Here is a 42,517-nt window from a genome sequence, read left to right on the forward strand (position 1 = left end):
TGATAGCGCAGGCGATCAAAGGGCAACTGCGTGGCGGCGATATCGTCGGCCGCATCGGAGGCGAAGAATTCGGCGTGTTTCTGCCCGGCGTGGACCCCTCGCAATCCTGGGTGGTCGCCGAAAGCATCCGCCGGCGTATCAGGGAGATGGAATTCTCACCCGGCGGCAGGCCTTGTCCGCTTTCCGTCAGCATCGGCGGCACAAGCTTTACCGGCCCGATCACCTATGAGGAAATCTTCTCCGCTGCCGACAAAAGGCTTTACACGGCCAAGTCGAACGGACGCGATCAAGTCAGCTTCGATCCGGCCGGAACGTCTCCGGCGCCTCCGCCCGGGGTTGCCACCGTGCATTGATGGGTGACTCGGGACCGTCGCGCAGCAGTGCTTTGGCTGCCGACATCACGCTAAAGAGATAGTTTTCTCACGCCTGAAGCGCCAGATATCGAAAATCTGTCGACTTATACGCCTTGCTTCGACCAGGAGCTTTTCCGCGGGACTCCGCTTTGGAGCGGAATTTGCGCTGGCTCTCACGAGCCGCTCCTCACTAAGAAGGCTGGTCAACCCGAAGGCCTTCTCACGAATAAGGTCATTTTGCACACACAGTGCGGGCAACAGTTGGTAGATCGCTTTGCTTGACGATGTCGGAAGCGACGGATCGAAGATAACGTGATCGGCGGGCGCATCGAGACTTCGGGCGATCAGATCGCGCGCTGCTTGCTTCGAAATGATGTACCCGGCCGCTCCGATGTGGAACCCATATAGCCTAACAACCGAAAACACCCGACTGACGCAGGTGCGCTTCATCGCGATAACGGTTTTCTTTAGGTAGGTTTCCAGCTTGACGATATCGGCGTTGGCCGGAATCCATCCATCATCGGAAAGCATTGGGCCAGCTGCTTCGGACAACAGGACATCATCCTCGAAGATCGCACCAAAGGCATCCTCACCATCTGCGATGATGGTCCAGCAAACCTTGTGGCTCATAAGGCAAGCCGCTTCCGTGGGAGTTAAACTTGGTGAAGTCGCAGCAAATTCCGGTCGATGCAACGCGTCTACGGCAGGAACCCGGTCGAACGAAACACCAACCTTCGCGAATTCAGCCGTGACATGGGCAAGTCGATCGGGAGACCGATCGAGGTTAATAACCATACATTTCATTGATGCCCCCCACAGGCTATCGGTCGATAATTACTGCCTTGACCTTGAAATAACTTGCTTAACTAAATAGCGAGACTCTGCAAGGGGTAGGCGACGCAGCTTAGGCTGCCAGTGATGTTTTTGAGCAATAGATGGACGACTTAGCACTCACCGAATGCCCCCGTATTGACGCAACCTGCGTAATGGGCGACCGATATCTCGGGCAGCTAAATACCAGCTGAAGGTAGATATCTCTGTTCACAGCGATTTTTCAGCAGCTGCGTTAGCTCTGCTCGGCCACAAGTAAGGCCACCGATCGCCATGTGGGCAGCACGGCAACGGCCAGATTTCACTATCGGCAAACAGCCGGCCAAGCTAACAAAGCGCAGCGACCATGATCCATTTGTTCAACGGCTTTCAGGATCCCTTCGGCGGCAGTGACCTTGAAGCTCTGGAACTGTACCGGCTGTTGAGTGCCGATTCCGAGGTGCATCTGTGGGCAACCTCCTCCAGCGTGTCCGGCGAGTTGATGCGGAATTTCCCGATTCGCCGTGTCTCGCTGTCGAAGTGGGATGTCCCGAATGGCGGCACCTACGTCTTTCTCGGCTCGCATTGGCGCAACAAGATGTGGCCTTACCTGATCCCGCGGCCGCGCCGGCTGATCTATGTCTTCAATACCTTTCACCCGAAAATCATCGCGCTGACCACGCGCATGCCCCGCATGCTGAACTGGCCAGACGCCGAACTGGTGCTGATTTCCGATTTTCAGAGACGGATGCTGCGGGTCGATGGCGTCGTGCATCCATCGCTGATCGATGTCGAACGTTTTTCTCCACGGCGTCTGGATTCGGATCGTCCGTTCACCGTCGGACGCTTAAGCCGCGATGGGCCGGGCAAACATCATCCCGATGACATACCCCTGTACGAGACATTGCTGGCCGAAGGCACAGCCTTGCGGATTCAGGGCGGGGCAGGGCTCAAGGACAGCCTCATGCCGCATCCGCAACTCGAACTGTTCCCACCCGGCCGATTTTCCGCCGAAGAGTTTCTGCAGACGCTCGACGTGTTTTATTATCGCACCGGTTGGCACGTGGAAACCTTCGGTCGCGTCGTGTTGGAGGCGATGGCCTGCGGTTTGCCTGTGGTCTGCCATTCCCATGGCGGCTATTCCGACCACATAAGGCATGGCGAAAACGGTTTCTTGTTCGAGACGACTGAACAGGCGTTGCGCATCCTTGCCGATCTCAAAGCCGATCCGACATTGCGGGCGACAGTGGGAAAAAGGGCGAGGGAGTCCTTCGAGCAGATCTATTCTTCCCAAGCTGTGCGACAGAGGCTGGATTTCTATTTGCGTTAGCCCGGCGTCTGAAACCGACTACCCGGCCGGTTTGGCATCCAACTCGACATCGCGTTAAAGGGTGAGCACCCGAATGGCCTCCGGATGGGTGGCAGGCTTCGGCGCGGAAACAGACTGGGCAGGACTTCTATCGATGACATTGATGGGCGCGGCGGCACTGCTGATCCTGATCCTGACTTACGCCGGTGTCGCCATTGGCCGCATCCCCGGTCTGCGCCTCGACCGGGCAGGGATCGCGCTGCTCGGCGGGGCCGCGATGATCGCCATCGGCGCGCTCAGCATGGAGGATGCCTACCGGGCGATCAATTTCGACACCATCACGCTTCTGCTCGGCATGATGATCGTGGTGGCGCATCTGAAAGTGTCAGGCGCCTTTCGCTGCCTTGGCGCCATCGCCATCGAACACGCGCACGCGCCCTTCATGCTTTTGGTGATGGTGACGCTGCTGACCGGCGTACTGTCCGCCTTCCTGGTCAACGACGCCATCTGCCTCGTCATGGCGCCGATCGTCGTCCATGTCACCCGTGTGATCAAGCGCAACCCGATCCCCTATCTGATCGCCACCGCCACCGCGTCGAATTGCGGCAGCGTCGCTACCATCACCGGCAATCCGCAAAACATGGTCATCGGCGCGCTGTCGGGCATTTCCTATCCGGCCTTTTCGGCAGCGCTGGCTCCGGTCGCCCTTTTCGGCCTCGTCGCGGTCGTTGTCATCATTCGTATCGTCTACCGGGCCGAATTCGCCCGAACGGTCCAACTGACGCCCGAGGTCTCGCGTGGCCGCATGCACAAGGGGCAGGTGCTGAAGGCGGTGGTGGTCTGCATCGGGCTGGCAATCGCCTTCTTCGCCGGTGTGCCTGTCGCCAAGGCCGCGCTCATCGGCGGCGCCATCCTCTTGCTTACCCGGGCGATCAAGCCGGAACGCATCTACCGCGAGATCGACGGTCCGCTGCTGTTCATGTTCGCCGGTCTGTTCGTGGTCGTCGCCGGCGCCGAAAAGACGCTTCTTTCGCCAGACATGATCGCCTCGGCAAAGAACCTCGGGCTGGACGATGTCTGGCGTCTGTCCGGATTCACCGCGGTGCTTTCCAACATCATGAGCAATGTCCCGGCCGTGCTGGCGCTGCGGCCTTTCATACCCGGCCTGGAAAACCCCGAGCGCGCCTGGCTGGTCGTCGCCATGAGCTCGACACTGGCCGGCAATTTCACGCTGCTGGGTTCGGTCGCCAATCTGATCGTCGCCGAACAGGGCCGAGCCGCCGGCACGACGCTGTCGTTCGGCGCTTTTTTCAAGGTCGGCTTGCCGCTGACGCTGATAACGCTGGCCGCCGGCACCGAATGGCTGGCGTTTGGGTTCTAATGCATGTCGCCCAAAAGTGGCCCCGGTTTTGGCGCAACGACATGCATAAAACCAAAGGCTTAAAGCGCGTCGCGCTTTAGACCTGGCTGCCTGAAATCCGCGCCCGCACCAGCGTCGCCGCGGCGCGGCCGGCGGCCTCGATGTAATCGGGGTTGCGGTGGATCAGCATGATCGAAAAGCAGCCGTCGATCAAAAGCACGATCTCGCGTGCCAAGGCAGGCGGCTCGCCGACGCCATGGTCCGACAAGGCGCCGGCCAGCCATGTTTCGAAATTCAGCTTGTGCCGCGCGCCGACCTTGACCGCCGGATGTCCGGGCATCGAGGCGAGTTCGGCGGCCGTGCGCAGGAAGCCGCATCCTTTCCATCTCGGATGGCGGGCGGACCTCGCCAGATTGGTGAAGATCGCCTCGACCTTGCGATCCGCGCCGCCTTCGGCGGCATCGAACCAGCCGGCCATCCGCTTCAGATTGGGTTGGTCGCGGCCATCGAGATAGGCGGCGATGAGGTCGTCCTTACTCTTGAAATGGTAGTAGAGCGTGCGCTTGGTGAGACCCGCTTCCTCGGCGACGGCATCGACGCTGACGCGACCGATTCCTTCGGCATAGAAGAGCCTGGTCGCGGCATCGACAATACGTTTGCGTGTAGGACTTTGCGTGTCAGGCATGAGCTAGGTATACCGACTAGTGAATATACACAAGCGGCAAGGGGCATAGTCTTCCGGTCATCAGCATGATGAAGAAGGAAGAGCCAATGACCGATCTTGTCCTCAAGGAAACCCGGGATGGGATTGCCATCCTCACCCTCAATCGGCCGGAGAAGCTCAACGCGTTGAACTATGCCCTGATCGATCGCCTGCTTGCGATCCTTGACGACATTGAAGTCGAGGACAGCGTTCGTGCGGTCATTCTGACCGGTGCAGGGGAGCGGGCGTTTTCGGCCGGCGGCGACATTTATGAGTTCTCGGCCAGCGTGGCGCTCGGCGTCGATGTCGCGATGCGTGATTTCGTCATGCGCGGGCAACGGCTGACGGCGAGGCTGGAAGCGTTTCGCAAACCCGTCATCGCTGCCGTCAACGGCATTGCCTTTGGTGGCGGTTGCGAAATCACCGAGGCGGTGCCGCTCGCCATCGCCAGTGACCGCGCTTTGTTCGCCAAGCCGGAAATCAACCTCGCAATGCCGCCGACCTTCGGTGGAACCCAACGCCTGCCAAGGCTCGCCGGGCGCAAGCGGGCGCTGGAGTTGCTGTTGACCGGTGACTGGTTTGCGCCGCCGCGGGCGCTTGAGCTGGGTCTCGTCAACGAGGTTGTGCCGCATGCCGAATTGATGCCGGCCGCGATCGGCCTGGCCAGGCGTATCCTGCGACACTCCGATCTGGCGATTGCCAGCATCCTCACGGCAGTGGCCCGCGGCCTCAACCAGAGCATCGCCGAAGGTTTGCTGGTCGAGGCCGAGCAGTTCGCCCGCATGGCCCCGACCGCTGATCTGCGCGAAGGGCTGAATGCCTGGATGGCACGCCGCGAGCCGGGCTATGACGGCTCGTGGACGCATATCGCGCGTCCCGACGAGGCCAGGCGAGCCTGAAGCGGGTCGCCTGAAAGGCCAGGCGACCCGCTTCAGGTCTTTGTTTTTATGCATGTCGTTCTCCCAAAACCGAGGTCACTTTTGGGCGACATGCACTCGTTGGCGTTGGATCAGGGCGCCACCACCAAACGGCCTTTCATGTTGGGATGAAAGCGGCAGAAATAGTCGACCGGTCCCGCGGCCTTCAATGTCAGGCTTGCGGATTTCTTCGGCGGGATCATCACTTCCCAGCCGCCTTTCACGGTGGCCGTGTGGGCGAACACATCCTTGTTCACCCACTCGATCGTGTCGCCGACCTTGGCCTCGACGGTGGCTGGCGAAAACACCAGCCTGTCGATGATGACCTGGATGGTTTCTGCTCGCGCCGGAACGGTACCGACGGCCAGCGTCAACGCAATCCACAGATGGCGTTTCGGCATGCTCCCGGTCCTTACTTGAGCATGCCGGCGACGTGCTCGGCGTGCTGCTCATGGCCCTGGAAAATCTTCAGGCCGGTTTCCAGCAGGCTCTTCAGGTCGGCATTCTGCGCCGACGGGATCAAAAGGGTTTCGAGCGCGCCGTTGACCTGCTTGTGGTAGGCGACCTCGTTATCGACATAGGCCTTGTCGAAGGCAGCGCCGTCGAGTTTGGCGAGCTTGGCCCGCTCCTCCGCCGCAGCTTTGGTCAGCGCCTGGCTGGTGGCGTTGTCTTCCGGCGTGACCTTGAGCTTCTTCACCAGGTCGAGCGCCTGCACGTTCACGGCTTCGTGGTCGCGCACCATGTCGTTGGCGAAATCCACGACCTCCTTGGTCTTCGATTTTTCGATGGCCAGCTTGGCCGCTTCAACGTCGATGACCCCGGCCGTATAGGCGATGTGAGCGATCTGCGGATCGGTCGGCTTGTCGGCGGCTTGTGCGAACGGGGCGGTGCCGAGCAGCACCAGGGCGGCGAGCGCGGCAGTGTGTCGGATGGACATGGCATCTCCTTCGCCGGACGCTGAAAATCTCGCCGGACTGTGTTTTCGGTTGACGGTCGTTGGATGCTGGCCAGCGGCAAACGTTCCCGCCAAAATCAATTGAATCCGGTGAGGCTCAGCTTTCCAGCCCGAGCCGCCGCATGACCGCGCTGGTCAGTCGTTCGCAACGCCGGCCGGCGAAGGGGAAGGCATCGAGCAGCACCGGCCCGATCTGATCGTCCAGCGCCTTGCGCACGAGGGCGCGGGCGCGGTGCAGCCTTGTCTTGACGGTTTGCGGCCGCACGCCGAGGAGATCGGCGGTCTCCTCGATGCTCAGCCCCTCGATCACCCGCGCCACGAACACCGTCCGGTAGACGTCGGGAAGGCTGTCTGTGGCCTGTTCGACCAGTTGGAGGATCTGCCTTTGCGCCATCGTCCGTTCCGGATCGTCGCTGGGGTGGAGGGGGAACCGGATGATCTCGGCTTGCGGATTTTCCGGCATTGCCACCGTTCTGCGCCTTTTGCGCAGGCGGCCGAGCGCCTCGTTGATGACGATGCGCGACAGCCATGTGGCGAGCGAGGAGTCGCCGCGAAACGCATCGAGATGGGCGAAAGCCTTGAGGTAGGCCTCCTGGACGATGTCCTCGGCCTCGCTGTCATTGCGCACGACGCCGCGCGCGATCCGGTAGAGCCGCTGATTATGTGTCTTGATGATGGTGCGGAAGGCGTCGTCGTCGCGCGCCAGCGCGCGGTGCACAAGCTGCATCTCGCCTGGCACAGCGGAAGGCACGGCCGTCAACACAGCAGGCATCGCCAGTTTCCTCAACCCAATCTCCGAACCAAGATTCTCGATCGGGAGATTGGACGCTGTCGCCGGCAGAAGGTTCCCGAAGATTTTCTGCCGGGTCCGGCGGCCGCTACCCTACAGTGCGAGCGAAGGCTTGTCAGGCAGCCTGCAGGCGCGCCGTGGCCGCCAACAGATCGGTCTGGGTGATCAGCCCGAGAATCCGCTTGTCGTCGTCGACGATGATGACCGCATGGCTGCGGCCGTCGGTGAGCACCGGCAGCAGACCCATGGCGGCAAAGCCTGCGGCGGCTGTTGCCGCGGGCGATATAACGGATCCGACCGTCCCAAAGGCCTGGGTGAGTTCGCGCAATCCCACGGTCCCTGCCAGCCTGGCTTCAGCATTGACGACCGGCAGGGTCCGGATGTTGTGGTCAAGCAGCAATTGGCGCGCCGCCTCGGTCGAGGTGTGAGCATCGACCGAGATGACATCGCGCGACATGATGTCCTCGCACAGAAGGGTCTTGTGCGCGCGCACCATCGCCTGCAATTCGACCTGCCGCAGCAGCCGGTCGAGATCGTTGCGATCGATATCGAACGTCTCGTCGAGTGCGCCAAGCGCGGCATCGATGTCTTCGGAGCGGAAGCCGACGCGCAGTTGCGCCGGCGGATCGCCGGTGCCGTGGCTGTTCGCCGGCGCTGCAACCGGCACATGCGGATAATTGCGCCGGGCCAGCCTGTGGAAGCCGTAGCCGAGCGCCACCAGCAGGATCGAGTTCAGCGCCACCGGCACGAATGGAAACAGGAAGCCGGCGCTGATGACGGCAGGCCCTCCCAGCACCGCGGTCAGCGCGGCCGCTCCGCCCGGCGGATGCAGGCAGCGCGTGAACGACATGGCGGCAATGGCCAGTGCCACCGCGATGCCGCTGGCAAGGGCGGTTTCGTGGATGAAATGCGCCACGATCACGCCGACCAGCGCCGATATCGTGTTGCCGCCGATGATCGACCATGGCTGTGCCAGCGGACTGGCGGGCACGGCGAACAGCAGCACCGCCGACGCCCCCATCGGCGCCACCAGCAGTGGCACATGCGGGCCGTTGCCGAGCACAAGGCTGGCGATCACGCCGGTGAGTGCAATGCCGATCGTCGCGCCGATACAGGCGACGAGACGCTCGCGCAGCGTCGCACCGGCAAGAATGGGAACAAAAAGGCGGAAAGCCATGGGGTCGAAAACTCTGCCGGTATTCCAGGGGAAGTCGAAAATGTGCTGATCGCACCGCAATGACGCGGCATCGTTGAATTTGAAAGCCAAACTGATCCGGTAAACCGCAATTTTAGGGAATAGAATTCCGCTACGCAGCCGCCGCGGCGGTCAGGCCGCGCGAGATGTCGGCCTTCAGGTCGTCGACGTCCTCGAGGCCGATCTGCAGGCGGATCAACGGACCCTCATAGGGCGCTTTTGGAACGACGCGGTCGCCGAGCCAGACCGGTACGGCAAGGCTCTCATAGCCGCCCCAGGAATAGCCGAGGCCGAAGATCCGCAGCGCGTCGAGAAAGGCGTGCTGCTGCTTCTGGCCGCCACCGGCAAGAACGATGGAAAAGATGCCGCTGGAGCCGGAGAAATCCCGCTTCCACAGAGCGTGGTCCGGATGGCTGGGCAGGGCCGGGTGGAGCACGCGCGCCACGCCCTTCTGGCCCTCGAGCCAGGAGGCGATGGCAAGCGTACTGCGCTGATGGTGTTCGAGGCGCACGCCCATGCTGCGCAGGCCACGCAGCACCTGGTAGACGTCGTCGGGCCCGGCGCAACAGCCAAGCGTGCAGAAGCTCTCGTAAAGATGCGTCCAGCAGCTCTCATTGGCCGACACCGTGCCGAGCAGCACGTCGGAATGGCCGGCCGGGTATTTGGTCGCCGCATGGATCGAGATGTCGACACCGTGGTCGAGCGGACGGAAATAGAGTGGCGTCGCCCACGTATTGTCCATCATGACGATGGCGCCCGCGGCGTGCGCCGCCTTGGCGATAGCCGGGATGTCCTGCACCTCGAACGTGTTGGAGGCCGGCGATTCCGTGAACACCACCTTGGTGTTGGGCTTGATCAACGCCGCGATGCCGGCGCCGACATCGGGGGCGTAATACTCGACCTCGACGCCCAGCCGCTTCAGCATCGTGTCAGCGAAATTGCGGGTTGGATGATAGACGGTATCGACGATCAGCAGATGGTCGCCGGCCGAGACGAAGGCGAGCAGCGGCACCGTCACCGCCGCAAGGCCCGACGGCACCAGGATCGTGCCTGCCGAGCCTTCCAGCGCGTCTATGGCATGGGCAAGCGCATCGGTCGTCGGTGTGCCGCGCGTGCCGTAAGTGTATTTCTGGGTGCGCGCCGCCATCGAAGCCGCGTCGCGAAACAGCACGGTCGAAGCATGCACCACCGGCGGATTGACGAAGCCGAAATAGTCGTGCGGATTGTTGCCCGAATGGGCAAGCCGCGTGTTGACGCCCATCCCGCCGCTAAAGTGCTCGCCGTCTTTCGCCATTCTGCGTCGCCTCGTTTGACAAGCCGGTAGCCATAGTGCGGCGCTATGGACCGTGCAACAGCCACCGCCCGCCAGGAGGCGGACTTCGATATGCCAGTTCGTCGCGGCAAAAACAGCGATGCTGGGGCAGGGTATTAAACGAAAAACCCGCCTGTGCGGCGGGTTATCGGCGCAAATCAGCACCATGGACGAATATGTACCATAGCTGAGGGCAGGGTGTCAAGAAAAAATTCCTATCGCGAAAGGCGGCCTTTTATTGACCTGCGTTCGGAGCCCTAATCTCAGCCGATCGGCCTATTGTGGGCGGCTGCGGAAGGTATATGATTTCCTGCTAATATTAATCGCCGGATTGCTTCGATCAGATGCTGCCGGATGGTTGCTGCCGGTTGACTTCTGGTCCTCCACGATCCGGATCGCGCTCATGAAGCGTGAGTGCGGCAAGGGAGGAATGACATGCCGGACGTCAAATGGGCCATGAAGGCGAGCGAATTCATCAACTGCAACTGCGCCTATGGCTGCCCGTGCCAGTTCAACGCCATGCCGACATACGGATTCTGCCAGGCGGTCGCCGGCATGGAAATCGAGAGCGGCCATCACGGCGACACCAAGCTCGACGGGTTGCGGTTCGTCGGGATTTTCAGATGGCCCGGCGCCATACACCAGGGCGGGGGTGAAGCCGCGGTGGTCATCGACGAGAGGGCGACGGAAGCCCAACGTGGCGCGCTGCTTCGCATATTGGGCGGTCTGGACACCGAGCCAGGTGCAACGATATTTCAGGTCTTTTCGACCACGCTGGAGAAATTCCACGATCCGATCTTCGCGCCGATCGAATTCAAGATCGACGTCGACGCGCGAACCAGTCAGCTGCATGTCGAGGGTATAACCGACGGTCGCGGCGAGCCGATCCGGAATCCGGTCACCGGCGCCGCGCACCAGGCGCGCATCGACTTGCCGCACGGCTTCGAATACGCGATCGCCGAGGTCGGGCGCGGCTGGACCAAGGCGACGGGCCCGATCAAGTTCGAACTGGCCGATACGCACAGCCATTTCGCCAATCTGCATCTTACGCAGAGCGGCATCGTGCATTGACCTGATCCAATGGGCGATACGGCCCTCGAGGCGGTGCTGAGGCGCGATCGCGCGGTCGTGATGGCCGCGCTCGTGGTGATTGCCGTGCTCGCCTGGGCCTATGTGCTGTGGCTCGCCGCCACCATGGTCATGCCCGGCTCCCCCTTGCCGGACGGCGGAGGCGGCGACATGGCCGGCATGGATATGGCCGGCATGGATATGGGCGCCGCCATGGCGCCCGGCTTCCGGCCCTGGGCATTGGGCGATTTCGCCTTCACCTTCACGATGTGGGCGGTGATGATGGTCGGCATGATGACGCCGTCGGTCGCGCCGATGTTGCTGCTCTATGCCGGTGTCGGCCGCAAGGCGCGGGCGGATGGCCGGCCCATCGCTTCGACGGGATGGTTTTTTGCCGGCTATCTCGCCGTCTGGGTCGTCTTCAGCCTCCTGGCGACCGGTGCGCAATGGCTTCTCGCCCGTCTTGCCTTGCTCGATCCCTCGATGGCAACCGGCAGCGCGATCCTCGGCGGCCTCGTTCTGATCGCAGCCGGTCTCTATCAATGGACGCCGATGAAGGGCGTCTGCCTGCGCGAATGTCAGGCGCCGATCGCGTTCCTGGCCGGCCGTGGCGGATTCCGCTCCGCTCCGCTCGGCGCGCTTCGGCTCGGCATCGATCACGGCGCTTATTGCCTGGGGTGCTGCTGGGCGCTGATGGCTCTGTTGTTCGTCGGTGGCGTCATGAACGTGCTGTGGATCGCCGGCATCGCCATCCTTGTTCTGCTGGAGAAGACGGTGCCGACCGGGCAGCTGATTCCGCGCGTTTCAGGCGCGTTGATGGCCGCCATCGGGATCTGGATCGTCTTTCAAGCCCTTTGAGAACAGTCTTCGTCGGCGGTCTGTATTGGTATGCAGCCGTCAGTAAATTGTCAGATGACAATCTTGGGACCTGGTAGTTCGTCGCACGCGGAGGTCAACAACGACGAGCTATTGCCCGGGATGGATTTCGCTGCCGCGGCCCGTATTGGCCCCGCGTTGGCGTTGCATGAGATTTGCCGCCTTTATTAGCCCTGCTGGCTAAATCGCGGGCGTGTTTGTCTGTAAATCGGGCATTTGCGGCAATCGGTTTTCAAACTCTTTGGGTTTCGGTCATTTCCCTTGACCTCACAGGAATTATCGCCTTCGATGACATTTGTGAATGGGAGGCGGCGCGTCGGTTACGATGCGGGGTTTCGGGAATGGGCCGGGATGAAGCCGCGTTCACACGGGAGAAAAAAATCAGGATTTACTCCTGAAAACAGAGAAAAGGGTCTGTGGGTCATGAAACACATTGCTATCGGCATTCTAGGCGCCGCCACGCTTGGATTGATGGCGTCCGCCGCGTCGGCGGCCACGCTCGACACCGTCAAGGCGAAGGGCTTCATCCAGTGCGGCGTCTCCACCGGCCTTGCCGGCTTTTCGGCGCCGGACGACAAGGGTGACTGGCAAGGCATCGATGCGGATTTCTGCCGCGCTGTCGCGGCCGCCGTCTTTGGTGACGGCTCCAAGGTCAAGTTCACGCCGCTCAGCGCCAAGGAGCGGTTCACCGCGCTGCAGTCGGGCGAGATCGACATCCTGTCGCGCAACACCACCTGGACCATCAACCGCGATACGGCGCTTGGCCTGAACTTCATCGGCGTCACCTACTATGACGGCCAGGGTTTCATGATCAACGCCAAGAAGCTGCCGGGCGTCAATTCGGCCCTGCAGCTTTCGGGCGCAGCCGTCTGCGTGCAGAGCGGCACCACCACCGAGCTGAACCTCGCCGACTACTTCAAGGCCAACAAGATGGAGTACAATCCCGTCGTCTTCGAGAAGCTGGAAGAGGTCAACGCCGCCTATGATGCCGGCCGCTGCGACGTCTACACCACCGATCAGTCGGGCCTCTACGGCATCCGCCTGACGCTGGGAGCGCCGGCCGACCACGTCGTGCTGCCCGAGATCATCTCCAAGGAGCCGCTCGGACCGGCCGTTCGCCAGGGCGACGACCAGTGGTATCACATCGTCAAGTGGACCTATTTCGCGCTGCTGCAGGCTGAAGAGCTCGGCATCACCAAGGCCAATGTCGAGGAGATGAAGAACTCGGCAAGCCCCGAGATCAAGCGCGTGCTCGGCCAGGAAGCCGATACCAAGATCGGCACCGATCTCGGCGTCTCCAATGACTGGGTGGTCAACATCGTCAAGGCCGTCGGCAATTATGGCGATATGTTCGAGCGCAATGTCGGCTCGGGCAGCCCGCTGAAGATCGCGCGCGGCATCAACGCGCTGTGGACCAAGGGCGGCCTGCAATACGCGCCGCCGATCCGCTGATCGAAATGTGATCCGGGAGGCAGATCATCTGCCTCCCGGTTTCTCTTTCCAGGGGACGGTCGAATGGCATCGCAGGACGTACTTCGCGAGGAGCCCAGCCGCGGCTCCTTCATCAACGATCCGAAAATCCGGGGCATATTCTTCCAGGTGCTGGTCGTCGTGCTGCTGGTGGCGGGCGTCTGGTGGATTGCCCACAACGTCATCGACAACCTGACGCGGCTGCGCATCGCTTCAGGCTTCGGCTTCCTCAAGGGCCGCGCCGGCTTCGACATCAGCGAGAGCGCGATCGCCTATTCGTCGGATTCGACCTATGGCCGCGCCATTCTGGTCGGCCTCCTCAACACGCTCATCGTCGCCATCGTCGGCATCATCACCGCGACAATCATCGGCTTCGTCATCGGCATCGGCCGGCTCTCGCAGAACTGGCTGATCCGGAAGATCTGCACCGTCTATGTCGAGGTCTTCCGCAACATCCCGCCGCTGCTGGTCATCTTCTTCTGGTATTCCGGCGTGCTGGCCGTGCTGCCGGCACCACGCGACAGCTACAACCTGCCGTTCGGCTCCTTCCTCAACCAGCGCGGTTTCTATTTTCCACGCGCCGTGTGGGGCGACGGCTCATGGCTGATCTTCGTCGCCCTGCTTGTCGGCATCGCCATGGCGTGGTTCGTCGCGCGCAAGGCGCGGCAACGGCAGATGGCGACCGGCCAGCAATTTCCAGTGTTTTGGACGTCCGCGGCGCTGATCGTCGGGCTGCCGCTGCTCGCCTATGCGCTGAGCGGCTTTCCCCTGAGCTTCGACTACCCGAAGCAGTCGACTTTCAACCTGACCGGCGGCTTCCAGGTCCGGCCGGAGTTCCTGTCGCTTTATCTGGCGCTGTCCTGCTATACCGCCGCCTTCATCGCCGAGATCGTGCGCGCCGGCATCAGGGGTGTCAGCGCGGGCCAGACGGAAGCTGCCGGTGCGTTGGGCTTGCGGTCCGGATCGATCCTGCGGCTGGTCGTCGTGCCGCAGGCCATGCGCATCGTCATTCCGCCGCTGACCAGCCAGTATCTCAACCTGACCAAGAACTCGTCGCTGGCCATCGCCATCGGCTATCCGGACCTGACGGCGACCGCCGGGACGGTGCTGAACCAGACCGGCCAGGCCGTCGAAGGCGTGGTGATCATGATGGTGATCTACCTCGCCATCAGCCTCCTGACCTCGCTTGTGATGAACTGGTTCAACGCCAAGATGGCGCTGGTGGAGAGGTGAGGTAAGGACATGCAAGAACATGATATGTCCTGGGTGCGCACCGAAATGGTGCTGGCGCAGCCGGCGCCCGCCAGCGTCACCGGCCTCGGCGCTTGGGTGCGCAAGAACCTGATCGCTTCTGCCGGCGACACCATCTTGACGATCGTCGGCATCGCCCTGGTGGCGATGATCCTGCCGCAAATCATCAATTGGGCGTTCATCAACGCCGTGTGGACGGGACCGGACCGGACCGTATGCGCCACGGTGGCGCAAGGCGGCATCCAGCCGGATGGCTGGACCGGCGCCTGCTGGGCTTTCGTCAATGCCAAATTCGGCCAGTTCATGCTCGGGCGCTATCCCATCGAGGAGCGCTGGCGGCCGATCCTGGTCGCTATCCTGTTCGTGGCGCTGCTGGTGCCGATGCTGATCCCGAAGGTGCCGCGCAAAGGGCTGAATGCGGTTCTGCTGTTCTTCGTGCTGCCGATCGTCGCCTTCGTCCTGCTGGTCGGCGGCATGTTCGGCCTGCCGCATGTCGAGACCTCGCTTTGGGGTGGGCTCTTGGTGACGCTCAGCCTGTCTTTCGTCGGCATTGCCGTGTCGCTGCCGCTCGGCATCGTGCTGGCGCTCGGCCGCCGTTCCAAGATGCCGATCATCAAGACGCTGTGCGTTGTCTTCATCGAGACGGTGCGCGGCATCCCGCTGATCACCGTGCTGTTCTTCGCCAGCGTCATGCTGCCGCTGTTCCTGCCGGAGGGTGTGTCGTTCGACAAGTTCCTGCGCGCGCTGATCGGGGTGTCGCTGTTTGCCGCGGCCTATATGGCCGAAGTGGTGCGCGGCGGCCTGCAGGCGATCCCCAAGGGCCAGTATGAAGGTGCCGATTCGCTCGGTCTCGGCTATTGGCAGAAAATGTATTTCATCGTCATGCCGCAGGCGCTGAAACTGGTTATTCCAGGCATCGTCAACACCTTCATCGGCATGTTCAAGGACACCAGCCTGGTCATCATCATCTCGATGTTCGACCTGCTCGGCATCGTCAAACAGAATTTCTCCGATGCAAACTGGGCAACCGCGCAGACGGCGAGGTCAGGCCTGATCTTCGCGGCCTTCGTCTTCTGGCTGTTCTGCTTCGGCATGTCGCGCTATTCAATGTACACCGAACGCCGGCTCGACACCGGCCACAAACGCTGAATGCATGTCGCCCAAAAGTGTATAGCGGTTTTGGGATAACGACATGCATCACTACCAACGACAAAAGAACAAGGGGATCCCTGTCATGGCCACCGAAAATGCCGTCAGCGCCGAAGAGATCAAGGTCAACGCCGCCAAGATGCAGATTTCGACGACCGATGTCGCCATCGACATCATCGCCATGCACAAATGGTACGGCGAGTTCCATGTGCTGAAGGACATCAACCTGAAAGTGATGCGCGGCGAGCGTATCGTCATCTGCGGCCCCTCCGGCTCCGGCAAATCGACCATGATCCGCTGCATCAACCGTCTGGAGGAGCACCAGAAGGGCAAGATCATCGTCGATGGCAAGGAACTGACCAACGATCTCAAGAAGATCGACGAGGTGCGCCGCGAGGTCGGCATGGTGTTCCAGCACTTCAACCTGTTCCCGCATCTGACCATCCTGGAGAACTGCACGCTGGCGCCGATCTGGGTGCGCAAGACGCCGAAGAAACAGGCCGAGGAAATCGCCATGCATTTCCTCAAGCGCGTCAAGATTCCGGAACAGGCCCACAAATATCCCGGCCAATTGTCCGGCGGCCAGCAGCAGCGTGTGGCGATTGCCCGTTCGCTGTGCATGAACCCGCGCATCATGCTGTTCGACGAGCCGACCTCGGCGCTCGATCCGGAGATGATCAAGGAAGTGCTGGAGACCATGGTTGGCCTTGCCGAGGAAGGCATGACCATGCTGTGTGTCACCCACGAGATGGGCTTCGCCCGCAAGGTCGCCAACCGTGTAATCTTCATGGACCAGGGCCAGATCGTCGAGCAGAACACGCCGGCCGAGTTCTTCGACCACCCGCGCCACGAGCGCACGAAGCTGTTCCTGTCGCAGATCCTGCACTAGGCCTCGACGGCCACGAAGAGCCCGGCTGAAACACTGCCGGGCTCTTTTGCGTATGGATAACAGGCGGGCGTTCGTGTCGCGCCGGAGCGCGTTTGCAGGGCCGCCTTTCATGAAAAGACTGGGACGTTTTCTGGGTCTTCTGTTGGTTCTCGTCGCACTCGCCCTGACGACGGGCACCTTCGTGCCACGGCCGCTGTGGCCGGCCGCCGCCGCCGTGCCAGCCGCGACGCGTCACATCCTGGTGCTGAACAATCCGATCCACACCGATATCGCCATCCCGGTCGATGACGCCGTGCGCCGGCGTTTCCATTTCCTGGTCGACGCGGGCATACCGGCCGACAGGCCGGAGGTCCGCTACATCGTCTTCGGCTGGGGCGGCCGCGCCTTCTACCTGGAGACGCCGACATGGTCCGAGCTGAAGGCGGTGCCGGTGATGAAGGCACTGACACTCGACGCGTCGGTCATGCATGTCGATGTCGCCGGTGACATCCTCGAACCGCACCCCGATATCGCGGGATTCGACATCACCGAGGATCGGTTCACGGCGTTGCTCGATTTCATCGATGCAAGTTTCCAGCGGGGACCGAAAGGCCCGACCCTCGTTCCGGACGCAGCCTATTCCAGGTTCGACGGCTTCTACGAAGCCAATGGCCATTTCAACGCACTGGTCGGCTGCAACACCTGGACGGCGGCGGCCTTGCGCATCGCCGGCCTGCGCACCGGCTGGTGGAACCCGCTGCCTGTATCGCTTGGCCTGTCGATGCGGCTGTATAATTGAAGGCCATTCCGGTGATCAGCCGGCCTTGCGATCCTGTTTGGACATATATTCTCGAAGCGCTCTGTTGATTGCACCCTGGTAGCCGCGACCATCCGGTGCGCGCCTTTTGAACCAGGCGACGAGGTCAGAATCGAGACGCAGGGTCAGTTGTTGCTTGACCGGCTTGAAATAAGGATTTCGGACGGCGTTCTGCCAGAATTCCTCGGTCAATTCGGGAATGTCGCTCGTGTCGACATCATCCTCTGGTCGCGCCTTCAAAGCCGCGATCTCCGCTTTCTGTGCTTCTGTCAGAGGAGGCGGATTGGCCGGGTCGAATTCATATCGAACGATTTTGCGCATAATGCCTTTTCTCTTTGGACGTAGCTCGCCGCGCTGAAATGATGCGGATCACCTCGATCCCGTCTTCCTCTCGATCTGCGTGTGCAACCAGCAATATCAATGCGGTGTCAATCAAGCCGGTTGTCTGCCAACGATATTCGCCCCCTTCAATTCGATCATGCTCCAATAGCGCGAAAGGATCGGCGAAAACACGAACGGCGGTGTCGAAGCTTACGCCATGCTTGCGGAAATTGGATTTCGCCTTTTCGGCGTCCCATTCAAATCGCAATTTGCGCCTCGTTGACTACAAAAATGTAACTACAAATTGCCATTACGTCAAGGTCGACCGATGTAAGCATTCTATCGATGTAAGCATTCTAATGAGCCCGCCAGCCGTAGAGCCAGTCCAGATCCGCCGCGAGTTTTTCCGACGAGCGCACCTTCAGGAACACATTGCGCGCAATCGCCACTGGACCCGAGGCATGCCAGGCCAGCCGGTTGACAGCGCCGCGTCGGGCGACCTGCGCGACACGCGGCCGCCGAGACTGCTCCCAGACGGCAAGTGCGGCCAGGGGGTCGGCAGGGAAGTCGGCGATGATGTCGGCAAGCGTCGCCGCATCCTCGATCGCCATCGCCGCACCTTGCGCAGCGAATGGGGTCATCGCATGCGCGGCGTCGCCGATCAGCGCAATGCCGTTCGGTGTTGTCCAGGGCTGTTGCGGGTCAACAGTGTGGATCGGCCATGCGGTCCACGGGCCGGCCTGCTCGACCAGACGGGCAAGTTCTGCCGCGGTGCCGCGCAGGGCTCGGGTCAGGATCCCGGCGTCGGCGTTGCCGGACCAGCCCTCGGCAATGCGGTCGCCCCTGGTGAAGGCCGCGAGATTGAAGGCCGCACCCTTGCTGACGGGATAGGCCACCATATGGAAGCCGGGATGCAGGAAGGTGGTGACGCAATTGGTTACACCGATCGCGGCAAAGGCTTGTCCGGCAGCGCTTTCGGCGGCAATGGTCGCGCGCCAGGCCAGCTCGCCGGAAAAATGGCTTGTCGGCAAGGCCGCATTTTTGGCCGAATCGACAAGTGCGCGCACCGACGACCAGACACCATCGGCTCCGATCAGCAGGAAGCCCTCAGCCTTGATGGTTTTGCCGTCGATCTCGGCCGTCGCGGTGATGCCATGGGGGCCGGTGGCAGCGCTGCTGACGCGGGCGCCGGTGGTAAGATGGATATCCGGTATCTCGGAAACCCGTGCCATCAGCGCGCTCTGCAGATCAGCCCTGTGAGCGACGAGATAGGGCGCCTGCCAGCGCGTTTCGGCGGCTTGCCCCAACGGCACCCGCGCCAGTTCGCGCAACGTCGCGGCGTCCTTCAGGACCACCGCTTCCGGCCGCACCGTTGCCGGCAGCAGCTTGTCGAGCACACCAAGCTGGCGAAGGATGCGTGTCGCGTTGGGAGAAAGCTGGATGCCGGCGCCTGCCGCTTCCAGGCGCTGCACCTGTTCGAACACTTTCACAGGGTAGCCGCGTTCGGCGAAAGCCAGCGCTGCGGTTAGCCCGGCGACTCCCGCCCCGGCGATGACGACTTGCCGGGAGCGCGTGTCGTTCATCGGGCTGGCCGCGAAAGACTCAGGCGGCCTGTTCTATGTAGATGCAGCCGGCCGGCAGCGTTTCCGTTGCCTTCAGCTTCGGAGAATAGCGGTAGAGCGTCGAGCAATAGGGGCAGACTTTTTCGTTGTCGTCGCCCATGTCCAGAAACACATGCGGGTGGTCGAAAGGCGGATTGGCGCCCGTGCACATGAATTCCTTCACGCCGATGTCGATTGCCTGATAGCCCGCATCGTTCTGAAAATGGGGAATGGAACCGCCTGCCATCGTCGTCTCCTTAACGCAGTCTCGTCTGCATCTGGATCATATCAGGGCTCTTTGCAAGTTCGATGAAATGAAACTGTCGCAAAAGCCTGTCAGAGGATAAGTTAAGCCGGTTAACGCATGGCCCCGAAGACCGACACCGGTTTTCGGCAAGGACCATGCGTCGCCTTGGAGTGGCAGAGCGTCCTTTGCGCCTCCTGAATGACGTGCGGCGCTTTAGCTGGCTGACGGTGTGGAAGAGCGGGAATCATGAACGAACTAAAGCCGGTGCAGAACGAATTCGTTGATGTCGAGGTGGCTCGCCCGGAGGGCGGCAATCCGGACCGGTTTGTCAACCGCGAGTTTTCCTGGCTGCAGTTCAACCGGCGCGTCCTCGAGGAGTCGCTGAACCTCAATCATCCGCTGCTGGAGCGCGTCCGCTTCCTGTCGATCTCGGCCGCCAATCTCGACGAGTTCTTCATGGTCCGCGTTGCCGGTCTTGCCGGCCAGGTGCGAGAAGGCATCACGCTGAAGAGCCCTGACGGCCGCACCCCCGAACAGCAGCTCGAACAGCTGCTGCGTGAGGTCGAGCGACTGCAGGAAGATCAGCAGAAGAGCCTTTCGGCGCTCACCGTGCTGCTCAACAAGGAAGGCATCGAGAGCATCACCCGCGATGCGCTGACCAAGGACGAGAAAGTCTGGCTGGAAGACCATTTCCAGGAACAGGTTTTCCCGGTGCTCACCCCGCTGTCGATCGACCCGGCGCATCCGTTTCCGTTCATTCCAAATCTCGGCTTCTCGATGGCGCTGCAATTGCGCCATCGCAAGAACGGCGAGGAGATGAGCGCGCTGCTGCGCCTGCCGGTGGCGCTGAAGCGCTTCATCCGTCTGCCGGACCGCAAGCATCATGTCCGCTTCATCCCGCTGGAAGAGGCGGTCGGCCTCTATATCGGCAAGCTCTTCCCCGGCTACGAGGTCAAGGGCTCCGGCACGTTCCGTATCATTCGCGACAGCGATATCGAGGTCGAGGAGGAGTCCGAGGATTTGGTTCGCCTGTTCGAAACGGCGCTGAAGCGGCGGCGGCGCGGATCGGTGATCCGCATCGAATTCGACAGGCTGATGCCTGGCGAATTGCGCGACTTCGTCGCCGGCGAGCTTGGCGTGTCGTCCAGCCGCATCAGCGTCTTGACCGGTCCATTGGCGCTCAGCCAGATTTCCGAGATCGTCGCCGTCCCTCGCGACGACCTGAAATTCACGCCCTACAATCCGCGTTTTCCCGAGCGCATCCGCGAGCATGGTGGCGATTGCTTTGCCGCGATCCGCGAGAAGGACATCGTCGTCCATCACCCCTACGAATCGTTTGACGTCGTGGTGCAGTTCCTGCGCCAGGCGATGGCCGATCCGGAAGTGGTGGCGATCAAGCAGACGCTTTACCGCACCTCCAATGACAGCCCGATCGTGCGTGCGCTGGTCGACGCGGCCGAGGCCGGCAAGTCGGTCACTGCGCTGGTCGAGCTCAAGGCGCGTTTCGACGAAGAAGCCAACATTCGCTGGGCGCGCGACCTGGAGCGTGCCGGCGTCCAGGTGGTGTTCGGCTTTCTCGAGCTGAAAACCCATTCGAAAATGTCGCTGGTGGTGCGGCGCGAGGACGGCAAGCTGCGCAACTACGTCCACCTCGGCACCGGCAACTACCATCCGGTAACGGCGCGCATCTACACCGACCTGTCCTTCTTCACCACCGATCCGACGATTGCCCGCGATGTCGCCCAGCTGTTCAATTTCATCACCGGCTATGCCGAGCCGACAGACGAAATGCGGCTTGCGATCTCGCCGTTCACGCTGAGAAGCCGCATCCTGAAGCACATTGCCGACGAGATTGCCTACGCGGTGCAGGGGAAACCGGCGCGCATCTGGATGAAGATGAACGCACTCGTCGATCCGATTATCATCGACGCGCTCTACGATGCCAGCCGGGCCGGCGTCGAGGTCGACCTGGTCGTGCGCGGCATCTGCTGCCTGAGGCCGCAGGTTCCGGGCCTGTCGGAAAACATCCGCGTAAAATCGATCGTCGGCCGTTTTCTCGAGCACAGCCGCATCTATTGTTTCGGCAACGGTCACGGCCTGCCGTCGGACGAAGCGATCGTCTACATCTCCTCGGCCGATCTGATGCCGCGCAATCTCGACCGCCGCGTCGAGACCATGGTTCCGATCACCAATCCAACTGTGCATGAACAGATCCTTGGCCAGATCATGCTGGGCAACATCATGGACAATCAGCAAAGTTTCGACGTATTGGCTGATGGAACCTCCCGGCGCGTCGTGCTGGAGGAGGGCGAGGAACCGTTCAACGCGCAGGAATATTTCATGACCAATCCGAGCCTGTCGGGACGGGGTGACGCGCTGAAGTCGCATGCGCCCAAGCGCATTGCGCAGTTCAAGCGCCGCAAGAAGAACGCCGCAGCGTCCGGCTGATGCTGTCTGATTCCCAGGGCCGGCTGCAGGACCGCCGACCGCTGTCCATCATCGACATCGGATCGAACTCGATCCGCCTCGTCGTCTATGAGGGGCTGGCGCGCTCGCCGACCATGCTGTTCAACGAAAAGATGCTGGCCGGTCTCGGCCGGGGCATCGTTTCGACCGGCAAGCTCGACCCCGAGGCGGTGACGCGCTCGATGGAAGAGTTCCGCCGCTTTCGCGCGCTTTCCGACCAGGCCGGCGCCGAGCAGATGTATGTGCTGGCCACCGCCGCGGCCCGCGAGGCGGTCAACGGCCCTGATTTCATTCACCGCGCCGAGGAGGTGCTGAAGACCGAGATCCGTGTCATCAGCGGCCGTCAGGAAGCGTATTATTCGGCGCTCGGCGTCATTTCCGGCTTCCATCCGGCCGACGGGATCGCCGGCGATCTGGGCGGCGGCAGCCTCGAACTGGTCGACGTCGCCGGCGAAGCGATCGGCGACGGCATCACGCTGCCGCTGGGCGGCTTGCGCCTGCAGGACATGGCGAAGAACTCGCTGACCCAGGCGGCGAAGATCGCGCGTGACGAACTGGCAAAGGCCAAGCTGTTGAAAGGCGGGCAGGGCAGGCCTTTCTACGCCGTTGGCGGCACCTGGCGAAATCTCGCCCGGCTGCACATGGAAATGACCAACTATCCGCTTGGCGTCATGCACCATTACGAGATCTCGGCCGAAAGCGCGGCGAATTTCCTCAAGCAGGTGGCCAAAGCCGAGATCGAGAAGGTCAAGGGCATCGAAGGCGTTTCCAAGAACCGCCGTTCGCTGCTGCCCTATGGCGCCGTCGTGCTGCAGGAGATCATGGCGGCGATGCAGCCGTCGAAGATCATCGTCTCGGCGCTCGGCGTGCGTGAAGGCTTTCTCTATTCGCTGCTCGACGAGGCGGAGCAGAAGGCTGATCCGCTGATTTCAGCCTCGGAGGAGCTTGCACGCCTGCGCTCGCGCTCCGTCACCCATGCGCATGAACTTGTCGACTGGACCGCCAAAACCTTTGCCGCCTTCGGCATCGACGAGACCGAAGACGAGGCGCGCTACCGCCACGCGGCTGCATTGCTGGCCGATATCGGCTGGCGCGCGCACCCAGAATATCGCGGCAAGCAATCGCTCAACATCATTGCGCACGCCTCCTTCTTCGGCGTCGACCATCCCGGCCGTGCTTTCCTGGCCATGGCCAACGCCTATCGTCACGACGGCATCTTCAACGAAGCCATCGCCCCCGAGATCAAGGCGCTGGCGCCGCCGCGTTATCTGGAGCGGGCGCGTGTGCTCGCCGCGATGATGCGCGTCGTCTACCTGCTGACGGCGTCGATGCCCGGCATCATGCCCAGGCTGAAATGGGAACAGCGCGCCAACGGCGTGCTGGCGCTGGTCTTGCCGGCGTCGCTGGCCGATCTCTATGGCGAGCGGCCGGCCGGGCGCCTGGCGCAACTGGCAAGGATAACCAACCGCCGGCTGGTGCTGGCTGTTGAGGGTGGGCCCAGCATGTCGGTGAAATAGGCGCTGGCTGGTAGCAGACCGTGTCTTATCTGACTTAAGCGGAGACCTGCCCGGTCGTCTCAGCGTTGGCGGCATCGCGTTTGTAGACCGGCTTCCCCCAATCCGTCGCTGCTTCGCAGCGCCACCTTCCCCCCTCCGGAGGGAAAGGAAGGGAGCCTCGTGGAAAAGCGTTGGCGGCAACAGGCTCGCGCCCTTCCTCTACCCCGTCGATCACGGGAGAGGTGGCTCGGCGAAGCCGAGACGGAGCGGGGGTCGACCAGGTCCGGCGCGTGTAAGCAAAGATATCAAACCGCGCTGCGCCCGTCGACCGACCAGGCTCCCGCACCGGCCATCGCCAGCGCAACAGATCCGCCTGATATCGCAATGTCCTTCATCAGCATCTGCTGGTGCAGGAAGGCGAGCATCGCGTCGCCGCCGCCCTGGCCATAGTGGCCGATGAACCCGGCGGCAATGCAGAAGGCAGCGAGCAGCAGCGCCGCGATCCGGGTCTGGAAACCGACCAGGACGAGCAGCCCGGCGATCACTTCGAACAGTCCCGTGCCCCAGGCGGCAAGTGCAGGCAGCGGCAGGCCGAGGTTTACGAAATAGCCTGTGGTGCCGGCTATGTCGCTCAATGCATGGATACCGGAAGGCACGAACAGGGCGGCGAGCAGCAGCCGGGAGAGCAGGAGCAGCGCGTTGCGGGGCATGTTCACCTCCCTTATCGGCCGCCGGCCGGCTTCGTCCCGATAACCCGATCCTATCAGAAACTCCGGCCGACAGATCGGCGGGCATGTACCAACAACGAAAAAGCGGCGCGGAAAATTTCGCGCCGCTTTTTGTCGGCTATTGCCGGTTCTTGGCTCAGCCGCGCTTGGCGTCGATCGAATAGGCGCCGGCGCCCGAGGAAGCCAGCACGAGGAAGCCGCCCGCAATGGCGAGGTTCTTGAGAAACTGGATCATTTGCATCTGGTCGGCCCAACCGGTGTGGGCGACCAAGCCGGTAGCGACGGTGAAGATCGCCAGCACCCAGGCAACAATCCGGGTCTTGAAGCCGACGAGGATGGCGAGGCCGCCGAGAAGCTCGATCAGGCCGACGACAATGGCCGTTACGGTCGGCAAAGGCAGGCCGAGGGCACCGAAATAGCCGGCCGTGCCGGCGATGGCGGTCAGCTTGCCGAAGCCTGAAAGCAGGAAGATGACGGCAAGCAGGACGCGGCCGAGGAGGATGGTGGTCGAGGCGTTGGATGCGCCGGAACCGGCGACTGAAGGGTTGATGGACATGGTGGCTCTCCGGGATGGGTTGATACCGGGGAGATAGAGCAAGCCGACTGTTCACCAAAGCCACCAGACTGGCGACACATTGTTCACAGTGCTTACGTTTCCGTGATCGGGCGGCCTGCGAAAAATTTGCTTCGCGTCACGTCGCGACGGGAGTAAATTCTCCCGTCACGAAACACCCGGCTTTTGGTTGACGCAATTCCGGACCGAAAACCGCAAGACACTTTCCTGGAATTGACTACCCCGGATGCGTCATGTCCTCCGGCCGCACCAGCCGGTCGTAATCGGCTTCGCTGACCAGCCCGGTTGCAAGCGCTTCCTCGCGCAGCGTGGTGCCCTTCTTGTGCGCGGTCTTGGCGATCTTGGCGGCATTGTCGTAGCCGATGGTCGGCGCCAGTGCCGTCACCAGCATCAGCGATCGGTCGAGTGCCGCCTTGATGTTGTCTTCGCGGGCCTCGATGCCGACGACGCAATTGTCGGTGAAGGACACCGAGGCGTCGGAGAGCAACTGCACCGACTGCAGGAAGTTGTAGGCCATCAGCGGGTTGTAGACGTTGAGCTCGAAATGGCCCTGGCTGCCGGCGAAGGTGAGTGCCGCATTGTTGCCGAACACCTGCACGCAGACCTGCGTCAGCGCCTCGCATTGGGTCGGGTTGACCTTGCCCGGCATGATCGACGAGCCCGGTTCGTTTTCCGGCAGCGACAGCTCGCCGAGCCCCGAACGCGGGCCGGAACCGAGGAACCGGATGTCGTTGGCGATCTTGAACAGTGCGGCGGCCGCCGCATTGATGGCGCCGTGCGAAAACACCATGGAATCATGGGCCGCCAGCGCCTCGAACTTGTTCGGCGCGGTGACGAAGGCGATGCCGGTAATGCTGGCGATGCGATCCGCCACCCGTTCGGCGAAGCCGACCGGTGCGTTGAGGCCGGTGCCGACGGCGGTGCCGCCCTGCGCCAGTTCCTGCAGGCCGGGCAATGTCAGCTCGATGCGCTTGATCGACGAGGCGACCTGCGCCGCATAGCCCGAAAATTCCTGGCCAAGCGTTAGCGGGGTCGCGTCCTGTGTGTGTGTGCGGCCGATCTTGATGATGTGATTGAACTCTCTGCTCTTGGCGGCGAGCGCCTTGTGCAGGTGCTTCAGCGCCGGCAACAGATCGTGCACGATGCGTTCGGCGCAGGCGATGTGCATGGCCGTCGGATAGGTGTCGTTCGACGACTGGCTCATATTGACGTGATCGTTGGGATGCACCGGCTTCTTGGAGCCCATGACGCCGCCCAGCATCTCGATCGCCCGGTTGGAGATCACCTCGTTGGCGTTCATGTTGGACTGTGTGCCCGAGCCGGTCTGCCAGACCACCAGCGGGAAATGCTCGTCGAGCTTGCCGTCGATGACCTCTTGCGCCGCCGCGACAATCGTCTTGCCGATCGCAGGATCAAGCCGCTTGAGCTCCATGTTGGCCTCGGCCGCCGCCCGCTTGACGATGCCCAGCGCGCGCACGATCGAGGCCGGCTGCTTCTCCCAGCCGATCTTGAAATTGCCAAGGGAACGCTGCGCCTGCGCGCCCCAGTACCGGTCGGCGGCAACTTCGATGGGACCGAACGTGTCGGTTTCGGTTCTGGTATTTGCAGCGGTCACGGGTCTCTCCTTGTCGAAGTCGGCAACGGCGTATCGCGTTGCACAAACGGCTTCAAGCGGAGATTGCGGGCGGCAAGAACGCAAATCGGTTGAAGGACCGTTCTTTCCTCTCATCCACTCGAATGTCGTCCGGCCAGGGCTTCCGACAGATAGTCGCTGAAGGCGCGGGCCTTTTGCGACGGCCGCCGTCCGGCCGGAAAGACCACGAAAGAATCGATGGAATTAAGCGCATGATCGCCAAGCAACACGACGAGGCGGCCTGCCCGCAGTTCGTCGTCGCACATCCATTTCGAGCCTGAGGCAATGCCTAGTCCGGCCACGGCACAGGCGACAACGCCGGAACTGGACCCTGTCCAGACGCGGGTGTCGACGGTCACACTTTCCGCCCTGCCATCCTTGTGAAATGTCCAGACTCCCCGTTCGAGGTCGGCCGGGCCACCAAGGCATTGGTGTGTGGCGAGTTCGGCAACCGTTCGCGGCGTTCCGCGACGATTGAGGTAATCCGGAGAGGCGACTAGCAGGCGCTGGGTGGTCGCCAACCTGTGTGTGACGAAGCTCGAATCGGGTTGCCGACCGAGCCGCAGCGCCAGATCGGCACCTTCCGCAATGAGATCCTCATACCGGTCGGACATCATCAGCTCGACTTTCAGCGCAGGGTGGCGTTCTAGGAACGCTGGCAGTAGCGGAATGATCTCCCGCATGCCGTAAGCGATTGACAGGGCGACCCGCAGCACACCGGAAAGGCTATCTGCGCCCCGGGCGGCATTTTCCGCATCATCGATGCTTCCGATCGCCTCCCGCGCGCGGATCAGCAGCGCCTGCCCGGCATCGGTGGGGGTGATGCGACGGGTTGTGCGTAACAGAAGTTTCACGCCGAGGCGCTCTTCAAGCGCCGCGATCGCGCGCGACACCGACGGCTGTGACAGGCCAGACTCCCGGGCGGCCTTTGAAAAGCTGCCGGTTTCGATGGTTCTCACAAAAAGCGCGAGCTGCTGTAGCCTATCACTCATGCGTAAGACGTATATATGATATGGTTTCGGTCTCAATACCTCAGCTTTGGCGCATCAACTATCTCTCGTTCACCGCACCTGCACACCCTTCATACCTCGAGCAGCGGCAACAGGAGAAAGATCATGAATGAGCTCAATGGCAAGGTTGCCATCGTTACCGGCGCTTCCAAGGGCATCGGCGCAGCCATCGCCCGGCAATTTGGTGCCGCGGGCGCTGCTGTGGTGGTCAACTACGCCGGCAGCAAGGCCGATGCCGATCGCGTCGTGCAAGCCATTGTCCGGGATGGCGGCAAGGCCGTTTCCATCCAGGCGGACGTCGCCAAGTCGAGCGATGTCAAGCGTCTGTTCAAGCAGGCAAGCGATGCGTTCGGAACGCTCGACATTCTCGTCAACAATGCCGGTGTTTACCAGTTCGAACCGCTGGAAGCGGTGACCGAGGCCGAATTTCACCGCCAGTTCGATACCAATGTTTTAGGGACGATCTTGACCACGCAGGCAGCCGTCGGAAATTTCGGGGCCGCGGGCGGTAGCGTCATTAATTTGAGCACGATATCCAGCGTCAACCCGGTGCCGAATTCCGTCGTCTACTCCGCATCCAAGAGCGCGGTGGACGCCGTGACCAAGGCGCTCGCCAACGAACTTTCCGGCAGGAAGATCCGCGTCAACTCGATCGCCCCCGGCGCCACCGCCACGGAAGGCCTGACCGCGATGGGCGCTGTCGGAACCGAATATGAGAAGGTCCTCGTGGCAGGCATCCCCATGGGCCGGCTAGGCCAGCCAGATGACATTGCCCGGGTCGCACTGTTTCTTGCATCAGATCAGTCGTCATGGATGACTGGGGAGCGGATTACTGTCTCGGGTGGCCAGCGCTGATTAGTCATTCTCTGGGGCGGCGGACGGTTTATCGCCGCCCCTGGATGGATGTCGCGCCTGTGCCAATTCGCCTTCGGCAAGCCGGGTCTCGCTCAGAATCAGCCTAGCGGCGGACCGACACTATCGATGCCGTTTTCTGCACAGAGCTGTACCAGTGTGGCGATGATTTCCGGCGTTGGTTGCATCTGCGACGGCAGCTCCGGCTGTTCGGCGGGACGGCTAGCCTGACGCAGCATCGTCTCGAAATCCGAACCGCGTGATGGTGAGAGTGTGCACGCCTTCGCGCGACTCGACCCGGTAGCTGTGCGGTAGGCATTTCGGCGCAATGACGGCGCCTGGCGCGGCGCCCGGACGGATCACCCCGCCGTGTAGCCGCCGTCCACGGAAAAAATGCCGCCGCTGGTCCAGGCGGCCTCTTCGCTGGCCAGATAGACCGCGATGCCGGCCAGATCACCGGGGCGGCCGATTCTGCCGAGCGGATAGCTGCGCTCGACATAGGCCTTCAGTTCCGCCTTTGCCTCGGCCGGCAAATTGTCGACTGTCTTGCGCCGCATGGTGGTGTCGACCGTGCCGGGCGCGATGGCGTTGACGCGGATGCCGCGCGGGCCGAGTTCGAAGGCGAGCGACTTGGTCAGCGAGTTCAACGCGCCCTTCGACAGGGAATAGAGGCTCGACGGCCGCTTCGGGATCATCTTGTTGGCGAAATAGGACGAGATGTTGATCACCGATGCGCCGGCCGCCAGATGCGGCAGCAGGCCCTGTGTGAGGAAGAACACAGCAGTGACATTCAGCGCGAAGGATTGCTGGAACTGCGCCTCGCTGACGGTTTCGAACGGCACCAGGAAAGCCACTCCGGCATTGTTGACGAGGATATCGATAGGCGTGCCCGATTTTTTCACATGCTCGATGACGGCCGCAATGCCGGCCGATGTGGCAAGATCGGCCGACAGCGTCTCGATAGTGCCGCCGAGGCGCTCGCGGGCGGCGTCGAGCTTCTTGGTGTCGCGGCCGACGATCAGGACGTCCGCGCCCTCGCGCGAAAAGGCCTCGGCGATCGCCAGGCCGATACCGTCCGACCCGCCGGTGACCAGCGCGCGCTTGTTGTGAAGTCTCATGGGGCACTCCGAGATTTCGGCGTCGTCGAGAGCACCGTATAGTGGCGGCTGCGGTCAAGCCGTCGGCCTATCCTCAGGTATGAACTTCGACTGCTGCCGGCGCAGGCCAGCCGAGGCCGGTTACGCGCCGGTGGTCGCAAGCTCCCGCAGGGCCAGCCGACCCGCGACATAATTCTTGACCTGGCGGACGGCCTGTTCGCGCGAGACGCTGCCCGGCTGCAGGCCGAGCCGCAGCCAAAGCCCGTCGATCAAAGCAGTGACGCCAAGCGCGATGTCGTCGGCATCCGCCGGCGAGGCGAGGCCGTGCAGGCCCGACAACAGGTTCGAGCGCATGCGCGCATGGATCACCCGCTGGATACGGGCCATCTTCTCGTCGCGCGGCACCTCGGCGCAGAGCGACAGCCAGGCATGGCACAGAGGCGGCTGGAACAGATGCTCCTCGAAATTGCCCTCGATCACCGCGTCCATGCGCTCCATCGGCGTACGCGCCCGGCGAAGCCGCGCGATGACCGCCTGGCACAGGACGGCATTGGCTTCGCGCATCGCGTGCTCGAACAGTTCCTGCTTGTTGCGGAAATAGTGCAGCACGATGCCTTTGGAGGCACCTGCCTGGGCGGCCACTTTCTCCAGGGTCGCGCCGGCAATGCCTTCGCGCTCCAGAACCACGAAAGCCGCCTGCCGCAGCTCCTTGCGGCGTATCTCACTGAGACGCTTGAGTTTCACGGGATCGGTCCATGCATCGCGAATCCACGTTGACATTTTCGTCCGCTCAGATCAAGAATTGACCCATGGGACAATAAAAAGACCAATTGGTCAATTTAACGACAATGAGGAGAACCAAAATGTTGCGCATCCTTGCAAACGGCGTCTGTTTGACCGCCCTCATGTTGGTCTCTCATGCGGCTCAGGCGGCCGAGGGCCAAGAGTGCAGGACGGTCCGTATGGCCGAACCCGGCTGGAACGACCTTGCCTTCACCACAGGGGTCGCCAACGTCCTGTTGGAGGCGCTCGGCTATCAGCCGCAAAGCCAGGTGCTCGGCATCAACGTCATCTACGAGGGCATGAAGAACAGGGACCTCGACCTGTTCCTGGGCTACTGGGATCCGGCCATGGTCACCTATTACGAGCCCTACAAGCAGGACGGCTCTGTCGAGAATGTGCGCGTCAATCTCGTGGGCGCCAAATACACCTTCGCCGTCCCGACCTACGCCTGGGACGCCGGCGTCATGGACATTTCCGATCTGCACAAATTCGCCGACAAGTTCGGCAAGAAAATGTACGGTATCGAGCCCGGTTCAAACCAGTTGATGATGGACGCCATCGCCGATCCGGCCTTTGGCCTGGACGGCTGGCAGGTGGTCGAGTCCAGCGAAGCCGGCATGCTTTCCGAGGTCGGCTACGAGATCAAGGAAAAGCAGTTCATCGTCTTTCAGGGCTGGGCGCCGCATCCGATGAACACGATGTACGACTTCAAATATCTGACCGGCGGCGACAAGTTCTTCGGCCCGAATTTCGGTGCCGCAACGGTGACGACGCAGGTGCGCAAGGGCTATCTCGAGCAATGCCCGAACGTCGCGCAATTCCTCAGGAATCTCGTCTTCGACATCGATTTCGAAAATGTCGGCATGGGCTATCTGATCAATGACGGCATGAAGCCGGAGGACGGCGCGCTGAAGGCAATCACGGCCAACAAGAGCCGTCTCGATGACTGGCTCGCCGGCGTCACCACTTTTGACGGCCAACCCGGCCTTGCCGCGGTCAAGGAAAAGCTCGGCCTGTGAGGGCGGCGGTGCTTGATGCTTTGCCGGAACAGGACGCCTGGGCCGGCCGCAAGCAGTTCGTCACTGTCGGCGATCTCGACATCGCTTATGTCGAGATATCAGGCGCCGAGCCGGCACTGCTGTTGGTGCACGGCTTCACCGACACCAGCCGCAGTTTTTCGCTTCTGGCGCCATATCTGGCCGGCCGCCGTCTGATCATGCCGGATCTGCGCGGCCACGGCGCCTCGCAGGCTGGCAAGAACTGCGGCATCGCCGATCTTGCCGATGATATCGCCGGGCTGATCCGGAGTTTACAACTCGACCGACCGGTCGTCGTCGGCCATTCGCTGGGCGCCATGGTGGCTGTCGCCTTGGCTGGGCGACACAGCGAACTGATCAGCGGGCTGGTGGTCCTGGCCGGCACGTTGAAGCCCGATTTCGCGCCGGGTCATCCGCTGGTGGTGAGCGTTGAGGCCCTGCGCGACCCGATATCGCCGGCCGATCCGTTCTATGTCTGGTGGCATGCCTGTCGTCCCGACGTGCCCGCAGCCTTTCTCGCCGGCTTGGCGCAAGAGGCCTCGGCGATGCCGACCCCGCGCTGGCGCGCGATTCTCGAGGAAATCCGCCGCGCCGACCTGACCGATGCTGCACGAGCCGTGCAAGCCCGGACGCTGATCATCGCCGGCGCCAGCGACCCGCTGTTCGGCGAGGCGCACCAGCAGGCGTTGCAATCCGCCCTTGCCGGAGCCGTCTTCGTTCGGGCCGAGAGCTGTGGCCACAACCCGCATTGGGAAGACCCGGTCCTTGTCGCAAAGGCGATCATCGAGGCATTTGAAGTCTAACGCCCGACCAATGATTGCGATGTGGGCGACAGCCGCAAGGTCTCCGTTGGTCTGGTCAGGCCGAACTGCGCGGCCTGCCAAAAATCCCGCCATGCCGGAGAAGCGGCAAGCGCAGCCTGGTGGCGGGCATGCGCCTCGGTGCTGGCAAAACCCATGACGCTGATGAAGACGTTTTCATCAGCCCGTACCGGCAGGCGCGGAAAACTGTTTTCGGCATGCTCGGTAACGAAAGCGGCGAGCAGGCGTGCGTCGGCCGTCATCAGGCACGCGCTCTCAATCTCGAAGCGAGTGGCGAAATCTGCCTCCGTGCCGGGCTGCAAATGATGAATCTCGATGACAACGATGCCGGTCAGCGGTTTGTTTTGAATGGGCTTTTCGTCATCGGCCAGGCTTGGCCGCTGCTTGCCCGCGAGGTCGAAGCCGGCGGCGGGCCACGCCGGCTTCAGCAGCAGCACATCGTCGGAATCGATCATCGTTGCGTTGGCCGCATGGCTGTGCGCCGCCCAGACCGGCCCGCCATAAAAAGCGGCGAGAGCATTTTTCCGCGCATCCATGTCGTCGAAGCCGCGCATCCAGACGAACATGTCAGGCCGATCGAGGTCCCGGAACTGGCCGATGATGGTCATGCCGGCGTCCTCCTGGCCCTCGATCAGCCTGCCGTCGAAGATGCCAATGAGTGTGTCGCGCCGACCAGGCTTCAGCGTGTATTGCCGAAGCTCGACGACAGGCGAAGCGAGCGCTGAGGGTTTCGTCGCGACGTTCTGGGGCAGGTTCATCCGACATTCTCCAAAACAGGGTGATCGTCCTGTTTTGTGAAACAGACCGGTTGTCCTGTTTTGTCAACATGCTAAAGTTCGGCAATGTCAGCAGAGATGACCGTCCAGCCAAAACCGCGCCCGGGAAAACGCATCAACGACCCTGAAGGCATGCGCAAGAAAGTGCTCGATGTCGCCGAGGACGCGTTCCAGGCGCGCGGCTATCACGCCTCCAGCATCGGCGACCTGATGGCGGCGGCTGATGTCAGCGGCGGCGCGCTGCATCACCACTTCCCGACCAAGAAGGCGCTGGCGCTGGCTGTGATCGACGAGCGTGTGGCGGCAGCGGTCGAAGAGACATGGATCGCGCCGGTGCTGGCGGCGGCATCGGCGCGCGCGGGCGTGCGCGCCGTGTTCGAGGCCGTGGCGGCGGAACTGGAGCAGCAGGGTTTCGTGCGCGGCTGCCCGCTCAACAATCTGGCGCACGAACTGTCGCTTGCCGATCCCGATTTTCGCACTGCCCTTGCCGGGATTTTTGCCGGGTGGCGGCGCGCGATTGCCGACAAGCTGCGTGCCGACCAGCAGGCGGGCAAGGACGAGGGCACGGACCCCGAACGCTTCGCCGCGCTGACGGTCGCCGCCTATTCCGGGGCGATGTCGATGGCCAAGACGGCGCAGGATGCCGGTGTGCTACGGGATTGCCTGGCGGGGCTGGAGCGCAGCGCGCCGTCGCCGGGCGGCTTGGTTGCCAGGCGACGCAACAGGATACTGCCACGGCCGAGAACCCCTTGAATTTGCGTCGCTGCGTCCTTCAGGCGATGCCGGGCGAGATGGGGAACGCCGGGCTCGGGTTCAGCTATTCGGCCAGCGGTTTGATCGTCTCGTAGCCGTTGACGGATTCCGAACTGGTGCCTTCATCGTAGCGCCGCGCGAGCGCGGCTTGCAGATCGGGCGCATAGAGGGCGGTGAATGAATCCAGCGTCTCGCCGGCGCCGTTCTTGAAGGTCTCCTTGACCGCCAGGACATTGTATTTGCAGTCGCCCAGACGGAATGTTTCCTTGCCCTTGACGATCAGGCTCAGCGTCTTGGTGCCCTTCGGCGGCTTGTTCGGCGACAACTCGACGAACTCTATCGTGGCCTTTGCCCCCGCCTTCAGCGGGAACAGCTTTCGCAGATCGGAAAACGGAATCATGGCCTGGCGGCCGGTGTCGCTGTCGCGAAACACCTCGATCAGGCCGGCGAACAAATATTGGGTTTGGGGCGATTGCGATTCGTAGGTGTTGGCAACCGACATCATCCCGCCGGCCACGGGCCGAAATTCGCTGTGGATGCCGGGTCTCGCCAGAACGAAACCCTTCCTGGCGGACTTGGCATCGACGCAACCGGCGGCATGCGCGGTGCTCGCGCACAGCATCGCGGCCAGGATCATGCAGATAGGTGCGGCTTTCATCTTTCGTCCTCCTCCGCTTGCGCAAGCGAGACATGCCAGACCCGTGGCGTCATGTCGATGATGGCGCAGAGGCGCTGGACGACCGGCCGCTGTCCATGCTGAATCAGCGTATGATGAATCGCCATTCGACTGGATCGCTTTCCCGACGCAACTTCCTGGTACAGGCTGCGGGATTTGCCGCGGCCGGCGCCTTGCCGCGGCCGGCCTTCGGCCAGACCGGGCAACGCGTCCAGGCGATCGACGCCACCTTCCTGTTCATCGCCGATGTCCATGCCTGCCGCATGGCGAGCGGTTTGAGCCCCAACTGCCTGCAGGAAGGCAAGACCGACGCCGCGCTGCTGCGCAACGTGGCGGTGCTGAATGCGCTTGGCGACAAGGACTGGCCGGCCGAGATCAATGGCGTCGCCACCGGCCTGCGTTCGGCCGGCAGGATAGGCACGCCGCTCGGCCTCGTCGTCGGCGGCGACGTCACCGACGATGGCGGCGGCCAGATCACGCAGCCGAGCGAGGGCACCCAACTGCTCCAGTTCAGCCAGCGCTACAGTCAAGGCGTCGGTCCGGATCGCGTGCACATGCCGGTTTATATCGGGCTCGGCAACCATGATCTCGACCAGAACGGGCCGCCGCACCATGTCGACTGGTACCGGCGCGAACTGCGCGACTATGTCGAGGTCAACCATCGCGCCGGCGTGTTCTTCAAGCCGCCGGTGCCGGCCACCGACTATGATGTCGACACCGACTGCTACTCCTGGGACTGGGGCGGCCTGCATCTGATTCAGACGCATCGTTTCGCCGGCGATACCGGCCACGGCGCCGAGAGCAGCCTGCCATGGCTGAAGCAGGACCTGGCGACCTATGCGGCGGACGGCCGTCCGGTCGTCCTGTTCCAGCATTATGGCTGGGACACTTTTTCGGTGGAACGCTGGGATGCCGCCAAGAGCCACTTCGATGATGACGGCACCGGTGCGCCGCATTGGTGGAGCGAGGCCGACCGGCAAGCGTTGCTGGCGGCGCTGAAGGGCTACAATGTCGTCGGCATTTTCCACGGCCACCAGCACGAAACGCCGCTGATCTATCGCAGGGACGGGATCGACCTGTTCAAGCCGAAGGCTGCCTATATGGGCGGTTTCGCGCTGGCCAGGGTGACCAGCGACGGCATGGACGTGGTGCTGGGCGAGGCGACCGGCGATCATGGCGAGATTGCCTTCACCAATGCTTTCAGCAAGGGCTGGAGCACATGAAAAAGGCGGCCTTCGCGGCCGCCTTTCCCTCGATAAAGCGCGTTTCTCGATGTCGGATCAGAGCGCCTTCTTGACCTTGTCCTTGACGTCGCCATAGGCCTTCTGCACCTTGCCGGCGATCCGGTCGCCCGTGCCTTCGGCCTGGGTCTGCCTGTTGCCGGTCGCCTTGCCCGCGGCTTCCTTGACCGAGCCTTTGATCTGCTTGGCCACGCCCGCAACCTGATCCTTGTTCACCATTTTTACGCATCTCCTGGGGTGTGAATTCGGAGGAATTCATTTGCGGGTAGCCAACGAGCCGGCGCCGGTTAGGTTCCAGGCGTCGCCCGGACGGCAGATCAGGTCGCGCGGCCGCCGCCCGGGGCAAGGTCGGTGGGCTAGGCTGTGAACATGCGTTCGCAATGGGATTATCGAGGCCAGGCGTGCGGGGAGAAAAATGGCAGAATTTACGCTCTATATCGGCAACAAGTGTTTCTCCTCATGGTCGCTGCGGCCATGGCTGGCGATGAGGCATCTGGAGATCCCGTTCGAGGAAGGTTTCGTGCGGCTGCGCACGCCTGAAACCTTTGCCAATCTGGCGAGAGTGTCGCCGACAGGTCAGGTGCCGGTGCTGAATCACAATGGCAAGATCGTGTGGGAAACCCTTGCCATCCTTGAATATCTCGCCGACCTGTTTCCCGAAAAAAAGCTCTGGCCGGCCGATATCGACGCCCGTGCGCTGGCGCGTTCGGCTGCGACCGAGATGCATTCCGGCTTTCGCGAGGTTCGCTATGGCTGGCCGATGAATTTGCGTCGGCCCAAGGCCCACAAGCCGCTCGACGCCGAGGGCGAGGCGCAACGCGCCCGCATCGAGGCGCTGTGGTGCCAGTGCCGGGAAAAATACGGCAAGGGCGGCCCGTTCCTGTTCGGCCACTTCACCGCGGCCGATGCCATGTATGCGCCTGTCGTCACCCGTTTCGACACCTATGGCGGCACGCTGGCGCCGGATACGCGCGCCTATGTCGACGCCGTGCTGGCAACGCCGGCGATGCGCCACTGGTATGCTGAGGCGGCCAGGGAGACGTGGCCGGAACCCGGTCCGGACGAATAGGATCCAAACGAAAACGCCCCTCGCACCTTTTATCGTGCGGGGGGCGTCTTTGCCATCAACTGTTATTCGATTGCTCTCATGAACTGCCGATGACACCGAATAAATGCGCGTCTGCGCAGATGGTTCCTGGATGCCGGAAAACTTTTCTCAAGTTGGCGCAAGCGCGCTGTTTGGCGTCCGATCTGCCGTCATGCCAGGTGTTTTGGCCAGGTGGTTTGGGAGAATTCCGCAGCTGTGGCTTTATGCAAATTTGACAGCGCGTCAAAAGAAGCCTATAAGCAAATCGTCGATATTTGTTTGACTGACTTTTGTTATCCGCGCTTTCGAGCGCGCCTTTGACGAACTTCCCACATCAAAAATCGGGACAAACGACGTTGTGCATCCGCATGGCGTCGAACGAATATTTGCCATGGAAAGGGTTCGTCATGAGCACCGGCACAGTTAAATGGTTCAACGCCACCAAAGGTTTTGGTTTTATTCAGCCTGACGACGGCTCGGCCGACGTTTTTGTCCACATCTCGGCCGTAGAGCGCGCCGGCATGCGCGACATCGTCGAGGGCCAGAAGCTCGGCTACGAGATGGTCCGCGACAACAAGTCGGGCAAGATGTCCGCCGACCAGTTGAAGGCGGCCTGAAAAAAGAATTCAGCTCTCCCGGTGACCACGGATGTACTGGCACCGGTGAGTGGCGAATTCGGGCGCATGGCCGCGGAGACTTGAGTTTCCACGGCATGTCATGCGCATGAGAAGGGCGTTTCGTGCATCCCCGGTGCATCCTTTTTGGATGTCATCTGGTTGCGCGGCGCCTTTACGGAAGGTCAGGCGGTGCCTGGCCTTTTTCATTTTGCGGGCCTCGCCGCCGAAAGTGCGCTGCGCGCCAGCCTGGACGTGCTAAGGGACGCTCCAGCAATTTGAATTCGCCGCGCGTATTGCTTTGTGCGTGATCCTGACCGAAGACCCGGTCTCGCTCCATCGGCACAGGCTCCTGACAGGAGAAAGATTTGACCACCAGTTCAAAGACAACCGTCGATCAGGCCGTGTCCCTGTTCAGCAAGACGCAAACCCAGTCGATGTCGCTCAACCGCATCAATTCCGAGCGCGACGCCGTCAGCGAGGCACGTGAAGCCAAGACCGCGCGCCTGCGCGAATTGCGCCTGGAAAAGGAGGCCGACGAGATGGCCGCCGCCGCGGCGCTAGCCGCTTTGCCGAAGCGGGCCGGAAGACGCTGATGGCCACCAAACGCGTACCGCCAACACCGATCGCCGCCGACGCAACCATTGCCGATATGGTCGAAGGCCTCGACAAGCCGGTCGAATTCGTCAGGCGTGTGCTGGAAAAGCTCGAACGCTGCAAGCGTGCCCACGGTGATGCCCAGGTGCGCGTCGGCGTGCGTGGCCGCGCCGAATGTCCGAACTACCTGATCGAATATGTCCGCGAAGACGCCAAGACCCATGAGCGGGTGACTTATCAGGACGCCGCCTACAGCGGCAGCACGCATCGCGAGCTGGCGGCCCATCACATCGAGGCGGTGAAAAACTGGTCGCCCGAGGAAATGAACATCACGGCCGTTTCGGCGCTGATCGGCCGCCTGCGCAATCCGCGCGCCCCATCATCGCGCTTCGCCGACGAGGACTGACATGGCCATAAAATTCTCCTCCAAGGATCAGACGGCAGCCTCGGGTGCTGCGGCAAAACCGGCCAAGCCGGTTGCCGCGCCGAAAGCCGGCGACGCCACCGTGGCCGCGACCGATCTGTTCAAGTCGCCGGCGGATTCGCCGAAGGGCAAGACGGCTAAGAAGAAATAGCGCCTTGCCGCAAGACGCAGATCAAAACCCCGCCGCGCCGGGGCTGTCCGCCCTGGTGGCCGCCGCGAGCGTTTTGTCGTCGCAACACGGCACCTTCGATTGCCAAAGCTGCGGTGCCTGCTGTTCCTATTCGGCCGAGTGGCCGCGCTTTTCCACCGAGGATGACGCACAGCTCGACCGTATCCCGGAAAAATATGTCGCATCTGACCTGTCAGGCATGCGCTGCGAGGGCGTGCGCTGCTCGGCGCTGTCCGGCGAGATCGGCAAGTCGACCGCTTGCGGCATCTACGACGTCCGGCCGGACGTCTGTCGCGCCTGCATGCCCGGCGACGAGGAGTGTCTGATGGCACGCCAGGCGCTCGGCATGACGCTCACTAATCTCCCCCCTTGAGGGGGAGATGGCCGCGAAGCGGTCAGAGGGGGTCGCCCCACATAGAGCGCTGGCGTCCTCTCGTCGTAAGAGGCGCTGGCGCTTCATGCGAAGCGACCCCCTCTGTCGCCTTCGGCGACATCTCCCCCTCGAGGGGGGAGATTAAGCTCACCGCCGCTTGTGCGCCATTGTCCGTCCCGATACCTTCGGCGCCGGGCAGGGCAGCGGAGGATCTCATGAGCATCGAATTTCTGTTGACGTCCCTGATTGTCGTGGCTTCACCCGGCACCGGCGTTCTCTACACGCTGAGCGCCGGCCTCTCGCGCGGTGCGCGAGCCAGCGTCATCGCCGCCTTCGGCTGCACGCTCGGCATCATCCCGCACATGGCCGCTGCCATCACTGGCCTGGCGGCGCTGCTGCACACCAGTGCGCTCGCCTTCGAGACGCTGAAATATCTCGGCGTCGCCTACCTGCTCTACATGGCCTGGAACACACTCAAGGAAAATGGCGGCCTCAGCGTCGACCAGGATGTGACGCCGCGTTCGGCCGGCAAGGTGATTGCCACCGGCATCCTCGTCAACGTGCTCAATCCGAAACTCTCGATCTTCTTCTTCGCCTTCCTGCCGCAATTCGTCAGCACCACGGAGCCCAACGCGCTGTCGAAGATGCTGGAGCTGAGTTCCGTCTTCATGCTTTTGACCTTCGTGGTTTTCGTCGGCTACGGCATCTTCGCCGCCTCGATCCGCAGCCACGTCGTCTCGCGGCCAATGGTGTTGACCTGGATGCGCCGGACCTTCGCCGGCGCCTTCGTCATGCTCGGCGCAAAGCTGGCGCTGGCGGATCGGTAGCGCGGCGGGGAGCGGCTCAGTCTCGCTGATCCGCTCCCCTTGTTGCGCTATTCCGGGCGAAAAGCCGTTATGCGCTTTCGGGGAATTGCTCGGGCGCGCTAGCCCTTCACATAGCCCATCGCTTCGACGATCCGCCCGTCGGCCACGCGCATGAGGTTGACGCCGCGCAGCGAATTGCCGTCGGCCATGAAATAGCGCCAGCGGATCGTTGCCCGGTCGCCGGCAACGAAGGTTTCCTCGACATCGAAGCGCGTGCCGGCCTGGGTTGCTATCGCCGTCCAAAGCCCGACGCACGCCGCTTGACCGGCAAAACGAGCGCCGTCCGGCGCCGGCACGGTGTTCTCGATCACGCAATCCTCAGCCACCAGTTCGGCGAGTGCCGAGGGATCATGGCGTTGGAATACGTCGTTGTAGCGCCGCATGATCTCGGCCGTGTGCTGGGACAGATCGTACGCGGTTGCGTCCATGACAAGCTCCTGTGTCATCTTCTTTCTCCTGGCTTTATTGGCCTTTGGTGGCTTAAACGAGCGTTGCCTTGAGGGTGATCTGAGACACGCCGGCAAGGGCCCGCGAGACGAGGCAGCCCGCCTTGGCGGACTGTGCAAGGCGCTCGAATTCATCTGCGGCGAGTCCTGCGGCCTCCACCTCGGTTTCGAGTTCGATACGGGTGATCGTCGGCCCGGCAGCGGTTGCGCCGAGATGCACCTTGGCCATCGTGTGGATATTGCGGGCAACATGGCCGGCGCCGCCCAGTATGGCGCTCAGCGCCATCGAGAAGCAGCCTGCATGCGCTGCGGCGATCAGCTCTTCCGGGTTGGTGCCCGGACCGTTCTCGAAGCGCGACGGGAAGGAATAGGCGCCTTCGAAGACGCCGCTGCCGAGCCGCAGCCGGCCCGCCCCTTCCTTCAGCGTGCCTTGCCATTTGGCCGAGGCTTCACGAATTGTCATTGTCGTTCTCCCTTGGTTTGAGGACTTGATGGGTCAGGCGCCGTCGATGATCACCTTCCCGAAGACGTCGCCCTGCTGGAAATAGCGGTAGGCATCGCCGGCCTCGGTGAAGGCGAAGACCTTGTCGATGACGGGCCGCAGGCGATGCTGCGAGACGGCGCGCAGCATGGCTTCGAGATTGGTCCGGTTGCCGACGAACAGGCGGCTGATGGTGGCGAGGCTGCGCTGGTAGAGTGCCGCCGGCAGCTGGATCGATCCGCCTTTCGCATCCTGCGGCGTCAAGAGCACGATGTGCCCGTATAGCGTGCTGGCGATCAGCGACTGGGCGAAGGTCGCCGGGCCACCGGTCTCGACGATGAGATCGATGCCCCCGGTCTGGTCGCGGACGGCCGCGCCCCATTGCGGCATATCCGATGTCGGAACCACCAGGTCGGCGCCCAGCGCCCGCAGCCTGTCGGCTTTCTCGCCGCGCGAGGTGACGGCGGCGACACGGCAGCCGAGCAGCTTGGCGAACTGCAGTGCAAACAGCGAGACGCCGCCCGAGCCGACGACCAGAACCCATTGGCCGGGCTTCGGAATTCCGGCGCCCATCACCGCGTTCCAGGCGGTCAGGCCGGCGCAGGTCAGCGTCGCCGCCTCTTGCCAGTCGAGATGATCGGGCAGCCGCACCGCCCATTGTTCCTCGAGAACCGCGTATTCGGTCAGCATGCCGTCCAGCGTGCAGCCGAGCTGGTCGATGAGTCCGGCATGGATGCGGCCGTCGATCCACCGCGCGAAATAGCTGCCGGTCACGCGGTCGCCGATGGCAAAGCGGGTGACGGCATCGCCGATGGCGACCACTTCCCCGGCCCCGTCGCTCAGCGGAACGACGCCTTGGTGCGGCGGCAGCGGATAGGTGCCGTTGAGGATCATCGTATCGCGCCGGTTGAGCGAAGTGGCGCGGACGCGCACCGCGATCTCATGCGGTTTCGGCTCCGGCTGCGCCGCGTCGCGCATCACCAGGGATTCGGTCCCGGATCCTTCGAGGCGGTAGCTGCGCATGTCGTTCTCCTTGAGAAATATATAGACTGATCTACATATTATGTAGACCGATTGTCATATTCTGCGCAAGGCCTATAATGGTTCCTCCTAACAGAGGTTGACATGGCCAACGACACCCGCACCCGCATACTCGAGACGACTGGGCTGCTGCTCAGGCAGCGCGGCTATCACGGCACCTCGCTCAACGACATATTGAGCGCCAGCGGCGCGCCGCGGGGCTCGCTCTATTTTCATTTTCCCGGCGGCAAGGACCAGTTGGTCATCGAGGTGACGCGCGCCAGCGTTGCCGACGTGACGGAGAGGCTGGGCGAAGCGCTGGCTGCCGAAAAGGATCCGGCGGTGGCCGTCCATCATATCTACCAGTCGGTGGGGCGCATGCTGGAAGACAACCAGTTTTCGCTCGGCTGTCCGATCGCGCCTGTCGTGCTGGACTCGCCCACCGACGTGCCGGAACTGGCGGAGTTGTGCCGCTCCGCCTTCGAACAGTGGATAGGCCTGCTGCGGGACGCCTTCGTCAGGGCAGGGGTGCCCGAGCGCCGCGCGCATGCATTGGCGCTGCTGGTCGAATCGTCGCTGGAAGGGCTGATGGTGATCGCCCGCGCCACAAGCGACCGCGCCCCGGTACAGGCCGTGGCCGACGAGGTCGCGGCGCTGATCGAAGCCGCGGTGCTTGCCGGCGAGGTAAAGCAACGCGCGGATGCCGCCGTCTGAGAGACGGCCACAGCGACTGCTGCGCAAAAAAGGGCGGCATCTCTGCCGCCCTTTCCGTGTTCTGAAGACAGATTGAAGCGTGGATTAGAAATCCATGCCGCCCATGCCGCCCATACCGCCGCCCATGCCGCCGGGCATACCGCCGCCGCCAGCCGACTCCTTCTTCGGAGCCTCCGCGATCATGGCTTCGGTGGTGACGAGCAGGCCGGCGACCGAGGCCGCGTCCTGAAGAGCCGTACGGACAACCTTGACCGGATCGACGATACCCATGGCGATCATGTCGCCATATTCACCGGTCTGGGCGTTGTAGCCGAAGGTCGCGCCCTTGTTCTCAAGGATCTTGCCGGCAACGATCGATGCTTCCGCACCGGCGTTGGCCGCGATCTGGCGGGCCGGAGCCTGCAGCGCACG

The 42,517-nt window shown here is 62.5% G+C and carries 50 protein-coding genes (1 of these 50 only partly in view); 26 read left to right on the plus strand and 24 right to left on the minus strand.

What is annotated here, in order from left to right; genetic code table 11:
* Positions 1-353: the 3' portion of a GGDEF domain-containing protein gene (locus AC0L24_RS04180; RefSeq protein WP_127381232.1), read on the plus strand. 436 nt of this gene lie to the left of the window's left edge; only the last 353 of its 789 coding nucleotides appear in the window; its start codon lies beyond the left edge, outside the window; the stop codon is at positions 351-353.
* Positions 354-398: 45 nt separating this feature from the next.
* On the opposite strand, the gene AC0L24_RS04185 is transcribed toward AC0L24_RS04180, so the two are convergent.
* Positions 399-1,157, minus strand: a complete 759-nt coding sequence (locus AC0L24_RS04185) for a glycosyltransferase family 25 protein (protein ID WP_127270453.1) — start codon at positions 1,155-1,157, stop codon at positions 399-401.
* Positions 1,158-1,530: 373 nt separating this feature from the next.
* Here AC0L24_RS04185 and AC0L24_RS04190 point away from each other — a divergent pair, with 373 nt between their 5' ends.
* Both AC0L24_RS04190 and AC0L24_RS04195 read left to right on the plus strand, forming a co-directional pair.
* Positions 1,531-2,493 (plus strand): glycosyltransferase family 4 protein, encoded by a 963-nt coding sequence (locus tag AC0L24_RS04190; protein WP_473563441.1) that lies wholly within the window; start codon positions 1,531-1,533, stop codon positions 2,491-2,493.
* A gap of 133 nt (positions 2,494-2,626) precedes the next feature.
* Entirely contained in the window at positions 2,627-3,853 is a 1,227-nt protein-coding gene (locus AC0L24_RS04195) for an anion transporter (protein WP_473563442.1), read from the plus strand.
* A gap of 76 nt (positions 3,854-3,929) precedes the next feature.
* On the opposite strand, the gene AC0L24_RS04200 is transcribed toward AC0L24_RS04195, so the two are convergent.
* A complete protein-coding gene (locus AC0L24_RS04200; protein ID WP_473563443.1) occupies positions 3,930-4,517 on the minus strand; it encodes a TetR/AcrR family transcriptional regulator in 588 nt (195 codons plus the stop codon).
* Positions 4,518-4,603: 86 nt separating this feature from the next.
* On the opposite strand from AC0L24_RS04200, the gene AC0L24_RS04205 reads away from it, so the two are divergent.
* Entirely contained in the window at positions 4,604-5,434 is an 831-nt protein-coding gene (locus AC0L24_RS04205; protein WP_473563444.1) for a crotonase/enoyl-CoA hydratase family protein, read from the plus strand.
* 110 nt (positions 5,435-5,544) lie between these two features.
* Here AC0L24_RS04205 and AC0L24_RS04210 read toward each other — a convergent pair whose 3' ends face one another.
* From AC0L24_RS04210 to AC0L24_RS04230, 5 genes are all read right to left on the minus strand, one after another.
* Positions 5,545-5,853: a cupredoxin domain-containing protein gene (locus AC0L24_RS04210; RefSeq protein ID WP_127397133.1), complete on the minus strand. Its 309-nt coding sequence runs from the start codon at positions 5,851-5,853 to the stop codon at positions 5,545-5,547.
* Positions 5,854-5,864: 11 nt separating this feature from the next.
* Positions 5,865-6,389, minus strand: coding sequence for a DUF4142 domain-containing protein (locus AC0L24_RS04215; protein WP_473563445.1), 525 nt, complete (start codon positions 6,387-6,389; stop codon positions 5,865-5,867).
* Positions 6,390-6,504: 115 nt separating this feature from the next.
* Positions 6,505-7,179 (minus strand): RNA polymerase sigma factor, encoded by a 675-nt coding sequence (locus tag AC0L24_RS04220; RefSeq protein ID WP_127810816.1) that lies wholly within the window; start codon positions 7,177-7,179, stop codon positions 6,505-6,507.
* Positions 7,180-7,312: 133 nt separating this feature from the next.
* Complete coding sequence (locus AC0L24_RS04225; RefSeq protein ID WP_127810815.1) at positions 7,313-8,374, minus strand: HPP family protein; 1,062 nt, start codon at positions 8,372-8,374, stop codon at positions 7,313-7,315.
* 130 nt (positions 8,375-8,504) lie between these two features.
* Positions 8,505-9,686: a cystathionine beta-lyase gene (locus AC0L24_RS04230; RefSeq protein WP_127810814.1), complete on the minus strand. Its 1,182-nt coding sequence runs from the start codon at positions 9,684-9,686 to the stop codon at positions 8,505-8,507.
* A 453-nt stretch (positions 9,687-10,139) separates the two neighbouring features.
* On the opposite strand from AC0L24_RS04230, the gene AC0L24_RS04235 reads away from it, so the two are divergent.
* The 7 genes from AC0L24_RS04235 to AC0L24_RS04265 all read left to right on the plus strand — a co-directional run bounded on the left by AC0L24_RS04235 (position 10,140) and on the right by AC0L24_RS04265 (position 17,185).
* On the plus strand, positions 10,140-10,775 hold the full coding sequence (locus AC0L24_RS04235; RefSeq protein WP_127810813.1) for a DUF1326 domain-containing protein: 636 nt from the start codon (positions 10,140-10,142) through the stop codon (positions 10,773-10,775).
* A 9-nt stretch (positions 10,776-10,784) separates the two neighbouring features.
* Positions 10,785-11,630, plus strand: coding sequence for a DUF2182 domain-containing protein (locus AC0L24_RS04240; protein WP_127810812.1), 846 nt, complete (start codon positions 10,785-10,787; stop codon positions 11,628-11,630).
* 441 nt (positions 11,631-12,071) lie between these two features.
* The gene (locus AC0L24_RS04245) at positions 12,072-13,100 is read left to right on the plus strand and encodes an amino acid ABC transporter substrate-binding protein (RefSeq protein WP_127810811.1); all 1,029 of its coding nucleotides are present in this window, start codon (positions 12,072-12,074) and stop codon (positions 13,098-13,100) included.
* 63 nt (positions 13,101-13,163) lie between these two features.
* Positions 13,164-14,351 (plus strand): amino acid ABC transporter permease, encoded by a 1,188-nt coding sequence (locus AC0L24_RS04250; RefSeq protein ID WP_127810810.1) that lies wholly within the window; start codon positions 13,164-13,166, stop codon positions 14,349-14,351.
* A gap of 9 nt (positions 14,352-14,360) precedes the next feature.
* Positions 14,361-15,518, plus strand: coding sequence for an amino acid ABC transporter permease (locus AC0L24_RS04255; protein WP_127321837.1), 1,158 nt, complete (start codon positions 14,361-14,363; stop codon positions 15,516-15,518).
* A gap of 139 nt (positions 15,519-15,657) precedes the next feature.
* On the plus strand, positions 15,658-16,407 hold the full coding sequence (locus AC0L24_RS04260) for an amino acid ABC transporter ATP-binding protein (protein WP_031260969.1): 750 nt from the start codon (positions 15,658-15,660) through the stop codon (positions 16,405-16,407).
* 109 nt (positions 16,408-16,516) lie between these two features.
* Positions 16,517-17,185 carry a TIGR02117 family protein gene (locus AC0L24_RS04265; RefSeq protein WP_127810808.1) on the plus strand — a complete coding sequence of 223 codons (669 nt, stop codon included), beginning with the start codon at positions 16,517-16,519 and terminating at the stop codon, positions 17,183-17,185.
* A gap of 15 nt (positions 17,186-17,200) precedes the next feature.
* Here the strand turns inward: AC0L24_RS04265 and AC0L24_RS04270 are convergent, their stop codons facing one another.
* The 4 genes from AC0L24_RS04270 to AC0L24_RS04285 form a co-directional block, all read right to left on the minus strand.
* On the minus strand, positions 17,201-17,524 hold the full coding sequence (locus AC0L24_RS04270) for a BrnA antitoxin family protein (RefSeq protein ID WP_127810807.1): 324 nt from the start codon (positions 17,522-17,524) through the stop codon (positions 17,201-17,203).
* Positions 17,502-17,792, minus strand: coding sequence for a BrnT family toxin (locus AC0L24_RS04275; RefSeq protein ID WP_473563446.1), 291 nt, complete (start codon positions 17,790-17,792; stop codon positions 17,502-17,504). The genes AC0L24_RS04270 and AC0L24_RS04275 overlap by 23 nt, the downstream gene beginning before the upstream one ends.
* 88 nt (positions 17,793-17,880) lie before the next feature.
* Positions 17,881-19,107 (minus strand): FAD-dependent monooxygenase, encoded by a 1,227-nt coding sequence (locus AC0L24_RS04280; protein WP_473563447.1) that lies wholly within the window; start codon positions 19,105-19,107, stop codon positions 17,881-17,883.
* Between the two features lie 19 nt (positions 19,108-19,126).
* A complete protein-coding gene (locus tag AC0L24_RS04285) occupies positions 19,127-19,372 on the minus strand; it encodes a zinc-finger domain-containing protein (protein ID WP_027037845.1) in 246 nt (81 codons plus the stop codon).
* 246 nt (positions 19,373-19,618) lie between these two features.
* Here AC0L24_RS04285 and AC0L24_RS04290 point away from each other — a divergent pair, with 246 nt between their 5' ends.
* Together AC0L24_RS04290 and ppx are read left to right on the plus strand one after the other, a co-directional pair.
* Positions 19,619-21,820, plus strand: a complete 2,202-nt coding sequence (locus tag AC0L24_RS04290) for an RNA degradosome polyphosphate kinase (RefSeq protein WP_127381246.1) — start codon at positions 19,619-19,621, stop codon at positions 21,818-21,820.
* On the plus strand, positions 21,820-23,355 hold the full coding sequence (ppx, locus tag AC0L24_RS04295) for an exopolyphosphatase (RefSeq protein WP_127270757.1): 1,536 nt from the start codon (positions 21,820-21,822) through the stop codon (positions 23,353-23,355). Before AC0L24_RS04290 ends, ppx begins: the two co-directional genes overlap by 1 nt.
* Before the next feature lie 284 nt (positions 23,356-23,639).
* Here the strand turns inward: ppx and AC0L24_RS04300 are convergent, their stop codons facing one another.
* The 4 genes from AC0L24_RS04300 to AC0L24_RS04315 all read right to left on the minus strand — a co-directional run bounded on the left by AC0L24_RS04300 (position 23,640) and on the right by AC0L24_RS04315 (position 27,261).
* Positions 23,640-24,044: a DoxX family protein gene (locus AC0L24_RS04300; protein ID WP_473563448.1), complete on the minus strand. Its 405-nt coding sequence runs from the start codon at positions 24,042-24,044 to the stop codon at positions 23,640-23,642.
* A gap of 154 nt (positions 24,045-24,198) precedes the next feature.
* Positions 24,199-24,618 carry a DoxX family protein gene (locus tag AC0L24_RS04305; RefSeq protein WP_473563449.1) on the minus strand — a complete coding sequence of 140 codons (420 nt, stop codon included), beginning with the start codon at positions 24,616-24,618 and terminating at the stop codon, positions 24,199-24,201.
* Positions 24,619-24,853: 235 nt separating this feature from the next.
* Positions 24,854-26,251, minus strand: a complete 1,398-nt coding sequence (gene fumC / locus AC0L24_RS04310; RefSeq protein ID WP_473563450.1) for a class II fumarate hydratase — start codon at positions 26,249-26,251, stop codon at positions 24,854-24,856.
* Positions 26,252-26,361: 110 nt separating this feature from the next.
* On the minus strand, positions 26,362-27,261 hold the full coding sequence (locus AC0L24_RS04315; protein WP_473563451.1) for a LysR family transcriptional regulator: 900 nt from the start codon (positions 27,259-27,261) through the stop codon (positions 26,362-26,364).
* A 123-nt stretch (positions 27,262-27,384) separates the two neighbouring features.
* Here AC0L24_RS04315 and AC0L24_RS04320 point away from each other — a divergent pair, with 123 nt between their 5' ends.
* A complete protein-coding gene (locus AC0L24_RS04320; RefSeq protein ID WP_473563475.1) occupies positions 27,385-28,134 on the plus strand; it encodes an SDR family NAD(P)-dependent oxidoreductase in 750 nt (249 codons plus the stop codon).
* Between the two features lie 356 nt (positions 28,135-28,490).
* Here the strand turns inward: AC0L24_RS04320 and AC0L24_RS04325 are convergent, their stop codons facing one another.
* Together AC0L24_RS04325 and betI are read right to left on the minus strand one after the other, a co-directional pair.
* A complete protein-coding gene (locus AC0L24_RS04325; protein WP_473563452.1) occupies positions 28,491-29,249 on the minus strand; it encodes an SDR family NAD(P)-dependent oxidoreductase in 759 nt (252 codons plus the stop codon).
* Positions 29,250-29,369: 120 nt separating this feature from the next.
* Entirely contained in the window at positions 29,370-30,008 is a 639-nt protein-coding gene (betI, locus tag AC0L24_RS04330) for a choline-binding transcriptional repressor BetI (protein WP_256745595.1), read from the minus strand.
* An 83-nt stretch (positions 30,009-30,091) separates the two neighbouring features.
* Between betI and choX the strand changes: the two genes are divergently transcribed.
* Positions 30,092-31,030, plus strand: a complete 939-nt coding sequence (gene choX / locus AC0L24_RS04335; protein ID WP_473563453.1) for a choline ABC transporter substrate-binding protein — start codon at positions 30,092-30,094, stop codon at positions 31,028-31,030.
* 8 nt (positions 31,031-31,038) lie between these two features.
* A complete protein-coding gene (locus AC0L24_RS04340) occupies positions 31,039-31,851 on the plus strand; it encodes an alpha/beta fold hydrolase (protein WP_473563454.1) in 813 nt (270 codons plus the stop codon).
* On the opposite strand, the gene AC0L24_RS04345 is transcribed toward AC0L24_RS04340, so the two are convergent.
* Complete coding sequence (locus AC0L24_RS04345) at positions 31,848-32,627, minus strand: NIPSNAP family protein (RefSeq protein WP_473563455.1); 780 nt, start codon at positions 32,625-32,627, stop codon at positions 31,848-31,850. The two genes, AC0L24_RS04340 and AC0L24_RS04345, sit on opposite strands and share 4 nt — an antisense overlap.
* A 96-nt stretch (positions 32,628-32,723) precedes the next feature.
* Between AC0L24_RS04345 and AC0L24_RS04350 the strand changes: the two genes are divergently transcribed.
* Positions 32,724-33,398 carry a TetR/AcrR family transcriptional regulator gene (locus tag AC0L24_RS04350; protein ID WP_473563476.1) on the plus strand — a complete coding sequence of 225 codons (675 nt, stop codon included), beginning with the start codon at positions 32,724-32,726 and terminating at the stop codon, positions 33,396-33,398.
* A 64-nt stretch (positions 33,399-33,462) separates the two neighbouring features.
* Here AC0L24_RS04350 and AC0L24_RS04355 read toward each other — a convergent pair whose 3' ends face one another.
* Complete coding sequence (locus AC0L24_RS04355) at positions 33,463-34,056, minus strand: hypothetical protein (RefSeq protein ID WP_473563457.1); 594 nt, start codon at positions 34,054-34,056, stop codon at positions 33,463-33,465.
* A gap of 110 nt (positions 34,057-34,166) precedes the next feature.
* On the opposite strand from AC0L24_RS04355, the gene AC0L24_RS04360 reads away from it, so the two are divergent.
* The gene (locus tag AC0L24_RS04360; protein WP_473563477.1) at positions 34,167-35,297 is read left to right on the plus strand and encodes a metallophosphoesterase; all 1,131 of its coding nucleotides are present in this window, start codon (positions 34,167-34,169) and stop codon (positions 35,295-35,297) included.
* A 57-nt stretch (positions 35,298-35,354) separates the two neighbouring features.
* Here AC0L24_RS04360 and AC0L24_RS04365 read toward each other — a convergent pair whose 3' ends face one another.
* Positions 35,355-35,534: a CsbD family protein gene (locus AC0L24_RS04365; protein ID WP_473563458.1), complete on the minus strand. Its 180-nt coding sequence runs from the start codon at positions 35,532-35,534 to the stop codon at positions 35,355-35,357.
* 196 nt (positions 35,535-35,730) lie between these two features.
* Between AC0L24_RS04365 and AC0L24_RS04370 the strand changes: the two genes are divergently transcribed.
* The 7 genes from AC0L24_RS04370 (at position 35,731) to AC0L24_RS04400 (ending at position 39,406) form a co-directional block, all read left to right on the plus strand.
* Positions 35,731-36,384, plus strand: coding sequence for a glutathione S-transferase family protein (locus AC0L24_RS04370; RefSeq protein ID WP_473563459.1), 654 nt, complete (start codon positions 35,731-35,733; stop codon positions 36,382-36,384).
* Between the two features lie 425 nt (positions 36,385-36,809).
* The gene (locus AC0L24_RS04375) at positions 36,810-37,019 is read left to right on the plus strand and encodes a cold-shock protein (RefSeq protein ID WP_010915421.1); all 210 of its coding nucleotides are present in this window, start codon (positions 36,810-36,812) and stop codon (positions 37,017-37,019) included.
* Positions 37,020-37,384: 365 nt separating this feature from the next.
* The gene (locus AC0L24_RS04380; RefSeq protein ID WP_013532399.1) at positions 37,385-37,612 is read left to right on the plus strand and encodes a hypothetical protein; all 228 of its coding nucleotides are present in this window, start codon (positions 37,385-37,387) and stop codon (positions 37,610-37,612) included.
* Positions 37,612-38,019, plus strand: a complete 408-nt coding sequence (locus tag AC0L24_RS04385) for a hypothetical protein (protein WP_013532398.1) — start codon at positions 37,612-37,614, stop codon at positions 38,017-38,019. The genes AC0L24_RS04380 and AC0L24_RS04385 overlap by 1 nt, the downstream gene beginning before the upstream one ends.
* Before the next feature lies 1 nt (position 38,020).
* Entirely contained in the window at positions 38,021-38,188 is a 168-nt protein-coding gene (locus tag AC0L24_RS04390; RefSeq protein WP_473563460.1) for a hypothetical protein, read from the plus strand.
* Positions 38,189-38,243: 55 nt separating this feature from the next.
* On the plus strand, positions 38,244-38,579 hold the full coding sequence (locus tag AC0L24_RS04395; protein WP_473563478.1) for a YkgJ family cysteine cluster protein: 336 nt from the start codon (positions 38,244-38,246) through the stop codon (positions 38,577-38,579).
* Between the two features lie 215 nt (positions 38,580-38,794).
* On the plus strand, positions 38,795-39,406 hold the full coding sequence (locus AC0L24_RS04400; protein WP_127270585.1) for a LysE family translocator: 612 nt from the start codon (positions 38,795-38,797) through the stop codon (positions 39,404-39,406).
* 98 nt (positions 39,407-39,504) lie between these two features.
* On the opposite strand, the gene AC0L24_RS04405 is transcribed toward AC0L24_RS04400, so the two are convergent.
* The 3 genes from AC0L24_RS04405 to AC0L24_RS04415 are packed head-to-tail and all read right to left on the minus strand — an operon-like array spanning position 39,505 to position 41,395.
* Positions 39,505-39,891, minus strand: a complete 387-nt coding sequence (locus AC0L24_RS04405) for a nuclear transport factor 2 family protein (protein WP_473563461.1) — start codon at positions 39,889-39,891, stop codon at positions 39,505-39,507.
* Positions 39,892-39,925: 34 nt separating this feature from the next.
* Positions 39,926-40,354, minus strand: a complete 429-nt coding sequence (locus AC0L24_RS04410; RefSeq protein ID WP_473563462.1) for an OsmC family protein — start codon at positions 40,352-40,354, stop codon at positions 39,926-39,928.
* Positions 40,355-40,387: 33 nt separating this feature from the next.
* Positions 40,388-41,395, minus strand: coding sequence for a zinc-dependent alcohol dehydrogenase family protein (locus tag AC0L24_RS04415; RefSeq protein WP_473563463.1), 1,008 nt, complete (start codon positions 41,393-41,395; stop codon positions 40,388-40,390).
* A gap of 102 nt (positions 41,396-41,497) precedes the next feature.
* On the opposite strand from AC0L24_RS04415, the gene AC0L24_RS04420 reads away from it, so the two are divergent.
* Positions 41,498-42,106 (plus strand): TetR/AcrR family transcriptional regulator, encoded by a 609-nt coding sequence (locus tag AC0L24_RS04420; protein ID WP_127411884.1) that lies wholly within the window; start codon positions 41,498-41,500, stop codon positions 42,104-42,106.
* A gap of 84 nt (positions 42,107-42,190) precedes the next feature.
* On the opposite strand, the gene AC0L24_RS04425 is transcribed toward AC0L24_RS04420, so the two are convergent.
* Positions 42,191-42,517: TCP-1/cpn60 chaperonin family protein (locus AC0L24_RS04425; RefSeq protein ID WP_473563464.1), on the minus strand; the 327-nt coding region annotated here is incomplete at its 5' end.

The organism is Mesorhizobium sp. WSM4809, from assembly GCF_055811655.1.

Excerpts from the sequence above, each read along its gene's own strand:
- AC0L24_RS04270 (WP_127810807.1), bottom strand. The coding sequence starts at position 17,524 with ATGCGCAAAATCGTTCGATATGAATTCGACCCGGCCAATCCGCCTCCT.
- AC0L24_RS04255 (WP_127321837.1), top strand. The coding sequence starts at position 14,361 with ATGCAAGAACATGATATGTCCTGGGTGCGCACCGAAATGGTGCTGGCG.
- AC0L24_RS04400 (WP_127270585.1), top strand. The coding sequence starts at position 38,795 with ATGAGCATCGAATTTCTGTTGACGTCCCTGATTGTCGTGGCTTCACCC.
- AC0L24_RS04345 (WP_473563455.1), bottom strand. The coding sequence starts at position 32,627 with ATGAACCTGCCCCAGAACGTCGCGACGAAACCCTCAGCGCTCGCTTCG.
- AC0L24_RS04420 (WP_127411884.1), top strand. The coding sequence starts at position 41,498 with ATGGCCAACGACACCCGCACCCGCATACTCGAGACGACTGGGCTGCTG.
- AC0L24_RS04230 (WP_127810814.1), bottom strand. The coding sequence starts at position 9,686 with ATGGCGAAAGACGGCGAGCACTTTAGCGGCGGGATGGGCGTCAACACG.
- AC0L24_RS04200 (WP_473563443.1), bottom strand. The coding sequence starts at position 4,517 with ATGCCTGACACGCAAAGTCCTACACGCAAACGTATTGTCGATGCCGCG.
- AC0L24_RS04355 (WP_473563457.1), bottom strand. The coding sequence starts at position 34,056 with ATGAAAGCCGCACCTATCTGCATGATCCTGGCCGCGATGCTGTGCGCG.
- betI (WP_256745595.1), bottom strand. The coding sequence starts at position 30,008 with ATGTCAACGTGGATTCGCGATGCATGGACCGATCCCGTGAAACTCAAG.
- AC0L24_RS04370 (WP_473563459.1), top strand. The coding sequence starts at position 35,731 with ATGGCAGAATTTACGCTCTATATCGGCAACAAGTGTTTCTCCTCATGG.
- AC0L24_RS04320 (WP_473563475.1), top strand. The coding sequence starts at position 27,385 with ATGAATGAGCTCAATGGCAAGGTTGCCATCGTTACCGGCGCTTCCAAG.
- AC0L24_RS04315 (WP_473563451.1), bottom strand. The coding sequence starts at position 27,261 with ATGAGTGATAGGCTACAGCAGCTCGCGCTTTTTGTGAGAACCATCGAA.
- AC0L24_RS04385 (WP_013532398.1), top strand. The coding sequence starts at position 37,612 with ATGGCCACCAAACGCGTACCGCCAACACCGATCGCCGCCGACGCAACC.
- AC0L24_RS04390 (WP_473563460.1), top strand. The coding sequence starts at position 38,021 with ATGGCCATAAAATTCTCCTCCAAGGATCAGACGGCAGCCTCGGGTGCT.
- AC0L24_RS04285 (WP_027037845.1), bottom strand. The coding sequence starts at position 19,372 with ATGGCAGGCGGTTCCATTCCCCATTTTCAGAACGATGCGGGCTATCAG.
- AC0L24_RS04280 (WP_473563447.1), bottom strand. The coding sequence starts at position 19,107 with ATGAACGACACGCGCTCCCGGCAAGTCGTCATCGCCGGGGCGGGAGTC.
- AC0L24_RS04415 (WP_473563463.1), bottom strand. The coding sequence starts at position 41,395 with ATGCGCAGCTACCGCCTCGAAGGATCCGGGACCGAATCCCTGGTGATG.
- AC0L24_RS04195 (WP_473563442.1), top strand. The coding sequence starts at position 2,627 with ATGACATTGATGGGCGCGGCGGCACTGCTGATCCTGATCCTGACTTAC.
- AC0L24_RS04405 (WP_473563461.1), bottom strand. The coding sequence starts at position 39,891 with ATGACACAGGAGCTTGTCATGGACGCAACCGCGTACGATCTGTCCCAG.
- AC0L24_RS04220 (WP_127810816.1), bottom strand. The coding sequence starts at position 7,179 with ATGCCTGCTGTGTTGACGGCCGTGCCTTCCGCTGTGCCAGGCGAGATG.
- AC0L24_RS04365 (WP_473563458.1), bottom strand. The coding sequence starts at position 35,534 with ATGGTGAACAAGGATCAGGTTGCGGGCGTGGCCAAGCAGATCAAAGGC.
- AC0L24_RS04360 (WP_473563477.1), top strand. The coding sequence starts at position 34,167 with ATGATGAATCGCCATTCGACTGGATCGCTTTCCCGACGCAACTTCCTG.
- AC0L24_RS04305 (WP_473563449.1), bottom strand. The coding sequence starts at position 24,618 with ATGTCCATCAACCCTTCAGTCGCCGGTTCCGGCGCATCCAACGCCTCG.
- AC0L24_RS04235 (WP_127810813.1), top strand. The coding sequence starts at position 10,140 with ATGCCGGACGTCAAATGGGCCATGAAGGCGAGCGAATTCATCAACTGC.
- AC0L24_RS04205 (WP_473563444.1), top strand. The coding sequence starts at position 4,604 with ATGACCGATCTTGTCCTCAAGGAAACCCGGGATGGGATTGCCATCCTC.
- AC0L24_RS04260 (WP_031260969.1), top strand. The coding sequence starts at position 15,658 with ATGCAGATTTCGACGACCGATGTCGCCATCGACATCATCGCCATGCAC.
- AC0L24_RS04210 (WP_127397133.1), bottom strand. The coding sequence starts at position 5,853 with ATGCCGAAACGCCATCTGTGGATTGCGTTGACGCTGGCCGTCGGTACC.
- AC0L24_RS04240 (WP_127810812.1), top strand. The coding sequence starts at position 10,785 with ATGGGCGATACGGCCCTCGAGGCGGTGCTGAGGCGCGATCGCGCGGTC.
- AC0L24_RS04410 (WP_473563462.1), bottom strand. The coding sequence starts at position 40,354 with ATGACAATTCGTGAAGCCTCGGCCAAATGGCAAGGCACGCTGAAGGAA.
- AC0L24_RS04265 (WP_127810808.1), top strand. The coding sequence starts at position 16,517 with ATGAAAAGACTGGGACGTTTTCTGGGTCTTCTGTTGGTTCTCGTCGCA.
- AC0L24_RS04215 (WP_473563445.1), bottom strand. The coding sequence starts at position 6,389 with ATGTCCATCCGACACACTGCCGCGCTCGCCGCCCTGGTGCTGCTCGGC.
- AC0L24_RS04190 (WP_473563441.1), top strand. The coding sequence starts at position 1,531 with ATGATCCATTTGTTCAACGGCTTTCAGGATCCCTTCGGCGGCAGTGAC.
- AC0L24_RS04350 (WP_473563476.1), top strand. The coding sequence starts at position 32,724 with ATGACCGTCCAGCCAAAACCGCGCCCGGGAAAACGCATCAACGACCCT.
- AC0L24_RS04290 (WP_127381246.1), top strand. The coding sequence starts at position 19,619 with ATGAACGAACTAAAGCCGGTGCAGAACGAATTCGTTGATGTCGAGGTG.
- AC0L24_RS04300 (WP_473563448.1), bottom strand. The coding sequence starts at position 24,044 with ATGCCCCGCAACGCGCTGCTCCTGCTCTCCCGGCTGCTGCTCGCCGCC.
- AC0L24_RS04245 (WP_127810811.1), top strand. The coding sequence starts at position 12,072 with ATGAAACACATTGCTATCGGCATTCTAGGCGCCGCCACGCTTGGATTG.
- AC0L24_RS04325 (WP_473563452.1), bottom strand. The coding sequence starts at position 29,249 with ATGAGACTTCACAACAAGCGCGCGCTGGTCACCGGCGGGTCGGACGGT.
- AC0L24_RS04225 (WP_127810815.1), bottom strand. The coding sequence starts at position 8,374 with ATGGCTTTCCGCCTTTTTGTTCCCATTCTTGCCGGTGCGACGCTGCGC.
- choX (WP_473563453.1), top strand. The coding sequence starts at position 30,092 with ATGTTGCGCATCCTTGCAAACGGCGTCTGTTTGACCGCCCTCATGTTG.
- AC0L24_RS04250 (WP_127810810.1), top strand. The coding sequence starts at position 13,164 with ATGGCATCGCAGGACGTACTTCGCGAGGAGCCCAGCCGCGGCTCCTTC.
- ppx (WP_127270757.1), top strand. The coding sequence starts at position 21,820 with ATGCTGTCTGATTCCCAGGGCCGGCTGCAGGACCGCCGACCGCTGTCC.
- AC0L24_RS04375 (WP_010915421.1), top strand. The coding sequence starts at position 36,810 with ATGAGCACCGGCACAGTTAAATGGTTCAACGCCACCAAAGGTTTTGGT.
- AC0L24_RS04185 (WP_127270453.1), bottom strand. The coding sequence starts at position 1,157 with ATGAAATGTATGGTTATTAACCTCGATCGGTCTCCCGATCGACTTGCC.